Source organism: Streptomyces javensis (genome assembly GCF_039525925.1).
GTDB classification, from domain to species: Bacteria; Actinomycetota; Actinomycetes; order Streptomycetales; family Streptomycetaceae; genus Streptomyces; species Streptomyces asiaticus.
On the sequence record NZ_BAAAIF010000005.1, the window covers coordinates 20,496 to 76,979 of the forward strand.

A 56,484-nucleotide genomic window follows, 5' to 3' on the forward strand; every position below is an offset into this window, starting at 1 on the left:
ATAATGAAAAACAAGCCCCGCCCGGATGCCCGGGCGATCGCGTCGTGGAGGCGCTGGTCGAGGGCGGCGAAGCCGCGGTAGGCCGTGTAGCGCCCGGCGGCCGTCCCCGGGTCGGTGTGCATCTCCTCCGCGATCCGCTCGATGGCGTCGAGCTGGTCCTCACCGGCGTTGACCGCGGCGAGCGCGGCCGCCCTCGGCTCCAGCAGCTGCCGCATCTCGAAGAGCTCCTCGAGCCCCTGCCGGGTCAGCAGCTCGGTGGTGCGGTACCCCGACAGCGGCCGCTTCACCACCAGGCCGTCCGCCTCCAGCCTGGCCAGCGCCTCCCGGACGGGGGTCGGGGAGACGCCGAGGGCGCGGGAGAGGGCCTCGATGCTGACGCGCGCGCCCGGGGTGATCTCATGGTCCATGACCATGGCCTTGATGTTCTCGTAGACGCTGTCCGAGAGCGCCTGACGGGCGGGCGGCACATCCCGTCCCCGCCCTTCCCGCGGTGCCCCGGGCGCGGAGGTGTCCTGCGGTGGCATCCGGCCTCCTGCTGCTGCTCGGGGCGTATCGGGGCAGCAACAGTTTACCCAGGTGAGGGACGCCGTTCAGGGGCGAGCCGCGGTGGCCGGGGCGTTGAGCCGCAGAAGCGATGCCCGGCCGTGCCGCAGGCGCAGTTCGGTCAGGGCGCCGTTCTCCAGCCGGGGGAACACCTGGCGGTAGCGGGCGAGCGGAATGCCGAGCAACTGGCACAGGACGAGACGGACGAGGGTGGAGTGGGCGACGACCAGGACCCGTCCCTCGGGCACCTCCTGGGCGATGTCCGTCAGACAGCCGATCGCGCGGTCGGCGGCCGCCGCCGGGTCCTCACCGCCGGGCAGGTGATGGGCGACCGGATCGGTCAGGAACGCGTCCAGCTCCGCCGGGAACCGCTCCCGCATCTCCGCCCGGGTCAGCCCCTCGCCGCGCCCGAAGTCCACCTCGTACAGCCGCTCGTCGACGCGCGGGGTGAGGCCGAGCGCGGCCGCGGCGGGTTCTGCGGTGAGCCGGGCGCGGGACAGCGGCGAGCTGAGCACCGCGTCCAGCCGCTGCCGCCGTTCAGGGCCGCCGTCCAGCCGCTGCCCCGCGGCCCAGGCGCCGAGCTCGGCGGCCTGCTTCCGCCCTTGTTCGGTCAGTGGCACATCGGTGCGGCCGGCGTAGCGGTTCTCCGCGTGCCACACGGTCTCCCCGTGCCGTACGAGGACGAAGTCGGTCACCGGTCGGCCTTTCTGTGGGCGTGGGCGGCCACCTCCGGCTCCAGCCAGCCCCGGCGGACCAGTTCGTCGACGAAGCCGAGGTATACGGGCAGCAGCCGTGCGGTGCGGGCGGGATCGGGACGCAGCTCGACTCCGTCGCGCACCATGGCGGCGGCGGCCCGCTCCAGCGTGACGCCCGAGGCGGTGGCGGCGAGCACCGCCATGCCGACGGCGCTCTCGGCCTGCTCGGGCAGGGTCACGCCGCGGCCGAGGAGGTCGGCGCGCAGTCGCGACCAGTAGCGGTTGCGTGCGCCGCCGCCGGTCAGGCTCAGCGGGCCGGCCACGGGAGCGCCGATGTGATCCAGGTGGTCGAGGCAGAGCCGCTCCACACAGGCCACGCCGAGCAGACAGGCATGGAACTCCTCGGCCGCGCCGGAGGGTTCGCCCAGGACGAAGGGGTGTGCGTCGGGCGCGCGGAACGGGAAGCGTTCGCCGCGCTCGCCGACGAGCGGGTAGACGACCGCGGTGGAGCCGGTGGTGGCGGCCGCTTCGGTGAGGGCATCGAGGTCGGCGCCGGGGAAGCGGCGGGTCAGCACGCCCGCGCCACTGCTGGAGGCACCGCCGGGCAGCCAGCCGCCGCCGGGCCCGCGGTGGCAGTAGACCACTCCGGCGGGGTCGCGCACCGGACGGGGACTGGCGCCCTTGAGGACCAGGGTGGTGCCCAGCACCGAGTTCCAGGCGCCCGGGCCGAGCGCGCCCGCAGCGATCTGGGCCGCGCAGCCGTCGGTCATCCCCGCGACCATGGGGGTGCCGGCGGGGATCCCGGTGACGGCGGCGGCCCGTGCGCAGACCGTGCCGATCACCGTGCCGGGCCGTACGACCTCCGGGAGCAGGCCATCGGGGACGCCGAGCGCGGCCAGCTCCTCGGCGGGCCAGCGGTCGGCGAGCAGGTCGTAGCCGGTCTTCAGGGCGTGGCTGGCGTCGGCGGGGGTCTGCTGACCGGCCAGCCGCCAGGTGATCAGGTCGGCCTGGTGCAGCAGCCGGGCCCCCGGCGGGACATCGGTGTGCCGGAGCAGCCACAGGAGTTTGGGCAGGGCCCAGGAGGGCTGCATGGTGCGGTAGCCGAGCCTGTCCCAGACCGCCGCGCCGACGGTGTTGACGCGGTCGGCGTGGTCCGCGGCGCGCCCGTCGTCGTACATCAGGGCCGGGGTGAGGGGCGTTCCGGACGGGTCGGCGAGGAGAACGGTCCCGGACGTGGCGTCCACCGCCACCCCTCGCACCCGCCCGCCGTCGATGCCGCTCAGGGCCTCGCGGCAGGCGGCACCAGCGGCGGACCACCACCGCTCGGGGTCCTGTTCGTGCCGTACGCCGGCACGGTGGCCGGTCAGGGGGCGGGAGGCCGCGGCGAGCGGCTTCCCGGTGCCGTCCACGGCGACCGCGCGCACGCTCTGCGTACCGAGGTCCAGGCCGAGATGGACGGCGTCGGGGGAGAGCGCGTCAGACATGCGAGGTTTCCGGACGGGGGTCGTGGGGGTGCTGCGTGGCGGGGGTGTCGGTGGGTGGCCCGCCCGATGCCGGGGTCGGCGACGAGTCCGCCCTCTGGGACGGCGACCAGCCCAGGGACCGGGCCGCGTCCCGCCAGGCGAGGTGTGCCGCGGACAGCTCGTCGTAGAGCGCGGCCCGGCCCGGGTCCGGCGCCCAACTGGCGCCGATATGGACGTACTTGGCGGCGGCCTCCTCCAGGCTCGGCTCGGCGCCGGTGAGCGCCAGACCGGTGAGGAAGGCGCCCTTCGCGCCCAGCTCGGTGTCGGTTCCGCGCGCCGTCGGAACCCCGGTGGCATCGGCGATGAGCTGACACCAGCGGTCGCTGCCCGCGCCCCCGCCGCACAGCCGCAGCTCGCGCACCTCGGTTCCGGAGGCTCGCAGGCAGTCCCGTACGACGAGGGACAGGCCCTCGAAGACCGCACGGGCCAGGTCGGCGCGGGTGTGGTCCAGCGAAAGGCCCCAGAAGGTGCCGCGGGCCCGCCCGTCGAGGAACGGCGCGCGCTCCCCGGCGGGGGAGAGGTAGGGGAGGAAGCCCAGCCCGGCGGCGCCGGGTGCGGACGCGGCGGCGAGGTCACCGAGGGCGGCGGGGCCCTCGACGGCCAGCGTCCGGCACGCCCAGTCCAGCACCTCGGTGCCCGAGAGGGTGGGAAGGGCGCGCAGCAGGCGGTCGTGGCGGCCGAAGGCGATGGTGATGCCGCACGGCTCGCCCGAGGTGTCCACGCTCCGGCGCACCACCTCGGTGCACAGGGTGGTGCCGAGGATGGCGCACGCCTGTCCTGGGTCGACGACCCCGGCGCCACGGGCGGTGGCGGCGATGTCGTAGGGCGCCATCACCACGGGAAGGCCGGTGGGGAGGCCCAGTTCGGCCGCCGCGTGGTGGGTGAGCTCGGCGACGCACTCGTCGGGTCCGAGGACGCGCGGCAGCAGCCGGCGGGCCCACGCCAGGCCGAACAGGTCCACGATCGCGGGGTCGTACGCGCCCGTGGCGTGGTCGAGGAAGGGAGCCGACGCATCGGAGGCGTCGATCGCCGTGACGCCGGTGAGCCTCAGGAACAGCCAGCCCGCCGCGGTCAGCGCGGTGTGCGAGCGCTCCAGGCGCGCCGGGTCGTGCCCGGCGAGCCAGGTGAGCACCGCGTTGGGCATGCCCGCGCAGGTCAGCGAGCCGTTGCGGCGGTACGCTTCCGCCAGGACGCCATCGGCCTGCCAGCGCGCGAGCAGATCACCGGCGCGCCCGTCGGACCACAGGATCGCCGGACCGGTGGGGCGGCCGCCGTCGTCGACCAGCCAGCAGCCGTCCCCCTGGGCCGTGAACGCGATCAGCCGCACCGCGTCATGCCCGGGCCCCAGCTGGGCCAGAGCGCCGCGCACGGTGGTGACGACCCCGCGCCACACCGCGTCCATGTCCTGCTCGGCCCACCCGGGGTGCGGCCGCAGCACCTCCGTACCGACGCGGGAGACCGCCACTTCCCTTCCCTCGGCGTCGAACACGACGGACTTGATGACCGACGTGCCGACGTCGACAGTGAGAACCGTCATGACCGAGATACCTGCCCCTTCGCCATGGCTGGAGCGGCGGCGTACCAGTGAATCGCCACCGCTCCGGGGAACCGACGCCGTCGGCGGGATTCCGCGCCGACGAACCCAGCGAATCGCCGCCGGGAAGCCACGTCAATCGGGGCGCGGGATCCTCCCACGGCCGGTCCACGGCACCGTGCGATGTCCTGGGGCACCGGCCCCGCACACGGGGGAGGCGACGTCCCATCCGCGTGTTACCTTCGCGTGAGTTTCACATGAAGTCGTCTCACGCCGGTCCGCCCGGGTGGTGCGGAAGGGGTAAGGAGCCGCAGGCCATGGCCCGTACGGACGGTCAGGAGGAGCGGCGGCGCCGGCTGCGTGAACTGGTCACGACCAAGGGCTTCGTCCGCACCCCGGACCTGGCGGCCGGGTTCGCCGTCAGTGTGATGACCATCCACCGCGACCTGGACGCCCTCCAGGCGCAGGGCTGGCTGCGCAAGGTGCGCGGCGGCGCGAGCTGTCTGCCGTCCACGCAGTTCCACGGCAGTGTCGGCGAGCGCATGACGACGATGACGCGGACCAAACAGCGGCTGGCGCGGGCGGCCGCCGAGGAGCTGGCTCCCGGCCAGATCGTGGTGATCGACGACTCCACCACCTGTCTGGGCCTGACCCAGCACCTGCCGCACCACACACCGATCACGGTGATCACCAACTCGCTGCCCGCCATCACCGCTCTGGCCAAGGAGCCCGGGGCGGCGCTGGTGGCGCTCGGCGGCACCTACTTCCCGGCGTACGACGCGTTCATGGGACCGCACACCGCGCAGAGCATGTCCGCCTTCCGCGCCGATGTGCTGTTCATGTCCACCACCGCCGTCACAGCGGGCCGCTGCTACCACATGTCACCCGAGACGGTGCTGGTCAAGCAGGCGATGATGGCCGCCGCGGCACGCCGGGTGCTCCTCGTCGACCATACGAAGTTCGTCAACCAGGGCCTGTACGCGCTGGCTCCGCTCACCGACTTCGACCTGGTCGTGGTGGACGACGCGGCACCGGCCGGGGAGGTGCGCGGGCTGCGTGAGCGCGGCGTCGATGTGCGCATCGTTTCCGGTGGGGACTTGCCGGATACGTCCAAGCTCTGACGCCGACGGCGGAAGATTTGGCGGGGAGATCCGGCCTGTTCGACACCTTGACACTCCAATACATCGGATGTTCTGATGCCGATGCGTCCTGGTAAAAAGGGCCGGCCAAAGGAGTCGCCATGGGTCGGATCACGACAGTGACGGTCAGGTACTTCAGTTTCCGCACGCATCGAGCGCACCATGGAGCGGCCGCCGTACACACGGCGCCCGTCTTACTCGGTATCTGACGTTCACCACCTCCGCCTCATCCTCTCGCCCCACCCCACTCGACGTGGTCGGGGCTTTCCCCACAGCAGCCGCAGCGGCATCCGCATGCGTATTCCGCGCCCGCATTCCATGACCGCGTTCGTGCTGCCCGTGTACGGCCATCCGAGCACGCACATGAAGTGGACTCTGCTATGAAAAGACGACTCCTGGTCGGTGTCACCGCGGCGGCTGCCGCCTGGGGATTGCTGGTGGGGTGTTCCTCCAGTTCCAGTACGTCCAACCAGTCGAAGGACAAACTCGTCTGGTCGATGTGGATCGCGGGCTCGTCCGACAAGGCGGCCTGGCAGCAGGTGGCGAATTCGGTGAGCGCCCAGGGCGGCCCGAAGGTCACGATCCAGGGCGCGCCCTTCAACGACTACTTCACCAAGCTCCGCACCCAGCTCAGCACCGGGAGCGCGCCGTGCGTCGTGAGCATCCAGAGTCTTCGCGCGGCGAATTACACCGATGTGCTGCGGCCGATCGACTCCTATGCCAAGAAGGGCGGACTCGATCTTTCCGAGTTCGATACCACCGCCCTGAACGGAATGAAGGTCGACGGAAAGCTGTACGCCCTGCCGTATGACACCGGGCCCATGCTGCTCTTCTACAACAAGGACCTGTTCAAGCAGGTCGGGGCGGAGGAACCGAAGCCCGGCTGGACGCTCGCCGACTTCCGAGCGGCCGCGGCGAAGTTCAAGGCGGCGGGAAAGACGATGTTCGCCTCGAGCGTCGCGGACATGAATCTCGAATCGATGATCCTCGGCTACAACGGCGGCCGGGTCATCAAGGCCGACGGAACACTCGATCCGTCGAACCCCGCATTCGCCAAGGGGCTCGACTGGCTCTCCTCGCTCGTCAAGAACGGCACCGCCACCCAGGCCAGCGCGGACAACGACGCCCCCTCCAACAACTTCGTGTCCAAGAAAGTCGGCATGTATCTCGACGGCCCCTGGTCCCTGCTCAGCCAGAAGGGCAAGGTGAAATTCCCGATCGGGGTCACGACGATACCCACCGGCCACACCTCCGGTCCGTCCACCTTCTCGGCGGGCTCCGGATTCGGCATCTCCAAACAGTGTGGCTACCCCGACCAGGCGTTCAAGGCCATCAAGACGATGACGAGCCAGCAGGTGCTCACCACCCTGGCGCGGCAGGGCCGGGCCTTCCCCGGCCGCACCGCGGCCCAGCAGACGTGGTACGACAACGCGCACATCGACGGCGTCGAAAGCGTCCTCAAGACGGCCCAGAAGGCATCGACACCACTGCCGGGCAACAAGCAGAGCGACCAGCTCCAGCAGCTCTTCTCCCAGTACGGCATCCAAGCCGTCAACGGACAGCAGTCGGGCGCGGAGACGATGAAGTCCATCGCGGGCCAGCTCGGGCAGTGACGGCCGTGACCACGGAGCAGGCCGCCCCGGCCGAGGAGGAGGTGGTGGCGGTGGAGGTGGCCGCCCCGGGCACCGCCATCGCGGTGGACGAGGAGCCCGAGGCGCGGCGCCCGGCCGAGGTCGGGCGCCGCTCATGGTGGGGCGCGGCGTTCGCCGCCCCGCACTCGATCGGGCTGGCGCTCTTCACCGTGGTCCCGATCGTCGCGTCCCTCGTCGTGAGCTTCATGAACTGGCCGATGATCGGCGGCCACACCTGGACCGGGCTGGCGAACTACCGCCGGCTCTTCGATGATCCGATCTTCTGGGTCGTGGTGCGCAACACCGCCGAGTACGTGCTCCTCTACGTACCGCTGAACCTCGTGGTCTCCCTCGGGCTCGCGGCCTGGCTGACACCGAGGATCAGACACCGGCACATCTTCCGGGTGCTGTTCTTCATCCCGACCATCACCCCCCTGGTGGCGAACGTGGTCGTCTGGCGGATGCTGTACCAGCCCGACGGCCTCATCGACGCCACGCTCCAGTCCACCCTCGGCGCGCACGCCCCCAACTTCCTCGCCGATGACACCTGGGCGATGTTCGCGGTCGTGGCGATGAGCGTCTGGGCGGGCTTCGGCTACAACATGCTCATCTTCTCCGCCGCGCTCGACGCGGTGCCGGACAGCCAGATCGAGGCCGCCCAGCTCGACGGCGCGAGCGCGTGGCGGACCTTCTGGCATGTGAAGTTCCCGGCCATCTCGCCGTCGATCTTCTTCGCCACCATGATGACGCTCATCACCTCGTTCCAGGTGTTCACCCAGCCGTTCCTGCTCACCAAGGGTGGCCCGGGGACGGAGACGGAAACCCTCGTCCAGTACATCTACAACACCGGCTTCCAGAACCAGCGGCTCGGGCTCGCCTCGGCGGGCGCCTGGGTGCTGTTCGTGATCATCCTCGGCATCACGGCGGTGCAGTTCCTCGGCCAGAAGCGGTGGGTGCACTATGAGTAGCGGCATGAGCGGCGGCGGTACGCGGACGACGGGTGCGGCACCGCGAGTGCGGCACGCGATCGGCTATCTGATCCTGTGCCTCATCGCCCTGGCCTTCATGGCACCGCTCATCTACATGGTGGCCACGAGCCTCAAGCCCGAGTCGGACACCTTCACCACCCCGCCGACCCTCTGGGGCTCCGCGCTCCGGTGGCAGAACTACACCGACGTCTTCAGCTATCTGCCGTTCGCCCGCTTCATCCTCAACGGTGTCCTCGTCGCCGCCGTCGGCACCGCCATCAACGTGACCGTCGCGGCACTCAGCGGATACGCCTTCTCCCGGCTGCGCTGGCGCGGCCGCAACGTGGTGTTCCTGCTGTTCCTCGCGACCCTGATGATCCCGCAGGACGTCCTCGTCATCCCGATGTACGTGATGATGCAGGACCTCGGATGGGTGGACACCGTCCAGGCGCTCATCATCCCGTGGGCGTTCACCGCGCTCGGCGCGTTCCTGCTGCGCCAGTTCTTCCTGACCGTTCCCCAGGAGCTGGACGACGCGGCCCGGGTCGACGGCGCCGGGACCGTGCGCACCTTCCTCAGCGTGATGGTGCCCCTGGCCCGGCCCACCCTCGCCGTGCTCGCCGTCTTCACCTTCATCAGCTACTGGAACTCCTTCCTGTGGCCCCTCGTGATCGTCAACGATGTCAACGCACGCGCCACCATTCCGCTCGGCCTCCAGGCGTTCTTCGGACAGCAGGGCAATGAGTGGAGCCTCGTCATGGCGGCCTCGGTGATCTCGATGCTGCCGACCGTGATCATCCTCGTCCTCCTCCAGAAGCACCTCGTGCGCGGCATCGTCACCAGCGGCCTGGGCGGCCGCTGACCCCGTGCGCCTCCTCTTCCCCGGGAAAGGAATCCCCCTCCGATGGCCATCCCCGCCTGGTTCACCGAAGACCGCTTCGGCATGTTCATCCACTGGGGCCTGTACGCCCTGCCCGCCCGCCACGAGTGGGTGAAGAACCGCGAACGCATCACGGACGAGGACTACGACCGCTACTTCCGCCACTTCGAACCGGACCTCTTCGACCCCCGCGAGTGGGCGCGGTCCGCCAAGCGCGCCGGAATGAAGTACATGGTGCTCACGACCAAGCACCACGACGGCTTCTGCCTGTGGGACTCCAAGCTCACCGACTACACCTCGATGAACACCCCGATCGGCAAGGACCTCGTCGCCGAGTTCGTCGAGGCCGTGCGCGCCGAGGGGCTGCGCGTGGGCTTCTACCACTCGCTCATCGACTGGCACCACCCGGACTTCGTCATCGACGGCCTCCACCCGCGCCGTGATGACCCGCCGGAGGAGATCGAGCGGCTCAACGAGGGCCGCGACATGGCCCGTTACCGCGCCTATCTGCACGGTCAGGTGGAGGAGCTGCTGACCGGCTACGGCACCATCGACTACCTCTTCTACGACTTCTCGTACAAGGACGACGACCACCACGACGTATGGAACGGCAAGGGCAAGGAGGAGTGGGGCTCGGAGGAACTCCTCGCGCTCACCCGCAGGCTCCAGCCCGAGATCATCGTCAACGACCGGCTCGCCATCCCCGGCGACCTCGTCACACCCGAGCAGTACCAGCCCGACAAGCCCATGGAGGTCGACGGGCGGCCGGTGGTGTGGGAGGCGTGCCAGACCCTCAACGGCAGCTGGGGCTACGACCGCGACAACCTCAATGTGAAACCGGTCGACCTGCTGGTCCGGATGCTCGTCGACGGCGTCTCGAAGAACGGCAACATGCTGCTGAACGTCGGCCCGACCGGACGCGGTGACTTCGACGCCACCGCCCTCGCCACGCTGGAGGGGATCGGCGCGTGGATGTCCCGCCACCAGCGCTCGATCCACGGCGCCGGCCCCTCCCCACACCGCGCCCCGGTCGACACCCGCTACACCCAGCGCGGCAACCGCCTCTATCTGCACCTCTTCACCTGGCCCTTCGGCCATGTCCACCTGCCGGACCTGGCGGGCAAGGTCGAGTACGCACAGTTCCTGCACGACGCGTCCGAGATCAAGTACCGCGAGATCGACCCGTCGATCAAGGCGCAGAACACCGGCCTCGGCGGCCAGCCACCCGGCACCCTGACCCTGACCCTGCCGGTCGTCCGCCCCGATGTGGCGGTGCCGGTCGTGGAACTGTTCCTGCGCCAGGACACCTGACACCTGACCTCTGACCTCTGATCGGCCCGCGCTCCCCGTTACCTCCGGCGTAATCGACGCAGGGGACCTCCCTGGACGAGAGTTGCCGCAACGCAACGACACCTCATCGCCCGGGAAGGGTCCGCCACCATGCCGTACTTCGAGGGTTCCGACGGAACGCGCCTGTTCTACACCGACTGGGGGCAGGGCAAACCGGTGGTGTTCGTCTCCGGCGCCTGGCTCAGCAGCAGTTCATGGGAGTTCCAGATGCTCCCGCTGTCCGAGGCCGGACTGCGCTGCGTCGCCTTCGACAAGCGGGGGCACGGCCGCTCGGACTGGGTCGGCCACGGCTACGACTACGACACCCTCGCCGATGACCTCGCGGCGCTGCTCGACCATCTCGACCTCCGCGAGGTCACCCTGGTGGCCCACTCGATGGGCGGCGGGGAGGTGCTCCGCCATCTGTCCCGCCACGGCCACGACCGGGTGAGCCGGGTGGTGCTGATGGCCGTCACCGCACCCTTGATGGCCTGGGCGCCGGACCACCAGGAGGGGATCCAGCGGCACCTCTTCGACGCCGTCGAGGCGGAGCGGGCCAAGGACCGCCCGAGATGGATGGCGCAGAACGCCCAGGCGTTCTTCGCCACCCATCTGGGCAACAGGATCTCCACCGAGCTCATCGAGTGGACGATGCGACGATGCCTCGACTGCTCGGCCAAGGCGGCCGTCGAGGTGGTGAGAACCGGATTCCACACCGATCTGCGCGCGGAGGCCGCCGCCCTCCCGCTGCCCACCTTGATCATCCACGGCGACGCCGACGCCTCCGCCCCCATCGACCTCTGCGGCCGCCGCTTGGCGAAGCTGGTCCCGGACAACGTCTACAAGGAGTACCCCCGAGCCGGACACGGCCTCTTCATCACCCACGCCGATGACATCAACCGCGACCTGCTCGACTTCATCGGCGCCACGTCACGCTGAGCCCTGCGCCCCTGCGCCCCTGCGCCCCTGCGCCCTTGGGCCCTTGGGCCCTTGGGCCCTTGGGCTCAGAAGCGGCCCGCGCCCCGGTACAGGTCCAGTTCGCCGTCCAGCTCGACGGCGAGGATCGTCGCGTGTTCGTCCAGGTCCTCGGTGGCGGGCGGGTCGATCCACAGCACCCCGGGGACCTCGTGCAGACCGCCGATGACCTGGTGGCCCAGTGCGGTGCCGGTGCCGAGGACGCTGACCCGCCGTACCGGGGTGCGCAGGCCGCGCACGCCGATGGGGCCGCGGGGGATGTCGAACACGGTGAGGTAGAGCGTGCGGCGGTCGGCGGAGAGCGTGCTGGGGCCGTAGTGGTGGCCGGCGGGCAGGCCGCGCGCCGTGCCGTAGACGGCCTCGGCGTGGCGGGCGATCCACGCGCCCATGCCCTCGAGGCGTTCGACCTGCTCGGCCGGGATGGTGCCGTCCTCCTTGGGGCCCACGGACAGCAGCAGGTTGCCGCCGCCGCCGATGGTCTCCGTGAAGTACCGGATGAGCTGGCCGGTCGACTTGTAGTTGTGGTCGTGGTGGCGGTAGCCCCATGAGTCGTTGAAGGTCAGGCACAACTCCCAGGGACCGGCGGGCGGTTCGATGGGCACACCCTGCTCGGGGGTGGCGTAGTCGCCCTCGCTGAGCATGCGCGCGTTGAGCACACACCGGGGCACCTGGGAGCGGATCAGCCGGGCCAGGTCCTTGATCCGCCACTGCTCCTCGGTGCGCTCCCACTCGCCGTCGAACCACAGCAGGTCGGGATGGAACCGGGTGGTCAGCTCCCGCACCTGGCCGTCGCGGTAGGCGAGGTAGCGCGCCCACGCCGCCAGGTCCTCCTCCTCCTTCGGCACCTCGGCGTAGGGGTTGTTCTCCTGCTCGGGCGGACGGCCCTCGTAGCGGGTGGAGGCGTAGTCGGGGTGGTTCCAGTCGTTGTGGGCGTAGTAGAGGCCGACCTTGATGCCGCGTTCCCGCATCGCCGTCGCGTACGGGCCGACCAGATCGCGTCCGGCGGGGGTGTGCCGCACCACGTTGAGGTCGCCCTCCGCGGTGTCCCACAGGGAGACGCCGTCGTGGTGGCGCGAGGTGAGCACGGCGTATCGGGCACCGGCCCGGGCGAACAGGTCCGCCCAGTCCTCCGGGGCGTAGTGACGGGCGGTGAAGCGGTGTCGCTGCGCCATGTACTGGTCGTGGGGGACGTCGCCCTCGAAGAACGACCAGGACTCCTGGACGCCGTCGACGGCGTAGATGCCCCAGTGGATGAAGATGCCGAACTTGGCGTCGGGGAACCAGGGTTGCATGGCCATGGTGGGGTGAACTCCCGTTTTCTGGAGGAGCCTGGTGGGGCTTAGGGGGCGGAGAGCGTCCAGGACCAGCGGTGGGTGCCGGGGCCGACGCGGTAGCGGGCAAGGGTGTCGGGGCCGCACGAGGCGGTGCCGACACCGCGGTGGGCGGCGTCGATGTGCACCACGCAGATCTCGCGCGGGACCAGTTCGTCGTGGTGGGTGGCGGCGGCCAGGTCGGCGGCGCGGTGGCGGGTGACGGAGATCTGGCGCGGCGCGTCGAGGGCGATGTGCCACCGGTCGTCGAGCGTGAAGTGGCGCACCGCGTGCCGCCCGCCGCTCTCCTGCGGGCGCAGGTACGGCGTGAACAGCCCGTCCACGGCGGTCTGGTGGTGGCCGACGGCCCCGCCCGCACATCGGTCGGGGTACGTCTCCCAGGGGCCGGGCCCGTACCAGGCGAGGCGGTCGTGCCGGGCGGCCGTCTCGAAGACCGTGCCCACGCGGGGCACATCGGTCAGTCCGGCGGGCAGCTCGGCCGTCTCCTCCACATGGATCCCGGCATGGATCCCGGCGTGGCTCCCGGCGCGACTCCCGGTGTGGCTCCCGTCCGCCACCCGTCGCAGCACCTGTCGGTGGCGCACCGGACCAGCCGTGGTGTCGTACTCCGCGAGGACGGTGACCGCCCCGGCGGCGTCCCGCTCGACGGACACCAGCCGGCGGCGCGGGGCATCGAGACCCCAGTCCCGCCATCGCTCGCCGAGCCCGCCCAGCTCGTCGTTGTCCGTCGGCGCCCGCCACAGCGACAGCACCGGCGGCGCGGACAGCGCCGGATGTACGAGCAGCCCGTCCTCGTCGACCTCCACCGGCGGCAGGCCGTGGCTGTCGACCGGAGTGGCGGACGCGGGCCGCTCCCGCAGCCGCACGCTCGGTGTGCACACCTCCGTACCGGACGGCGCCCACGCCTCCTCCTCCGCCGTACGGACCCGCAGCGTCAGCCATGCCTCGCCCGGGCCGGACGGCAGCCCGGCGAGCAGGTCCGGCTCCAGCTCGACCGGGGCGCTCGCGCCCGGCGGGAGATGCGGCAGCTCCACCGGGACCGGCGGGTGATCGGTGCCGTTGCCCTCGACGGACAGCACCCACTCGGCCGCCAGCCACGACAGATCGCGGAAGTGCTGGCGATTGTGGACGCGCACCCCCTCCTCGTCGTGGGTCAGCCGCACCGGCGCGGCGATCTCCCGGTGCTCGTACAGGACGGGCTTGGGCGTGCGGTCCGGGAAGACGACGCCGTCGGCGATGAACGCGCCGTCGTTCGGAGTGTCACCGAAGTCGCCGCCGTACGCCCAGCGCATCCCCGGTCCGGCCACCCCGCCGCCGTATCCGCCCGCGCCGGTGAGCCCCGCCGGGCGGCCGTCGGAGAGCCGCTGGAGGATGCCGTGGTCCCAGAACTCCCAGATGAATCCGCCCTGGAGACCGGGCGTGGACTCGATGGCCGTCCAGTAGTCGGCGAGGCTGCCGTTGCTGTTGCCCATGGCGTGCGAGTACTCGCACAGGATGAGCGGCTTGGTCTGCTCGCCGGAGCGCGCGTGCGCGGTGATCTCGTCGATGGAGGCGTACATCGGGCAGATGATGTCGGTGACGGTGTCCGGGCGGGCCCAGCCGCGGTGCAGCGCCCCCTCGTACTGCACCGGACGGCTCGGGTCGTGGTGGCGCACCCACCCGGCCGCGGCGTCGTGGTTGGCGCCGTGGTCGGACTCGTTGCCGAGCGACCACACGATGACCGACGGATGGTTCTTGTCGCGCAGCACCATCCGCGAGACGCGGTCGGTGAAGGCGGCGAGATAGCGCGGGTCGTCGGCGATCTCGTGGGCGTGGTCATGCGCCTCGACGTTCGCCTCGTCGACGACGTAGAGCCCCAGCTCGTCGCAGAGCCCGAGGAAGGCCGGGTCGTTGGGGTAGTGGGAGGTGCGCACGGCGTTGAAGCCGAAGCGCTTCATGGTGACGAGGTCGGCGCGCATGTCGTCGTACGAGACCACGCGGCCGGTCAGCGGGTGGAAGTCATGGCGGTTGACCCCGCGGATGAACACCCGCTCGCCGTTGACCAGCAGATCCCGCCCGCGCACCGCGACATCCCGGAAGCCGACGCGGTGGTACGAGGTGTCCGCGACCGAACCGTCCGCGCGGTGCAGCCGGATCACGCAGTCGTAGAGGTGCGGGGTCTCCGCGGACCAGGTGCGCACCTCCGGCACGGTGATGTGCAGCCGGGCCTCGCCGAGGAAGTCCGACACCCGCTCCTCGGCGGCGCACCACGCGGCGTACTCCGCGTCGAACCGCAGCTCGCCGACGCCCTCCAGCGATCCGGTGACGAACCACCCGGCGGGGAGGGCACCGTGCGCCGAGCGGATCAGCACCTCGGCCCTCAGCCGCCCGTCCGCCGGTGCGGCGATCCGCACATCGGCCAGGTGCAGCGGATCGACGGCGTACAGGTACACGGACCGTGTGATCCCACCGTGCCACCAGTGGTCCTGGTCCTCGATGTGCGAGGCGTCGGACCACTTGACCACCGTGAGCCGTACGGTCGTGCGCTCGCCCGGCCGTACGGCGTCGGTGATGTCGAACTCACTGGCCAGATGGGAGTCCTTGCCCATGCCCACCGGGCGGCCGCCGGCCTCGGCCAGCAGCACGCTCTCGAAGGCCCCGACGTGGAGCACGATCCGCTTGCCCGCCCACTCCGCGGGGATGTCGACCTCGCGCTCGTACACGCCCGTCGGGTTCTTCGCCGGGGAGGCCGGGGGGAACTCCGGCCACGGCATCGTGGAGTTGGTGTAGTGCGGGAGGTCGTCGGTGCCCTGTGTGGTCCAGCAGCCGGGCACCCGGGCGGCTCCCCACCGCTCGGCGAGGGGCTCGTCGGGCGAGGCCAGCAGCTGGAACCGCCAGTCGCCGTCGAGCGCCGTCCGGCCGGTGTCCGTGGCGCCGCGCACCACCGCGTGCAGCGGCAGCCGGCGCCAGGACGTGAGCTCGGGCGTCTCCCAGGGGCGGGCGTACGGGGGCGGGTGGTGCATCAGCGGATGGCTCCCTTGGCCAGGTCGGCGATGAAGTGGCGGGCCGCGAAGATGAACATGATCAGCAGCGGGATCAGGGCCAGCAGGGCACCGGCCATGACCATGCCGTAGTCCGTCATGCTGTGCACGCTGTTGAGCTGGGACAGCGCCACCTGGAGGGTGACATGGTCCGGGTTGGTCAGGGCGATCAGCGGCCAGGCGTAGTCGTTCCACTGGCCCATGAAGGTGAAGATGCCGAGGAAGGCCAGGCCCGGCCGGACCACGGGCAGCGCCACATGCCAGTACTGGCGCAGGAAGCTGCAACCGTCGAGCCGTGAGGCGTCCATCAGCTCGTCGTGGATGGCGCCCGTCATGTACTGGCGCATCCAGAAGATGCCGAACGCGTTGGCCGCCGCCGGGACGATCAGCGCGGTGAGCGAGCCGATCCAGCCCAGCTTCGCCATGATGACGAACTGCGGGATGGCGGAGAGCTGCGCGGGCAGCATGAAGATGCCCATCATCAGCCCGAACAGCAGCTTGCGGCCCGGGAAGTCGAACTTGGCGAAGACGAACGCCGCGAGCGAGTCGAAGAACAGCACCAGCACGGTGACGGTGCCCGCGACGATCAGCGAGTTCAGCATCGACCCGAAGAAGTCGATGTTGTCGAAGAGGTGGCCGACGTTCTCCCGGAAGTGCGAGCCGGGCCAGAGCTTCGGCGGGTACGAGAAGATCTCGCTGGAGGTCCGGGTGGCCATCACGACGGCCAGGTAGAACGGGAAGACGGACAGCAGCACGCCCGCGATCAGCGCGGTGTGCAGCGAGACACCGCGGGCCATGGCCCCTTTGGTCCTGCTCATGACGGCCTCCTAGCCCTTTTCCCGGCGGTTGACCAAGCGCCAGTTGATGAGGGAGAAGACCACCACGATCATGAAGATCGCCCAGGCGATGGCCGCTCCGTAGCCGAAGTCGTTGTTGTCGAAGGTCTGCTGGAAGAAGTAGAGGACCACCGTCTGTCCGGCGTGTTCCGGCCCGCCCGCGAAGGTGGACAGGCCGTCGTTGCGGCCGAGCAGCACCTGGGACTCGGAGAACGACTGCAAGCCGGTGATCGTGGAGACCACCACGGTGAACAGGATGACCGGGCGCATCATCGGCATGGTGACCGAGAAGAAGGTCCGGATCGGCCCGGCCCCGTCGACCCTGGCCGCCTCGTAGAGCTCGGTCGGGATGGTCTGGAGACCGGCGAGGAAGATGATCGCGTTGTACCCGGTCCACTGCCAGGTCATCAGCGCCGCGACGGCGACCTTGATGCCCCAGGGCTCGTTCAGCCAGGCCACCTCGCTGATGCCGACGGTCCTCAGCACGGCGTTCATCAGGCCGAAGCTGGTGGAGAAGATGGATCCGAAGATGACGGCGACGGCGACGACCGAGGTGACGGACGGCACGAAGTAGGCGAAGCGGTACACCCCCTTGAACCGCACCGCGGAGTTCAGCATCACGGCGCTGACCAGGGCGATGAACAGCATGGGCAGCGTGCCCATGGCCCAGATCTCCAGCGTGTTGACCACCGCGTCCCAGAACTGGGTGTCGGCGAGCAGATAGCGGAACTGCGAGAGCCCCGCGTACTCCATGTCGCCCAGGCCGTCCCAGCGCTGGAAGGCGAGGAAGAGGGAGAAGCCGGCCGGGACCAGGCCGAAGCAGAGGAACAGCAGATAGAACGGTGAGATCGCCGCGTACAGCCGCCAGTGGCGGCGGATGCCGCCCTTGTGGCCGGACGGCGCCGCGCCCGCTCTTCCCGCTCTTCCCGCCGTTCCCGCCGGGCTCGGCGCGGTCGCGACCGCCGCGGCCGGTGCGGTCTTCATGTCGGCCATGGCTCAGCTCACCCCCAGGTGGTCCGCGATGCGTCGGCATTTGCTCATGGCGTCCCGCCAGGCTCGTTCGGGGTTCTTGCCGGAGATGTGCACGGAGGTCAGCTCGTCCATGATCGGCTGCTTGAGGGCCACGTCGTACGGGCTGTTGTAGGCGACCTGGATCCGCTGGGCGGCCTTGGCGAAGATGTCGTTGGTGATCTGACCGCCGAAGAAGGGGTCGGGTTCGCGCATCGCGGCCATCTCGTAGGACGCCGGGGTGGAGGGGAAGAGCGACGCCTCCACGAAGCCGCGGGTCTGGTTCTTGGGGCCGAGCAGCCAGGTGATGATCTCGAACGCCACCTCTGGTCTGCGGCAGTACTTGGTGATCCCGAGGAACGAGCCGCCGTCGTTGGCCGGCCGCTCGGGCATCGAGGCCACCCGCCACTTTCCGGCGGACTTCGTCAGCTGTGACGTGAAGTCCCCGGCCGCCCAGGAGGCGCCGAGCTGGCTGGGCAGCCTGCCGTCCTCCAGCGCGGCGGTCTGGTCGACCGTGCCGGACTTGAAGGGGGAGACGAGACCGCGCCTCTTGCACTCCAGTGCCAGATCCCAGGCGCGGACGATGTGCTCCTGGTCGCCGATGAAGTGGCGGTCCTTGTCGACGAAGCGCTTCGCCGACTGGCCGATGCTCATGTTGAGCACCGCCAGCAGGTCGTTGACCAGGTACGCGCCCTTGACCCGCGTCACCAGCCGCTCGCCCGCGGCGAAGTAGTCGTCCCAGGTGCTCATGGCGGCGTACACCTCGGCGGGCTCGGTGGGCAGCCCCGCCTTGCGGAAGACATCGGGGCGGTAGTAGTGCACACACGGCCCGGTGTCGATGGGAAAGCCGATCTGACGGCCGTCGTCGGCGGTGCCCTGGGCCCACTTCCAGTCCAGGTACTGGCTCTTGAGCCGGTCCGCGCCGAGCGTGTTGAGGTCGATGAACTGGTCGGCGTTGGACAGCAGCGAGGCGATGTCCTCGCCCTTCAGACCGGTGATGTCGGGCGCGTAGGCGCGGGCGGTCAGTGTCGTCAGCAGCTTGGAGCGGAAGTATCCGCCGATCTGGGTGGCCTTGAGGTCGACCTGGGTGAAGCGCTTGGCGGCGTCCTCCACCAGCTTGTCGCTCAGTCCACCGCCCCAGTACCAGAGTGTCATGTTCCGGCCGGTCGATCCGGCCGGGACCGCACAGCCCGCGGCCGCGCCGCCCAGCACGGTGGCCGAGGTGGTTGCCAGGCCCGCGCGAAGCAGTCCTCTGCGTGAGGGGTGCACTGCTTCACCGCCTTTCGGTGTCTCGTCGTTGAGGTGTCGGGGTGTTGCCGTGGGGGGTGTCCTTGGGAAGTGGCTTCGGCGAAAACGTGTGGCGCCGCGTCACCACGGCGTGGCCGGTCACAAGGGAGTCGTGGTCACCACGGTGTGCTGGTCACGGCGGTGTGGCGGTCACCGCGGCGTGGCCGGTCACCAAGGTGTGGTGGTCACAACGGCGTAGCCGGTGCTTCCGGTGGCGGCGGGCCGACACCGGCGGGGATCCGGTCGGCGAGGAAGCCGTACGTCCGGCGGAGCTCCTCGGCGCCGGGGTCGGCCACGACCTCGCGCCACCACTCCGCCACACCGCCCCAGCCGGGCGCCGCCAGCGCCCCGCCGTGCCGACGGGTGGAAAGGCCGGAGGCGAGCACCGCGAAGCGCAGCCGTTCGGCGAGCGGCCAGCCGGCCAGGGTGGCGGCGACGAAGCTCGCGCCGAAGACATCGCCGGCGCCGGTCGCGTCCAGGACATCGATGTCGAGCGCGTCGGCCTCGGCGTGCTCCCCGGTCTCCTGGTCCACCGCGATCGCCCCGTCCCGGCCGCGGGTGACCACGGCGACCGGCACCAGGTCGGTGAGCGCGCGCAGGGCCGCCCGCGGGGTGGCGGTGCGGGTGTACGCCATGGCCTCGGTCTCGTTGGGCAGGAAGGCGTGGCACAGGGAGAGCTGGTCGAGCAGATCCGTGGACCACCGCTGGGAGGGATCCCAGCCGACGTCGGCGAATACCCGGGTGCCGGAGGCCGCGGCCTTGGCGATCCAGTCCTGTGGTTCGGGACCGATGTGCACGAGCGCGGAGCGGGCGGCCGGGGGGTCGCCGATCAGCTCGTCCTGGCCGTACGGGGGCTCCGCGCCACCGGTGACCAGCGCCCGGTCCGCGCCCAGCGCCAGTGAGACGGTGACCGGCGTGTGCCAGCTGGCGGGCGCCGTACGGGACGGCGAGAGGTCGACACCCTCCTGCCCGGCGAGCACCTCACGGCAGTAGCGGCCGTAGAGGTCGTCGCCGAACACGGTGGCCAGCGAGGTGCGCAGCCCGAAGCGGGCGGCGGCCACCGCGAGATTCGCGATGCCGCCGGGGCCACTGCCCATGCCCCCGGCCCAGATCTCCTCGCCCGGCACGGGTCCCCGGCCGAGGCCGGTGAAGACCAGGTCGTAGAAGAGCAGTCCGGTGAGCAGGACGTCGGGAGAGGTGTTGCCCGGTGACCCGGCGGGGAGCGGCTCGCTCACGAGCGCGTCCTCTCGTCAAGGGTGTGCAAGTTCTGACGTGGATCGTGAGCTACCCGAGCAAAGTTTTCAAGACCTCATCAAAAACAAGCATAGAGTTGATTGAAATTGCAGGGTAGTGTGCGCCGCATGCTGGCAGAGCGACGACACCAACTCATCCTGCGGGTATTGCGCTCCGGTGGCCCCGCATCCGTGACGGACCTCTCCTCCGAGCTGGGGGTGAGCGCCGCCACGGTGCGCCGCGACCTGATCAGACTGGAGGAGGACGGCCTGCTCACCCGGGTGCACGGGGGCGCGGTGGCGGAGGACGGCGATCAGCCCTTCGCCGAGGTCGCCGAGGTCCGGGTCACCGACAAGGACGCCGTGGCGGAGCGCGCCGCCGCGATGGTCCAGGACGGCCAGACGGTGCTGCTCGACATCGGCACCACCGCCTACCGCCTGGCCCGGCAGTTGCACGGCCGCCGTCTCACCGTGATCACCAGCAATCTGGTGGTGTACGAGGAGCTGGCGGAGGACACCGGGATAGAGCTGGTGCTGCCCGGGGGCGTGGTGCGCCGCGAGTACCGCTCGCTGGTGGGCTTCCTCACCGAGGACAGCCTGCGCCAGTTGCACGCCGACTGGCTGTTCCTGGGCACCAGTGGCATCCGGCCCGGTGGCCATGTGATGGACACGACCGTGGTCGAGGTCCCGGTGAAGCGGGCCATGATGGCCGCCGCCGAGAAGACGGTGCTGCTCGCCGACGCCGGGAAGTTCCCCGGCCGCGGGATGGCCAAGGTGTGCGGTCCGCAGGACATCGACTTCGTGGTGACCAACGCGTCCGCGGATCAGGCCACCTGTGCCGTCCTCGCCGAGGCCGGCGTCGAAGTGATCAAGGTCTGACCGCTCCCGGAGCGGACAGCGAGTCGGGACATCTCGGAGGTTCTTCAGTGAGACTGACCATTCTCGGCGGCGGGGGATTCCGGGTGCCGCTGGTGTACGGGGCGCTGCTCGCCGATCGCGGGGAGGGCCGGGTCACCGGCGTGACCCTGCACGACCTGGACGCCGGTCGGCTCTCCGCCATCGCCCGGGTGCTGGCCGAGCAGGCCGCGGACCATCCGGACGCGCCGACCGTGACCGTCACCACGGACCTGGACGAGGCCCTCGAGGGCGCCGACTTCGTGTTCTCGGCGATCCGCGTCGGCGGTCTGGAGGGGCGGGCGGCCGATGAGCGGGTGGCGCTGGCCGAGGGCGTGCTGGGGCAGGAGACGGTCGGCGCCGGTGGCATCGCGTACGGGCTGCGCACACTGCCGGTGGTGGACCACATCGCCCGGCGGGTGGCCGCGCTGGCCCCGGACGCCTGGTTCATCAACTTCACCAACCCGGCCGGTCTCGTCACCGAGGCCATGTCCCGCCACCTGGGCGACCGGGTGATCGGCATCTGCGACTCGCCGGTCGGCCTGGGCCGCCGGGTGGCCCGCGCGCTCGGTGCCGAGCGCCCGCGGGACGCGTGGATCGACTACGTCGGGCTCAACCATCTGGGCTGGCTGCGCGGGCTGCACTTCGACGGCCGTGACCAGCTGCCGCGGCTGCTCGCCGACCAGGAGCTGCTGGGCTCCTTCGAGGAGGGCAAGCTCTTCGGCCCGGAGTGGATCCAGTCGCTGGGCGCCGTCCCCAACGAGTATCTGCACTACTACTACTTCAACCGCGAGGCGGTGACGGCGTACCGGGAGGCCCGGCAGACCCGCGGCGCCTTCCTGTGCCAACAGCAGGCCGGGTTCTACGACACCCTGCGCGACCCGGCCGCGCCCGCGCTGCGGACGTGGGACAACACCCGGGCCGAGCGCGAGGCCACGTACATGGCGGAGAACCGCGAGGCGGCCGGCGCGGGGGAGCGGGACGAGGAGTCCCTGACCGAGTCCGGCGGCTACGAGAAGGTGGCCCTGGCCCTGATGCGGGCCATCGCCCGCGACGAGCGCACGACGCTGATCCTCAACGTGCGCAACCGCACCACACTGTCCGCCCTGGACGAGGACGCGGTCATCGAGGTCCCCTGCCTGGTCGACGGCAACGGCGCCCACCCCGTGGCCGTGTCCCCGCTCCCCGCGCACGCCACCGGCCTGGTCTGCGCCGTCAAGGCGGTGGAGCGCGAGGTGCTCGAGGCGGCGGCCTCCGGCTCCCGCGCCACGGCCGTCAAGGCGTTCGCCCTGCACCCCCTTGTCGATTCGGTCGAGGTGGCCCGCCGCCTGCTGGACGCCTACCGCCGGGCCCATCCCGGACTCGCGTACCTCACCTAAGGGGTCCGCAGGAAGTGCCCCGACACGCCGTCGATCGTCTGCGACGCCGTCGTGGCTGGTCGCCCACGCGGCGGAGCCGCATATCGACACAGCCGCGGCGGAGCCGCACATCGCCACAGTCCCGCGCCCCTTCGGGGCACATCCGAACCGTGGCCGACTCCCGCCGACCGCTGAGCCCGGCCCCGGCGCACCCCGTAGAGAGCCGTACCCAGCCGATGCCACCGCCCCGGCAACGTGGCCGCGGCCGACCCCACGCCGTCACCCCAACCCCGAAAAGAGTCTTCCGTGCACGACGAACGCCGCCGGATCGAGGAGCGCGTCGCGCGCGTCCACGACCAGCGCATCAAGCCCGCCCTCTACTCCGCCACCACTCCGCTGACCGTCGAGGCCTGGCACGCCCCCGGTGAGCCGGTGCCCTTCGCCGAGGCCGAGCGGGCCCCGTACGAGCCGTTCGCGATGGGCACGCCCTGGGGTCCGCCGTGGGGCACCACCTGGTTCCGCATGCGCGGCCGGGTGCCCGCCGAGTGGGCGGGCAAGCGCGTCGAGACGGTGATCGACCTCGGCTTCGTCGGCGACTGGCCCGGCAACCAGGCCGAGGCCCTGGTCCATCTGCCGGACGGCCGCCCGCTCAAGGCCGTCAACCCGCAGAACCAGTACGTACCCGTGGCCCGTGCGGCCGTCGGTGGCGAGGAGATCCACTACCTGGTGGAGGCGGCCTCCAACCCGGACATCCTGGCCGACGACTTCATCGGCCCCACCCCGCTCGGCGACCGGCTCACCGCGGGCGACCAGCCGCTGTACACATTCAAGCGCGCCGACCTCGCCGTCCTGGACGAGGAGGTCTGGCACCTCTCCCTCGACATACAGGTCCTGCGCGAGCTGATGCTGGAGCTGGACGCCCACGAGCCGCGCCGACACGAGATCATGACCTGTCTGGACCGGGCCCTGGACGCCCTGGACCTGGACGACATCTCCGGCACCGCCGCCGATGCCCGCGCCGTGCTGAGGACGGCGCTGGACCGGCCCGCGCACGCCAGCGCGCACATCATGTCGGCGGTCGGCCACGCGCACATCGACTCGGCGTGGCTGTGGCCGATCCGCGAGACCAAGCGCAAGACGTCCCGCACCTTCTCCAACGTCACCGCGCTCGCGGAGGAGTACGAGGAGTTCGTCTTCGCCTGCTCACAGGCCCAGCAGTACGCGTGGGTGCGGGACAACTACCCGCATGTGTGGGCCCGTATCCAGCAGACCGTCAGGAACGGCCAGTGGGCCCCTGTCGGCGGCATGTGGGTGGAGTCCGACGGCAACCTCCCCGGCGGCGAGGCGATAGCCCGGCAGCTGGTCCACGGCAAGCGCTTCTTCATCGAGCACTTCGGCATCGAGACCAAGGGCGTGTGGCTGCCGGACTCCTTCGGCTACAACGCGGCCTACCCGCAACTGGCGAAGCTCGCCGGGAACGAGTGGTTCCTCACCCAGAAGCTCTCGTGGAACCAAACCAACAAGCTCCCCCACCACTCCTTCTGGTGGGAGGGCATCGACGGCACCCGCATCTTCACCCACTTCCCGCCGGTGGACACCTACAACGCCGAGTTCTCCGGCCAGGAGATGGCGCACGCGGTGCGCAACTACCAGGACAAGGGCGTGGGCACCCGTTCGCTCGCCCCGTTCGGCCACGGCGACGGCGGTGGCGGCCCCACCCGCGAGATGATGGAGCGCGCCCGCCGCCTCGCCGACCTGGAGGGCTCGGCGCGGGTGCGGGTCGAGCACCCGGACACCTTCTTCGCCGAGGCGAGCAAGGAGGTCCCCAAGGACCAGGTGTGGTCCGGGGAGCTGTATCTGGAGCTGCACCGCGCCACGTACACCTCACAGGCCCGCACCAAGCAGGGCAACCGGCGCAGCGAACACCTGCTGCGCGAAGCGGAGTTGTGGGCCACGACGGCCGCGCTGCACGCGCCGGGCTACCGCTATCCGCTGCCGGAGCTGGACCGGCTGTGGAAGACGGTGCTGCTGCACCAGTTCCACGACATCCTGCCCGGCTCGTCGATCGCCTGGGTGCACCGGGAGGCCGAGGCCGAGTACGCGCGGGTGGCGGCCGAGGTGCGGGAGCTCACCGAGCGGGCGCTCGACGCCCTCGCCGCGACCGGTGACGGATCGCCCGCCGTGTTCAACACCAGCCCGCGCGACCGCGCCGAGGTCGTCACGGTGCCCGCGTACGTCGCCGCGAAGGGGCAGGGGCTCACGGACGGGCAGCGGCTCGCGGACGGTTCGGTGGCCGTGTGGGCGAGGGTCCCGGCGAACGGTGGCGCGCCGCTCGGCCCCCAGGGGACGCCCCCGCGTCCGGTCACCCTCGACGGCCGGGTGCTGGACAACGGCCTGGTGCGGGTCGAACTCGCGGAGGACGGCACCATCGCGTCGGTACGCGACCTGGCGGCCGACCGCGAGGTGCTCGCGCCGGACGCGGCGGGCAACCTGCTCCGCCTCCACAGCGACCTGCCCAACTACTGGGACGCCTGGGACATCGACAAGCACTACCGGAACCGCTACACGGACCTCACCGGCGCCGAGTCCATCACGGTGGCCGAGGACGGCCCGCTGCTGGGGGCGCTGCGCGTGGAGCGACACTTCGGCAAGGGCTCGCGGATCGCGCAGACCGTCGTGGTGCGGGCGGGCAGCCGCCGCGTCGACATCGCGACGGAGATCGACTGGCACGAGGCGGAGAAGATCCTCAAGGCCGCCTTCCCGGTCGATGTGCGGGCCGACCACTCCCGCGCCGAGATCCAGTTCGGCCACGTACAGCGCCCCACCCACACCAACACCAGCTGGGAGGCGGCCCGTTTCGAGGTGTACGGCCACCGCTGGGTGCACATCGGCGAGCCGGGCTACGGGGTCGCGGTGCTCAACGACGCCACGTACGGCCACGATGTCTCGCGCACCACACGGGAGTCGGACGGCGGCACGACCACGACGGTCCGCCTCTCCCTGGTGCGCGCGCCGCGCGTGCCCGACCCGGAGGCCGACCAGGGCAAGCACCGCTTCACCTACGCGCTGCTGCCGGGCGCGACGGTCGAGGACGCCATCGCGGAGGGGTACGCGCTGAACCTGCCGCTGCGCGTCGGCTCCGCGGCCCCGGCGGCCCCCGTGATCACCAGCGACCATCCGGCGGTGACGGTCGAGGCGGTCAAGCTGGCCGACGACGGCTCGGGCGATGTGGTGGTGCGGCTCTACGAGTCGCTGGGCGGCCGGGCGCGGGCGGTGCTGCGCACGGGGTTCCCGCTCGGCGGGGTCCAGGTCACGGACCTGCTGGAGCGCCCGCTGGCCGAGCGGCCCGCGGAGGTGTCGGCGGTCGGCGAGGACCGGCTGACCGTGGCGCTACGGCCGTTCCAGATCCTCACCGTGCGGCTGACCCCGGGGCCGCGTGTGTCATGACGTGGTGCCCGGGTCACCGGCCGGGGCGGCCGGGAACGGGAGCGCCTCGGCCGCCGTCACCTCGTCCCCGGCCCGTACCCCGTGCAGGACGTGGGCCAGCACCTCGGCTCCGCGCACCACGCGCGGGCCGGGACGGTTGAAGTAGGCCGGGCCGTCCAGCACCCAGACCCTCCCGGCCCGTACGGCGGGCAGGTCCGTCCAGCCCGGCAGCCGGGTGAGCAGGTCCGTCTCCCGCAGGGTGCGCTCGGGCGGGAAGCCGCACGGCAGGACCAGCACCACCTCCGGCCGGGCGGCGCGCACCGCCGCCCAGGTCATCGGGCTGGTGTGCGCCCCCGGCGCGGCGAGCAGCGGTTCGCCTCCGGCGGTGGCGATCTGGTCGGGGACCCAGTGTCCGGCGGGCCACAGCGGGTCGAGCCATTCGATCGCCACGACCCGGGGCCGGGCCCGGCCCGCCACCGCCCGGCGGACGCCCTCGAGGCGGTGGCGCAGGTCGGCCCGGCGCCGCTCGGCGCGCTCGCGCACGCCGAGCAGCTCACCCACCGTCACCAGGGAGTCCAGTACGTCGTCGAGCGTGTGTGGCTCCAGGCTGAGGACGCGGGTGTCGGCGTCCAGCAGCCGGACGGCCCGGCTCACCTTCCGGTACGACACGGCACACACCTCGCACAGGTCCTGGGTGAGCACCACATCGGGGCGCAGGGCCGCCAGCGCCTCGGTGTCGAGGGTGTAGAGCGACGACCCGGAGTGTGTCGCGCCACCGACCGCGTCGGAGATCTCCCGGCTGGTGAGGGCGTCCTGGTCGAGGCCGGTGGCGGTCACCACGGGGATGTCCGCCACCGCTTCCGGCGGCCAGTCGCATTCGTGGGTGCGACCGGCCAGCCGCTCGGCCAGCCCGAGTTCGGCGACGATGTCGGTCGCGGCGGGCAGCAGGGAGACGATGCGCATACCGCGACTGTAGGCGGGTCGTCCGGGGCATTGGTGGCAGGCGACGCGCGGGTCGGCGGCGTGCCGGTGGTGCGGCGCGCTCAGACGGCCGCGGCGCGTCGCGGGTCGGTGCGGTGCTGGCCGTGGTCGACGCCCTGGCCCTGGCCGTGGCCTCCCAGCTGGGCGAGCGCGCGCTGGAGACCTCCGAACTGCTGACCCGCCTGCGCGGTCACTTCCTGCCGCCCAACAGCCCCCATGACGGCCGCGACGAGTGAGGTCGGGCGCGTCCCGCCGGCGTCTCACCAGGTGGCCGGTCTTGGCCGGGGATCCCATACGCGGTACCTTCGGTGAGTTATCGACGATGGTCTGACGGAAGCCGGTGGGAATCCGGCACGGTCGCGCCACTGTGAACGAGACGTCCCCGTTCGGGGGCGTCGCGTGAGTCAGACCCGCGGCCATCGTCCTGTGCACCACCGAGATGGGACGCGAACTCCCTTTAGGAGGCCACTGTCATGGCGCAGCATGTCGCGCAGCCGACAGCCACCACTCCCGCCCTGCCCGCCACGCTGCCGCTGAAGGCGATAGCTCCCTGGGCCGTCTTCTTCGGCATCCTGATGCTGGTCCTGCTGTACTTCGTCGGCGCCGAGCAGGGCGCCACCGCGGTCGTCTCCGGCTCGGGCGTCCACGAGTGGGTGCATGACGCCCGCCATCTGCTCGGCTTCCCCTGCCACTGACGCGAGGGACGCCGTACCTTCCATGAACTCCGCAACAGTGAGAAACCTGTTGGCGCGGGGCATGCTCGCCGGTCTTGGTGCCGGTGTGCTCGCCCTGATCGCCGCCTATTTCCTCGGTGAGCCGAACGTCGACCGGGCGATCGGCTTCGAGGAGTCCCACGCCCCCGCGCACGAGCACGAGGTCGAGATCGTCTCCCGCGGTCTCCAGTCCACCGCGGGCCTGGCCACCGGTGTGCTGATCTACGGGATCGCGTTCGGCGGTATCGCCGCCCTCGCCTACTGCGTCGCGCTCGGCCGGGTCGGCCGCTTCGGCCCGCGGGCGACCGCGCTGCTGCTGTCCGGCTGTGCGCTGCTGGCGGTCTATGTCGTGCCGTTCCTGAAGTACCCGGCCAACCCGCCCGCCGTCGGCAACGGCGACACCATCGGCAAGCGGACGACGCTGTACTTGTTGATGATGGTGCTGAGCGTGCTCCTGGCGATCGCGGCCACCATCCTGGGCAAGCGGCTCGCCCCGAGGCTGGGCACCTGGTACGCCACCGTCGTCGCGGTGGCCGCCTTCGCTGTCGTCATCGGGCTGGCGTTCGCCTTCCTGCCCGTCATCAACGAGGTGCCGGCGGACTTCCCGGCCACCGTGCTGTGGCGGTTCCGGCTGTCCGCCCTGGCCATGCAGGTGATCCTGTGGGGCGGTTTCGGCCTTCTCTTCGGCGAGCTCGCCGAGCGGCTGCTCAACCCCAAGCCCGCGAAGGCCGAGGACGGCCGGGCGATGGCGGCCGCCCCGAACTGACCACACCGAGACGCACGAGGGCCCGCGGAATCATGTCCGGGGCCCTCTCGCGTTGGGCGGGCGCATCCCGGCACCTGGCGGCCCGAGGGCCTGACGACGCGGGGGCGTCCGTGTGGGGCGTCCGTGCGGGGCGCCTCGCGTCACTTCCGCGGGGGCAGGTGCCGCAGTCCGTTCTCCAGCAGCGCGAACGCGTGCTCCGCGTCGGCCACCGCACCCGCGTAGCGGTCGTCGGCCGGTTCCCCGTAGGTCACGCGCCGGGTGTTGTCCTGTGCCAGTGACCACTGGACCGCGACGATCTGGACGGCGGCCAGCCGCGCGGTGAGCTCCGGGGTGTCCGCCGTCTCCCGCAACGCCTGCGCGAGCTCGTGTTCGGCACCGGCCTTGAACCGCTCCATCCGGGCCACCAGCGAGGGTGTGTCGAGGATCATCCGGGTGAGCTTGAGGATGTGGGGATGGTCGTTGAGCCCGGTGATCGGGTCCCGTTCGCGCAGGCCCTTGAGGAAGTGCTCGCGCAGTGCGGTCAGCGGGGTGGTGCGGGGCGGGCGGGCCCGTACGACGCGGGCGCTTTCGGCCTCGTGGTCGGCGAGGCGGTGCACCACGAGGTCCTCCTTCGCCGGGAAGTAGGCGAAGAGCGTGCGCTTGGACACCTCGGCCGCCTCGGCCACCTGGGCCACCGAGACCTGGTTGAAGCCGTGTTCGAGGAAGAGCGTGATCGCCGCCTCGGAGATCGCCGCATGGGTCCGCTGCTTCTTCCGCTCCCGTAGCCCTGGCTTGCCGTCCACGGCGACCACCGTAGCAGAGCAGTTGCCCCCGGGAGATTTCTGCACCTGGTATACATATAACCCGAGGCGAGAAATCGAGGAGGAGTGGCCGTGTCCACTGAGAAGGCTGAGAAGGCTGAGAAGACGGAGAGCGCGACCGACGTCGTCATCGCGGGCGCCGGCCCGACCGGGCTGATGCTGGCGTACGAGCTGGCGCTGGCCGGGGTCGAGACCCTGGTGCTGGAGAAGCTGGACCGGCGCATCGAGCAGGTAAAGGGTGGCGCGATCCAGCCCCGTACGGCCGAACTGCTCGACCTGCGCGGGCTGTTGGAGCCGATGCTGCGGCGTGCCACCCCGCGTGATCCGGTGGGCGGGCACTTCGCGATGCTGCCCGTGCCCTTGGACTGCACCTCGTGGGAGACCAGGCACAACGGTCCGATCGGCATCCCGCAGTGGAAGATCGAGGAGGTGCTCGAGGAGCGGGCGACCGCCGCGGGAGCGCGAGTTCTGCGGGGCACCGCCGTCTCGAGGGTCGAGTCGGGCGAGGACGGCGTGGCCGTGACGGCGGACGGTCTGGAGGTGCGGGCGCGCTATCTGGTGGCGTGCGACGGCGGCCACAGCACGGTGCGGAAACTGCTGGAGCTGCCGTTTCCCGGGCGGGCCGGGACCCATCAGGCGGTGCTGACCGACATCCGGCTGACCGCGGTGTCCTCGCTGGTGCCCAAGCGGATGGGGCACATCAGCACCATGACCCGTCGCGTGGGCGGCTACTGGGCCATGCTGGTCCCGGTCGGCGGTGACCTCTACCGCTTCACCTTCGGGCACGAGGGCCAGGCGGACACCGCTCGCGACGTCCCCGTCACCCATGAGGAGATCGCCACCGCGCTGCGGGAGGTGTACGGCGAGGAGACCACCCTGGGGGCCGTGGAAAACTCCTCCCGCTTCGGCGATGCCACGCGGCAACTGGAGCAGTACCGCGTGGGCCGCGTGCTGTTCGCGGGCGACGCCGCCCATATCCATTCGCCGATGGGCGGCCAGGGGCTCAACCTGGGTATGCAGGACGCGTTCAACCTCGGCTGGAAACTGGCCGCCGTCATCCAGGACCGGGCGCCGAGCGGACTCCTGGACAGCTACCACGCCGAACGGCACCCGGCCGCGGCCCGGGTCCTGCATCACACTTCGGCCCAGCGCGTCCTGGCGGACACCAACCCGAGCGAGGACGTGGCCGCCCTGCGTGACATCTTCATCGATCTGCTGCGACTGCCCGATGCCAACCGCCACCTCGCGGGACTGATGTCCGGTCTCTCACTGCGCTACGAGCTTCCCGGCGAACATCCCCTCACCGGGCGGCGCGTGCCGGACGCCGACCTGGTCACCGAGGACGGTGCCACCCGGCTGTCGGCGCTGTTCGGCTCGGGCCACGCCGTGCTGCTCGATCTGGCCGGAGCCGTCCCGGACGGCCTCCCGCTCCCACCCCGCGTCGACCTCGTCCGGGCCACCTGCGCGGACGACCTGGGCGCCGCCGCCCTGCTCATCCGCCCCGACGGCTATGTGTGCTGGGCGGCGGACACCCCGGCCGACTGCGACGGGACCCTGCTCGCCACGATCGACGGCGGGCTGACGAAGGTGCGCTGAGCCCGGGCGCGTCAGGCCCGGGGGCGGTGTCCGGTGGCCAGTGCGACGAGTGCCGCCAGGGTGAGCAGAGGGGTGAGTCGCGGGCCGAGCGAGGAGTAGAAACCGCCCAGGGCCCAGACGCTGTTGGCCGACGCGGCCCGCGCCGCGTGACGCGGGTCCTCGCCGCCCAAGTGGTCCGAGAGCGTTCCGGCGACCGGGAGCGCCATCAGCAGCGCGAGGGCGCAGGCGCTCAGTCGTCCAGGGGGAGCAGGATGCGGAAGGTGGCGCCCTCGGCCGGGGCCGTACGCACCTCCACCCGGCCGTGGTGCGCCGTCACCAGGGAGCGGACGATCGCGAGGCCGAGTCCCGCGCCTCCGCTGTCGGTGCGGCCACGGGCGTCATCCGCGCGGTAGAAGCGGTCGAAGGCGCGGGCGGCCTGCTCCTCGGTCATCCCCGGGCCCTCGTCGTGCAGCTCCAGCACCGCCAGACCGTCCCGCGTGCCGACGCCGATCCGGACCGGAGTGCCGGGCGGGGTGTGCGCCACCGCGTTGCCGACGAGGTTGGAGGTCACCTGGCGCAGTCTCGCCTCGTCGCCGAGCACCGGTGCGCCACCCGGCGGTCCGCCGCCGGGGCCGGTGAGGGTGACCGGGCGCCGTGGATCGAGCGCGCGCAGGTCGTGCAGGGCGTCGGCGGCCAGGGTGCGCAGATCCATCGGGGTGGGGTGGAGCGGGAGGTCCGCGGTGGCGGCGTACTCGTCGAGGCGGGCGAGCAGCAGCAGGTCCTCGACCAGCCGGACCAGCCGCGCCGCCTCCCGTTCGATTCGGCCCATCGCGGCGTCGACATCGGCGGGCTCGGGCATGCCGCCCATCCGGTACAGCTCGGTGAAACCCTTGATGCCGAAGAGCGGGGTGCGCAGCTCGTGGCCGGCGTCGGCGACGAAGCGGCGCATCCGCTCGGCGGCGGCCGCCCGCGCGGCGTCGCTCTCCTCGACCCGGTCCAGCATGCCGTTGAGCGCCCTGGCCAGACGGCCGAGTTCGGTGCGGGAGGCGGCCAGCTCCGGGACGCGGCTGGACAGGTCGCCGTCCGCGATGGCCGCCGCGGTGGTCTCGATCCGGCGCAGCGGACGCAGCCCGCCGCGTACGGCGAACCACCCGGCCCCGCCGAGCAGCGCCAGCACCAGGGAGTCGATGAGCAGCATCCGGGTGCCGAGCTGTCTGATCGTCGCGTCGACCTGGGCGAGGGAGGCCGCGACGACGACGCTGTGGGCGTCCTCGGCCCGCTCCCGCTGTTCCCTTGGCGCGTTGAGCGGTACGGCGATCGCCCGCCATGTCCCGCCGCCGTCGGCGGCCGGGGCCTCGAAGGGCCGACGGCCGCGCTCGCCGACCGCCGCCGCGTCGAGCGGGGGCAGGGTGGGAGCGCTGTGCGTCGCGGGCCGGATGACCTGCCGGACGCGGCCGCTCGGGCCGAGGGAGGCCAGATAGACATCGCCGGTGAGCCGCTGCTCCACGGTGTCGCGCATCCGCGATGTCCGATCGCCCGCCATGCCGGACGGGTCGGTGAGGCGCGCGGTGGCCGTGGCGGCGGTGCGGAGCCGGTTGTCCAGCTGACGCACCAGGTCGCGCTGGAGCAGGACGACGGCCAGGGCGTTGCTGCCGAGCAGGGCGGCCACGAGCAGCATCAGGGCGATGGCCAGCAGCCGGCCGCGCAGCGAGAGCCGACCGCGCAGTGAGAGCCGGCCGCGCAGTGAGAGCCGGCCGGGCAGCGAGAGCCGGCCGCGCAGCCCGCGCATCGGACCGGTGCTCACCGCGGCGGCCTCCGCAGCACATACCCGGTGCCGCGCACCGTATGGATCAGCTTCGGTTCGCCCAGGTCCACCTTGCGCCGCAGATAGCTGACGTAGGAGGCGACGATGCTGTCGTCGCCTCCGAAGTCGTACTGCCAGACCAACTCCAGGAGTTGGGACTTCGACAGCACCTGCCCGGCGTTCTCCATCAACACGCGCAGCAGGCTGAACTCGGTCGGGGACAGCCGCACGGGCTGCCCGCCCCGGGTCACCTGATGGCTGTCGGGGTCCAGCTCCAGATCGCCGACGACCAGCCGGCCGTCGGATTGCCGACCGCTGACCCGGCGCAGAATGGCCCGGATGCGCAGGACCAGCTCCTCCAGGTTGAACGGCTTGGTGACGTAGTCGTCACCGCCCGCCCTGAGCCCGCTGATCCGGTCCTCGGGCGCATCGCGGGCGGTGAGGAACAGCACCGGGGGATGGCCCGCCGCGGTGAGCGGATGCTGCCCGCGCAGCCGGTGGACGACCTCGAAGCCATCGATGTCGGGCAGCATCACATCCAGCACGATCAGGTCGGGACGCCGCTCCCGCACCGCGGCCAGCGCCTGTTCACCGGTCGCGACCGCGACCACGGCGAAGCCCGCCAGCCGCAGACTCGCGGAGAGCAACTCGCGCAGCGTCGGCTCGTCCTCCACCACCAGCAGCCGTTCCGATGCCGTCATCCGTCCCGTCCCCACATCCCCACGTCCCCACGTCCCCACCCGATCGTCCGCCCTTCGGCTTGCCGGCCCGTTACGCGTCGCGCCGGCGGAAGACAATGAACGCCGCGGTCAGCAGGGCCGCGACACACCCTGCCATGACGGCCGGCCCGGACCAGGGGGCCAGTAGCGCCGGATCGCGGTAGCCGGTGATGATCCGCCCGCCCGCGACGGCGGCCAGTACTTCGCCACCCGGCCGCCGAACGCCCCGGGCAACGCGGGTGCGAACGCCTGCACGATCAGCATCGCGCCGAACAGGGTCGTCACCGTCGCCGTCGTGCTGCGGATCACCGTGCCGATCGCAAGAAAGCCGCTGAGGGACACCAGCAGCCCGACCGGCAGCGCCACCGCGAAGCGGCGAACGACAGGTCGTCGACGGCGACCACCCTGCCGTAGCGCTTGGTCAGTCCGCGTACTTCGATCATCACGCCTCCAGAGCCGAGATGCGCGCGCGGCGCCGCGTGCGCAGGAGGATGACAACCACCGCGGCGGCGGCGAGGAACGCGATGGTGGCCATGGCGATGTAACTGTGCACGCCCAGCGCCGAGTTCAGCGTCTCTCCGTCCACGACCGTGTTGGTGGACGTGAGTACGGCCGAACCCACGAACTTCAGGATCACCGCCCCGGTCGCCACCATCACCATGACCATGCTGGACACCACGCCCTGCCGTTCCGGGGGCGCGAGCGTCGCCGCCATGTTGAACCCGGCGGTCACGAGCGTTCCCGCGGTGAGACTCAGCAGGAAGGAGCAGACGACCGCGAGCGGGAGCACGGAGTCCCCGAGGAACATCCCGACGGTTCCCACCGTTCCGATCGCCACTCCGCCCGCGAGTGCCACGGCCGGTCCGACCCGCGTGCTGAGCACGCCCGCCAGGGTGCCGCCGAGCACGATGCCGATCGCCGGTATGCCGTACAGCAGGCCCAGCGCTCCCGGGGCGGCGAGTCCGTATCCGAGGCCCTGGTCCGCCGAGACCTTGGCGATCAGGCCGAAGAGCGTGAGCATGCTCTGGTACGCGCCGGTTCCGAAGACGACCACGAGCAGTGTGAGCACCAGTGGCCTGCCGAGGTTCCTGATGTCGATCACGGGCTCGGGAATCCGGCTCGCCACCAGGAACCACCGGGCCAGTGCCGCGGCGCCACCGATGAGGAGGGCGAGCGGTCCCGCGGTGAACCAGCCGAACTCCGACCCGAGGCTCACATAGCTGAGCACCGCAGCCAGCCCGCCACCGAGGAGAACGGCTCCGGCGATGTCGACCTTGCCCGGCGTCCTGACCGCGGACCGGGGAACGAGGCGGTGCACCAGGAACGCCGCGAGGGCCGCGAAGATCGCCGATGCCACGAACACGCTCCGCCAGCCGAACTCCGCGGCCGTCAACGCGAAGAGGGCGGGCATGACGACGCTGAGGAGCGCGGAGCCGGAGGTCACGATGCCCGTGACGACCATCGCCATGTCCGGTGCGCACATGTCACGGATGAGGGCGACCGTGAGGAACACGGCTCCCACGGCCGCTCCCTGGAGCAGGCGGCCGAGGATGAACACCCAGAGATCGGGGGCGACGAGACACACCAGGGCGCCCGCCAGGGCGGTGACCAACGTCGCCACCAGCACTCTGCGCTTGCCGTGGATATCGGCGCTCTTCCCGAGCAGTGGCGCCCACATCGCTCCCGCCAGCAGCGAGCTGGCGTCGATCCACGCCGACTGATCGGTGCCGAAGTGGTCGAGCATCTCGGGAAGGACGAGGAGCGGTGCGGTGACGACGGTGTCCACCATGGTGTTCACCAGAATCAGGATGGCCACCTGGCCGATGAGGCGTCTGTTCCACCTCGTGTGCTGTTCGCTGCCGAGCGGTCCGGTGCCGACGCTCGTGTCGGTGTTGGTGTCGGCGCTCGTGCTGGCGCTGCCAATGCTGCCGTTGGGCATGAAGCGCTCTTCCTTCTGTCCCCGTGGACCTGGTCGCGGTCGCCCGACGTCGTCGTGGCGCGTGGCATCACAGTGATCCGCCGTTCTGGGACAGCTCTGCACGAGTCCGGGTGCCGCATGAGAACTGCCCGTCGGGTACGGGGGAAACCGGCAGGTCGCGGCAGCCGACCGGCCGGTGATTCACAGAAACTCACAGAAACTGGGCGACGGTCTCTCCGGGGGCCAGCCGGCCCGCGGTCCTGAGCTCGACGAGGGCGGCGGTACCGTACTGGAGGGCGCGGTCCAGGGCGGGGGCGAACTCCTCGGTGGTGGTGACGGTTTCGCCGTGGGCGCCGAAGGCGCGCGCGTAGGCGGCGAAGTCGGGGTTGACCAGGCCGGTGCCGCTGACCCGGCCGGGGTAGTGGCGCTCCTGGTGCTGCCGGATGGTGCCGTAGGTGCCGTTGGCGATGACGAGCAGCAGCGGCGTGGCGCCCTCGGCCACGGCGGTGGCGAGCTCCTGGCCGTTCATCAGGAAGCAGCCGTCACCGGCGACGGAGACCACCTGACGGCCGGGGTGGGCGATGGCCGCGGCCACCGCGGCGGGGATGCCGTATCCCATGGAGCCGTTGCGCGGGGCGAGCTGGCGGGCGCCGTCCCGATAGGTGAGGAAGCGCTGAGCCCACAGGGCGTGGTTTCCGGCGCCGAAGGTGACGATGGCGTCCGGCGGCAGCCGGGAGTCCAGTTCGGCGAAGACGGCGCCGAGGTCCAGCCGGTCGTCGTCGTGGACGGGTGCTCGGTATGCGAGGTGGGCGGCGCGGTCCTCCTTGGTCCGTGCGGCCCATGGCACGGGTCCGGCGGGGGCCAGGTCCCGTACGGCCCGGCCGAACGCGGCCGGAGTGGCGAGCAGGGTGAGGTCGGGGGAGCGGAGCAGCCCGGGAGCCCCTGGTTCGGGCAGGGCCAGCACGATGCGCGGGCCCTGCCCGTCGGCGGGCAGCAGGGTGAAGCCGTCCGTGGTCACGTCACCGGGTGCGGCGCCCACGCAGATCAGCCGATCGGCCTCGCGCAGCCGGGCGGCGAGCGCGTCGGACCGGCCGTAGCCGAGGGCCCCGGCGTAGACCTCGCTGTCGTTGTCGAAGAGGTCCTGGCAGCGGAAGTCGACCGCGACCGGCAGTGACCACGCCTCGGCCCAGGCCCGGACGTCCGCCCGGGCCCCGGGGGTCCAGCGGCTGCCGCCGAGCAGCGCGAGGGGGCGTTCGGCGTCCGCCAACAGGGCGGTGAGCGCGTCGAGTTGAGCCGGGGACACGGCGCCTTCGGGCGCCGGTGCCGGGACCGCGTCGGCCACCCGTACCGTATCGGTCAGCATGTCCTCGGGCAGTCCGAGGACGACCGGGCCGGGGCGGCCACCGGTGGCGGTGGCGAAGGCGCGGGCGAAGTACTCGGGGATCCGGGCGGCGTCGTCGATGGTCCCGACGAGCTTGGCGGAGGCGCCGAAGGTGGCACGCAGATCGAGCTCTTGGAAGGAGCGGCGGTCGGTGTGGCCGCGTGGCACCAGCCCGATGAAGAGCACCAGCGGAGTGGCGTCCTGGTCGGCGGTGTGCAGGGCGACCAGGGCGTTGGTGGCGCCGGGACCGCGGGTGGTGAAGCACACGCCGGGGCGGCCGGTGAGCTTCCCGTACGCCTCGACCATATAGCCCGCGCCGCCCTCGTGGCGGCACACGACCATCCGCACCGGGGCGTCGTGGAGGGCGTCGAGCGCGGCGAGATAGCTCTCCCCGGGGACGCCGTACACGGTGTCCACACCGTGCCGGACGAGCTGGTCGATCAGGACCTGCCCACCGGTGCGGGCGGGGTACTGCGGTGTCATGCGGTGGCCTTCGCGGTCGCGGGGTGTTCACGGTGTTCGGGGTGGTCCGGGCCGAGTCGGCGGCGCAGTGGCGGTCCCGCGAGATAGGAGCCGGTCGCCGTGCAGGCCGCGATGAGGATCAGGAGCAGCGCCACACCCCAGGAGGCGCCGTCGGCGAGGCCCGTCAGCCAGGCGGCGACCAGGGGCACCAGACCGCCGAGCACCCCGGCGAGGTTGTAGGCCATGGCCACCGCGCTGTAGCGCACGGTCTCGGGGAACATCCCGGTGACCACGGCGCCGATCGCCGCGTACGGGATCGAGATGACGGCGACGCCCAGGGAGACACCGAGCATCACCAGCCCGGTGTGCCGGGTGTCGATGAGCCAGAACGCCGGGAACGCCACCAGCACGGAGGCGACACCGCCGATGGCGCACACCTTCCAGGCGCCCATCCGGTCGGCGAGCCGCCCGGCGACCACGATGACGGCGATCTCGGCGACGGCCGCCAGCAGCGTGGCATCGATCATCACGGACTTGCCGATGTCGAGCCGCTCGGTGCCGTAGGAGATCACATACGTGGTCAGCAGGAAGAAGCCGCCGATGCCGAGGAAGGCCGCGGCCACTCCGATGAGCATCCGGCCCCAGGTCCTGCGGAACGCCTCGATCAGCGGGGCGGACGTGGGCCCTTCGCGCTCGGCGTCGGCCCGCATGGCGCGGAAGACCGGCGACTCCTCGATGCGCAGCCGCAGATAGAGGGCGAAGGCGAGCAGCGCGAAGGCGGCGAGGAAGGGGATCCGCCACCCCCAGGCGTAGAAGGCGTCATCGGGCAACGTCCCCACCAGGGCGAAGGCGCCGCTGGAGAGCAACGTCCCGACGGGGGAACCGAGTTGGGGGATGGAGGAGTAGCTGCCGTGTTTCTCCTCCGGGGTGTGCTCCAGGGTGAGCAGCATGGCGCCGCTCCACTCGCCACCGACCGAGATGCCCTGCGAAAAGCGGAGGGCGGCCAGCAGGGCCGGGGCCCAGACGCCGATCGTGCGGTAGTCCGGGAGCAGCCCGATGCAGCCGGTGGAGGCGCCCATCAGTACGACGGTGATGATGAGCGCCGCCTTGCGCCCGTAGCGGTCGCCGATGTGCCCGAAGACGGCGGCGCCGATGGGCCGGGCCACGAAGCCCACGGCGAAGGTGACGAAGGAGGCGATCGTCGCGGTGGCCGGGTCGAGGGAGGGGAAGAACAGCTTGTTGAACACGAGCGCGGCGGCGGTGCCGTAGAGGAAGTAGTCGTACCACTCGAGGGCGGTGCCGATGAACGCGGCGGCCAGCAGCCGCCTGATGTCTCCTGGGCTGGGGCGCGGTGGCGCGGTGGTGGTGCTCACGGACTCTCCAGGGGTGTGCGTGGCCTCGGGTCAGGCCAGGTGGTGGAGCTGGGCGAGCGGCAGGGCGGTGGCGGGTTCGGTGGTGGTCGGCAGACCGTCCACGAGAACGGGAGCGGGTTCGCGTGGCACCTCGACCCGCGGAGTGGCGGTGTTGTGGAGCATGTCGGCACGGGTGAGCCCGCGGGCGCCGCGCACCGCCGCGTAGCGAAGCCCGCCGGGCAGGGCGGCGCGGGCCCGGGTGTCGTCCAGCGCGGCCTGGGCCACGAAGATCCGCGACAGCCGGGACGGCGCGTCGCCGAGGCCGCCGAAGTAAGGCCCGTAGGTACGGGGCTGGGTGAGCCGGGTGGAACCGGAGCCCGAGCCGCTGTTGCCCCAGGCCACGAAGCCGCCCTTGAGGACGAGTTCGGGCTTGGTGCCGAACCACGCCGGATGCCACAGCACCAGATCGGCCAGGCGTCCGGGTCGCAGGGTGCCCACCTCGTGGGCGAGGCCGTGGGCGATCGCCGGATTGAGGGTGATCTTGGCGAGATAGCGCAGCACCCGCTCGTTCGCAGGTACCTCCACTCCGCCCTCGCCCGCGCGCAGCGCCTGGACATGGGCGAGTTGCCAGGTGCGCCGTACGGTTTCGGCGATCCGGCCCATGCCCATCGAGTCGGAGTTGACGATGCTGATGGCGCCGAGGTCGTGCAGCGCGTTCTCGGCGGCGATGGCATGGCCGCGGATGCGGCCCCGGGAGATCTCGACATCGCTGTGCACATGGTGGTTCTGCCGGTGCACGGTCATCGTCATCGGGAACAGCTCGCCGACCGTGTTCGCCGTGTACGGGATGGTGGGGGTGGTCGAGGACGGCAGGATGTGCGGCTCGGAGAGGATCTCCAGCAGATCGGGGTGTCCGCCGCCGCCCTCCACGTGGTACGCGTGCACGGTGCGGCCGCGGGTGGCGCCGATGGTGTCGCGCAGATAGCCCGATTCGTTCATCGAGTCGGTGTGCAGCGCCACGGGCAGATCGGCGTGTTCCGCCGTGGCCAGACAGGTGTCGATGATGCGGGGAGTGGCCCCGAAGTCCTCATGGATCTTGAAGCCACCGGCCCCGGCGAGCACCGACTCGTCCAGCAGCGCCCGGGAGCTGGAGGAACCACGGCCGAGGAAGGCCACATTGAGCGGGGTGCCGCGCCACGCGCTCATCAGGGTGTGCAGATTGTGGGCGGGGTTGCAGCCGATGTCCCACACCCCGCCGAGCCCCATGCCCACGACCGTGGTGACCCCGGAGGCGAGCGCGGCGGGGGCCACCTGGGGCGAGGACAGATGCACATGGCTGTCGACGATGCCCGGAGTGGCGATCAGCCCCTCGCCCGTGACCACCGCGGTGTGCGAGTCGATGGCGAAGTCCACCGGCCTCAGATCCGGGTTCCCCACTCCGCCGACCGCCACGATCCGGCCGTCCTTGACGCCGATGTCGGTCTTGCGGATGCCCAGCACGGGGTCCAGCAGCAGCACGCTGGAGACCACCAGGTCCAGGGCCGAGGCCCGGTCTGAGCGGGGGGAGGCGAGTAGTCCGTCGCGGACGGTCTTGCCGCAGCCGCCGAGCAGCTCATCGCCGGGGGTGCCGTCGTCGGTCTCCACCTCGATCCACAGACAGGTGTCGCCGAGGCGGACGCGGTCACCGGTGGTGGGGCCGTAGAGGGTGTTGTACGTACGGCGGTCGATCCGCGTCATGCCGTCTCCTCCCGTTCGTCTCCGTCGTGGCGGGCGACCACCACGGCGACCTCGCGTGCCGTACCGGGCTCGAAGGCGAGCGCGGTCCCCGCGGCGATGTCCAGCCGCATCCCGGCGGCGGCCGCGCGATCCAGCTCCAGCGCGGGGTTGGCCTCGCTCAGCGGATAGTGCGAGGAGAGGAAGACGGTCCGGTCGCCGGTGTTGCGGATCGTGAGCCGGGCCCGGCGCCGTCCGGCGTTGATGGCCACCGGCTCATCGGCCGGGCGTGTCGCGCCGGGGGCCGGTTCATCCGTCGGGCGTGTCGCGCCGGGGGCCGGTGCGTCGTCCCCACCGCCGATCGGGTTCTCGATCGCCACCAGCGATGTCCCGCTCGGGAACAGCGCCTCCACCTGGACCGTGCCGACCAGCGCCGGAACCCCGTCCGCCACCTCGTCCACGGTCAGCACCGAGCGGCCGGCCGCGATCGCCTCGTCCAGCGTGGCACCGTCCCAGGCCGCCTCCAGCACCTCGTCGCAGATGAGCGCGATGGCCTCGGGGGCGTTGAGCCGCCGCCCGCGCGCACGGCGGCGGCGGGCCAGTTCGGCCACCGTGAAGAGCTGTACTCGCTCCAGCTCGCGAGGGGTCAGATGCACTGCCACGACCTCCTGGACCGGGGGTCTCGGCCCAGGTTCCGGCCGAGGTCACACCAGAATCACGGGGTGCGGAGATCCAGCCAAGGTTGAAGTGCATCCGATGCGCCGCCCATGATTGTGCACATGCACAGCTCCTCCATCGCCTTCCCGCCCCCCGACCCGCGCATCGCCGAGCTGGCCCGGGAGTGCCTGGACGACCTGGAACGGCTGATCGACGTGTGGATCGACGTGGTGAGCCCCGTGCGCATCGCCTATGCCGACCGGGTGCCGGACGCGGACTTCCGGGACTCGGCGCGGGACGCCCTGGAGATGCTGGTGCGCACCGTGGCCCAACTGCCGGTACCGGCCGATGTCGCCGAGGTGTCCGAGCGGGTGGGGACCCGGAGGGCCCGGCAGGGCGTACCGCTGGACGCCCTGCTGGCCGCGGCCCGGCTGGACTTCCGGGTGGTGTGGACGGCGCTGGTCCACCGCGCCGAGGAGCGGAACATGACGCATCTGGTGGCGTCCGCGTACTACGTGTGGGAGGCCGTCGAGCGCCATGTCACCGGCATCATGACCGCCTATCAGCGCACCGTGCTGGAGATGGGGCGGCGCGCGGAGGACGAGCGCCAGATGTGGTTCGCCCGGCTGATGGACTGCGGCGGCCGCAATCCCACGGTGGTGTCCGACGCCGCGCTCGCGCTCGGCTTCCAGGTCGCCGGGGAGTACGTGTGCGTGGCGGCGTCCGCGCAACACGCGGCGGCACCGCGCCGGGCCGCCGCGGAGCTGCGCGCGGCCGGGATCCTGGTCCAGCAGCAGGCCCTCGACTCACACGCGGTGCTCACCGCGCGGCTCGGACCCCGGGCGACGGCCGAGACGGTGCTCGGATGTCTGGGGGACACACCGTGCGGGGTGTCGCCGATCGTCGGCCGGCTCGCCGATGTGCCGCGGGCCGTACGGCTGGCGATCACCACGGCCCGTACCCTCCCGGCAGGCGCCCGTGGGCCGCGGTGGCTCCAGGACAGCTGGCTGGACGTGCTGGTGCACCGGGCGGAGGAGCTGGCCCACGACCTCGCCGACGATGTGCTCGGCGGGCTGGACCGGCCGGAGGTCGGCGACGCCGAACGGGACCGGCTGCTGCACACCCTACGCGTCCATCTCGCCGGGAACGGCGCGATAGCGGACACGGCCGCCGCCGTCTATTGCCACCGGAACACCGTGCAACACCGCTTCAACCGCTTCCACGAGCTCACCGGCCAGGACGTGCGCCACCCCGAGGCAGCCGCCCTCATCGCCCTGGCCCTGCGCGCCCGCGACCGGCGGTCCACGGCGCGGGACCCGGGCTGACGAGGCGGAGGCGGCGCGAACGGTCTCCGACCCGCGCCCGGTCACGGCCTCCCCGACACACGCCCGGTCGGTCCTCACATGATTACGCTGCACCCATGAGTGAGCTGATCAGGATCCCCGCCCCGGACGGGGTCGCGCCCGCCGCCCAGTACTCCCATGTCGTCCGGGGCACCGGGCACTTCGTGGCCGTCTCCGGCCAGATCGCCCTGGACGAGGCGGGCGACATCGTCGGCGAGGGCGACCCGGCGGCCCAGGCCCACCAGGTCTTCGAGAACCTGCGGCGCTGCCTCGCCGCCGCCGGTGCCACCTTCGACGATGTGATCAAGATGACGTACTTCGTCACGGACATGGCCCATATGCCGGCCATCCGCGAGGCCCGCGCCGCCCGCATACCCGACGACCGGCTGCCCGCCGCCTCGGCGGTGCAGGTCGTCTCGCTGGTGCGGCCGGAGTTCCTGATGGAGATCGAGGCATTGGCGGTGGTGGCCGGGTAACCACCGGGGACGATACGCGGATCGCCTACGGGACGTCGTCGGCGATCCGGTGCCGCAGATGGCCGTAGGCCCAGGCGGCGAGGGTGGTCGGAGTGGTGGTCCGGAGGGTGCGGGGCTGTTCGGGCACGAAGTCTTCGCGCAGTCCGGTCGACATGCCGAGCACGGCCTCGACCAGGCTCTCGACCATCCCCACCCGGCGGAGTCGCGCGCGCATGGCGTCGTCGGTGATGCGCTCGACGGCGATCGGCCGACCGATGGCGGCGGTGAGGATGTCGCCGACCTGTCGCCAGGTGAGGTCGGCGGGCCCGTGAACGGCCTGTACGCACCGGCCGGACCAGTCGGGGGACAGCAGACGGGTGGCGGCGACCTCGGCGATGTCGCGCGGCGCCACCCACGCCATGGGCTGGTCGAGCGGCAGGATCACCTGGAGGGTGCCGGTGCGCAGGGCCTCGAGCTCGAATTCGAGGTTGCTGAAGAAGTAGCCGCAGCGCAGGTGGGTGACATCGACGCCGGTGCCGTCCAGAGCGATCTCGGTCTGTGCCAGGCCGTCGATCTCACCGGCGCCATGACGCTTCTCGGCGCCGACGCTGCTCTGGAACACCACGCGGCCGATCCGGTTCTCGGTGACGGCGCGGGCCACGCCGCTGGTGGCGCGGGCGTATTCGGCGAGGGGATCCCCGTGGCCGCTGGTCGGGTTCACCCAGAACAGCGCGTCCACATCGCGGGTGGCGGCCACCACCGCGTCGGCGTCGTACTGGTCGACCCGCACCGCGTCCACCTCGTCGCGGACCTCGGGCGCCAGCCGCCCGGGGTCGCGCAGCAGGACACGTGGCCGGACCCCGGCGCGGACCAGTGTGGCGACGACGTGGCGGCCGACGTTTCCGGTCGGGGTGGTGACGGCGATGCGCATGGTGATTCCTCTCATCGATGGCTCGACCGCACCCTAGGGACCAAGGCGGCCTGAAACCGTCCTCCTCTCCTGGGAGGCTGGCGGAATGGAGCTCGATCCGACGATCAGGACCTTGACCATGCTGACGCTGCTCCAGTCAGGGGGCGAATGGACGGCCGCCGAGCTGGCCGAACGGCTCGGCGCGAGCGTCCGCACCGTGCGCCGCGACGCCCAGCGGCTGCGCCGTCTCGGATACACCGTCGAGGCCCGCCCGGGACCGGGCAGCGCCTATCGGCTGAGCCCCGGGACCAGGATTCCGCCGCTGCTGTTCACCGCCGACGAGATCACCGCGCTGGTGGCCGGGCTGCATCTGATCCGCGCCTTCCTCCCCGAGGCGGCGGTCGCGTCGAGCGCGCTGCTCAAGCTGGACCAAGTGCTGCCCCGCCCGCTGCGACGCCGCGCGGCCGCCACCGACCTGGCCACCGAGGTGCTCCAGCAGCCCGGCGCCGTGGTCTCGGCGGCGACCGTCGGTGTGATCGCCGACGCGGTGGCCGAGGACGGCAGGGTCCGCTTCCACTACACCGACCAGCACCGCCGCGCCTCCACCCGCCTGGTCGAGCCGTACCGCCACTTCCTGCGCGCCGGACACTGGTACCTCGTGGCATTCGATGTCGACCGGGACGACTGGCGCACCTTCCGCCTGGACCGGATCACCGACATCTCACGGGTGGCGGGCACCTACCGGCCGCACCCATTCCCCGATGAGTCCATCGAGCACTGGCTGACCACCGACTTCGGCCGCGCCCCTCACGGCGTGCCGTGACGTTCCGGGGCATCCGAGCCCCGCTGGAAGGCCCGCCGGTAGGCGGAGGGCGTGGTGCCGACGGCGTCGCGGAACCGGGCACGGAGGTTGGTGCCGGTGCCGAGGCCGCTCTGGGCGGCGATCCGCTCGATGCCGAGGTCGGTGACTTCGAGGAGTTCGCGGACGTGGTTGACACGGGCGGTGAGCAGCCACTGGTGCGGGGTGATGCCGGTCTCCTGGCGCCACATGCGGACCAGGGTGCGGGTGGAGACGCGGGCGTGCCGGGCGAGGACCTCCAGCGTGAGGGGTTCGTCGAGGTGGCTCAGGGCCCAGTCGCGGGTGTCGGCGAGGGTGCGCGCGGTGGGCTCGGGCAGCGACTGGGCGATGTACTGCGCCTGGCCGCCGTCGCGGTGCGGCGCGGCCACCAGTTCCCGGGCGATGTCGTTGGCGACGGCGGCACCGAGGTCCTTGCGGACGATGTGGAGACACAGATCGATGCCCGCGGTCACACCGGCGGAGGTCAGCAGCGGACCGTCGTCGATGTAGAGGACACCGCGGTCCACCCGGACCCGGGGGTAGAGCTCTTCGAGCTCGTCGGCGCCGGCCCAGTGCGTGGTCACCGTACGGCCGTCGAGCAGCCCGGCCGCGGCCAGTGCGAAGGCGCCGGTGCAGATGGAGACGATGCGGGCGCCCCGGCTGAAGGCGAGCTTCAGGGCCGCCGCCACCTCGGGCGCCGGTGGCCGCCGATACTCCCAGTAGCCGGGCACGATGATCGTGTCCGCTTGGGCCAGGGCCGGCAGCCCGGCGGTGTCCCCGACCGTGAACCCGGTGCTGGTCATGACGCTGCCACGGGCTCCGCCGCACACCGTGAGCTCGTACGGCGTGTTGGACCGTGCGTTGAAGATCTGCGTCGGGATGCCGAGGTCGATGGGGAGGACCCGGGGCAGCGCCAGGACCGCGACACGATGAGGGGCCATGGCCCCAATGTTACGGCCGCAACTTTCCCGCCAGGCCGGGCGGCCGGACAGTGGGGCGGCCGGGCGGCCGGACGGCCGGACGGCCTGGCGGAGCCCCGCGGGCCGCCACCGGTGACGTGTCCCGAAAGTTGCGAAGGGTGGCATACGAGCGTGTGGTTGATCGGGAAGCGCTGGCCGACGATCGAGCCATGAACAGCGTGACCACCACCAAAACCCCCATCGGCCGGTACTTCGACGTGACGGGCGGCCGGGTCTACGGCCACGTCCGCGAGGGTGACGGGCCGGCCCTGGTCTTCCTCCACTACTGGGGCGGCTCCCACCGCACCTGGCGGCCGGTCATCGAGCGCCTCGGCCCCACCCAGGCGTTCGTCTCGTACGACCACCGCGGCTGGGGCGAGTCCACCGGGGTACCCGGCCCCTACGGCATTGAGCAGCTCGCCGACGACACCGAGCGCGTCATCGAGGAACTGGGCTACGACGCATACGTCGTGGTGGGTCACTCGATGGGCGGCAAGGTGGCCCAGGTGCTGGCCTCCCGCCGCCCTGCCGGACTGAAGGGCGTGGTGCTCGTCGCACCTGCCCCACCGGCCCCGGTCGGTGTGACGCGGGAGTTCCAGGAGGCGCTGGCGCACGCCTACGACAGCGACGAGGCCATCGACCGCAGCATCGATCTCGTCCTGACCAGCGGCGAGCTGTCGGCCGAGACGCGCCGCCAGGTGCGCGAGGACAGCTCCCGGGCGGGCGAGGCGGCCCGTATGGCGTGGCCGCGCGAGGCGCTGGTCGAGGACTTCGCGGACCGGGTCGGCGCGATCGACGTTCCGGTACTGGTGCTGGCCGGGAGCGAGGACAAGGTGGACCCGCCGCATGTCCTGCGCGACCACCTGCTTCCGCTGATCCCCACGGCCACCCTCACCGAACTCGAGGGCACCGGCCACCTGTCGCCCCTGGAGGTGCCCGACCGGATCGCCTCCCACATCGGCGCGTTCGCCGCCCGGCTCCAGGACGTCGTGGCGGGGCGGTAACCGGCCGGGGACGGGGATCCGCCCATGGGCTACATTCGCGACTGTGCCCGCATCACATGACCACGCAGCCGCCGACGGCACCGTCCCCGGCTTCGGCATCGACGCCATCCGCGAGGCCGCACGGCGCCTGACCGGCCATGTGGTCCGGACGCCGCTGCTCAACTCCCCGATGCTGGACGACCTCGTGGGCGCCCGCGTCCTGGTCAAGGCCGAATGTCTCCAGCTGACCGGCTCGTTCAAGGTGCGCGGCGCGCTCAACGCGCTGCTCACCCTGGACGAGGACGCCCGCCGCGCCGGGATCGTGGCCTACTCCGCGGGCAACCACGGGCAGGGCGTGGCCGCCGCGGCGCGGCTCGCCGGGTGCCCCGCGGTCATCGTCATGCCGAACACCGCCCCCCGTATCAAGGTCGACAACTGCCGCTGGTGGGGCGCCGAGACGGTCCTGTACGACCCGCGGACCGAGGACCGGGAAGAGGTCGCCCGGAAGATCATCGAGGAGCGCGGGATGACGCTGATCCCGCCCTTCGACGACCCCCGCGTCATGGCCGGGCAGGGCACCGTCGGCCTGGAGATCGCCGAGCAGTCGCGCGAGCTGGGCCTGACCCCGGACACGGTCCTGGTGAACTGTAGTGGCGGCGGGCTGGCCGCCGGTGTGATCACCGCGCTCGACGACGCGCTCCCCGGCCTCGCGCACCACATCGTCGAACCCGCGGGCTTCGACAAGATGGCCCGGTCCCTCGCCACCGGCCGCGTATGCGCCAACCCCCACCCGCCGGACGGCCTCATGGACGCCATCTCCGGCCCGGTGGCCGGTGCCCGCCCCCTGGCCGTCCTGCGCCACCACGACGTCACCGGCCTGACCGCCACCGACGAGGAGGCCCTGGCCGCCATGGGCACGGCCCACCGCCTCCTCAAGATCGTGATCGAGCCGGGCGCCGCCGCGTCCCTGGCGGCCCTGCTGTCCGGGAAGGTGGACGTCCGGGGCAAGGTCGTGGCGCTCGTCGCGTCGGGTGGCAACGTCGATCCGGCGGTCTACCGCAAGGCCCTGGCGGACTGAAACCGCCGAACCGAGGGGCACTCCGCGACATGGCCCCGGCCGCGAAGACCGGTGGGCGATGTGACGCCCAGGGGCGTTCCGCTTCCAGCTGCGCCGCCACGCACACCAGCAGGTCCTCCCGTCCGTATGCCGCGGCCAGTTGGACACCTATGGGTGTGCCGGACTCGGTCAGCGCCGCCGGCACCGCGATCGCGGGCCGGCCCGTGGTGTTGAACGGCGCGGTGAAGGCGAGCACGTCCACCGACCTCCGGATGCCGTCGGGCTCCCGCCACGGCCACCCCACCGGCTTGGGCGGTGTGGCGACCACCGGGCTCAGCAACAGGTCGAACTCCTGCCCCACCAACGGGCCATGACGGCCCGGAGCCCGCCCTGCCAGACGAGCGCGTCGGCGAGCTCCAGCCCCGTGATCTGGCCACCCACGCACAGCCGAAGTCGGCCGGGCCGTTCGGATGGCCGCAGTCCGCGGTCTACTTCGCGTCCGTACCGGCCCAGCACCTGGAGGAGACGAGCCGGGTGCTGTCCGGCTTCCGCGAGGTCCGCGCGTGCGCGATCACGGCGGGCCCGCGCCATCTGGTGGTCGACGTCTGGCTGCGGGGCCTGGGCGATGTGCACGCCTTCGAGGCGCATCTCTCGCGGCGGCTGCCCCGCCCGATCATCGACGACCGTTCGCTGGTCCTGCGCACGGTGAAACACATGAGCCGGCTGCTGGACGAGGACGGCCGCTCCGTGGGTGTCGTCCCGCTGCCGCACCCGCACGGCCCGCGCCCGTCCGCGGGTCCCGAACCGGGCGTCTAGGCCATGGACGGCCGATGGGCGTGGAGCGGGCCCCGGACACCGATGGCCGTCGGTGTCCGGGGTACGCGGGGGTGTCCCGGCTCAGGCGCTGGGGACCAGGGAGTCGTCCTCGGGGTGGGCGCCGGGGAGCTGGTGGCGGGCGGCGATCAGGGCGGCGTCGATGTCCCGGGTGCCGGTGACGACGCACAGCGTGTACGAGACGTCGGCGAGCCGCTGCCGGGCCTCGGGGCTGCCGTTCTCGGCGTGCAGCGTGTGGAGGGTCTCGTACTGCTGGATGAGGTCGGTCAGCACGGCGGGGTGGGCCATGAGCATGGCAGGCTCCTTCTTTTGCGGGACGGGGGCGGGGCGGGGCGGCTGTTATGCGTGGACCGGGATCCGGTCGGGCCGGGGCTCGGTCTCGACCTGGTTGCGGATCCGGGCGCAGCTGCGGGAGATGAGGCGGGAGACGTGCATCTGGGAGATGCCGAGCTCCTCGGCGATGCCGGCCTGGGTCATATCGCGGAAGAACCGCAGATACAGGATGTGCTGTTCCCGCTCGGGGAGTTGGTTCAGGCACGGCTTGACCGATTCCCGGGCGATGACGGTGTCGTAGCGGGTCTCGGGGCGGCCGAGGGTGTCGGCCAGGGAGTAGCCGTCGTCCGCGCCGGCGAGTTCGGCGTCCAGGGACAGGGACCGGAAGCTGTCGATGGCCTCCATCCCGGTGAGGACGTCCTCTTCGCTCATATCGGCGGCCTCGGCCACCTGGGCCACCGTGGGGGAGCCGCCGGTGCCTTCGGCCGCGGCGAGGTCCTGGATGGTGGCGCGGACCTTGTTGCGCAGCTCCTGCACCCGCCGGGGGACGTGGAGGTCCCAGGCGCAGTCGCGGAAGTACCGCTTGAGTTCCCCGACGATCGTGGGGATGGCGTAGGGCTGGAAGGCGCCTCCGCGTTCGGGGTCGTAGCGGTCGACGGCCTTGACCAGGCCGAGGGCGGCGACCTGTTCCAGGTCCTCCAGATTCTCCCCGCGGTTGCGGTAGCGGCGGGCGAGGCGGCGGGCCATCGGCAGCCATGCCTCGACCAGCTTCTCGGCCAGGGCCTCGCGCTCGGGGCCCTTGGGCATCGCGGCCAGCCGCTCGAAGTCGGCCGCGGTGTCAGGAGTGTCATCGTGGTGGCGGGGGGCGCCCGCACCCATGGCGCTCATCAAGGTCCTCTTCTCTCCCTGCTCAGTTCGCTGTCCAGCAGAGCGGGAGGCCGACATGGCACATCTGGGGCCCAGAGCACGCGGTGCGCGCCTCCCGCCAGGTGTGCCTGCCTTCCGAAGCACCTTGGTCACTGACTCTTCTAGCCAGGGTCACGAACCCCAAACCAATTAATTCACGAATTCTGATTCGTGTTCGGCTCTTCCGGATCGACGCTGGTCACGGCGTCCGGGCGTGGGGTGACATCGGTCACGCCGGGCTTGCGGTCGCGTCAGCCGCTCATGACGCGACGCCAGATGGCGACGGTGGTCGCGGTCGCGGCGGGGTAGTCCTTCCCGGGGGAGCAGGCGGCGCGGTAGAAGGTCCGTTCCGTCAGCCAGCACAGCGCGTTGGCCAGCGCGGCGGCTCCCTCGGGGCCGCCCTCGTCGGGGATGCCCGCCCGCGTCAGCACCTGGGTCATGGTGCGGGCGAAGGCTTCGACCGTGTCGTTCCAGGCGGTGCCGATCACCGGGTGCAGCGCGGAGTAGTCCACGGCCGCCCGCATGACGGTGCCGTGCTCGCGCCAGACCCGCTCCACGCCCTTGACGGCCCGTTCCATCACTTCGGCGGGTGGGGACGTCGCGTCGCGCGCCGTGCTGTCGGCCTCGCCGCGGATGGTGCGCAGGGTGCGCTCGACGAGGGCGGCGAGGACCTCGTGCTTGTTGCCGAAGTAGAAGTAGAGGGAGCCGCGTGAGATCCCGGCGCCCTTCGCGATCGCCTCGACCGTGAGCTCCTCGAGGCCGGTGTGCTCGAGCAGCGCCTCGGCGGCGTCCAGGAGGGCCTGCTCGCGCAGGTCTCCCTTTCTCGGGGCGGCACTGCGCCTTCCCACGGTGATCTCCCCTGATCGGCTCCTGCGAGCACTGTACTTCCGCCGGCGCGGCGTTCACGCGTCTCCTCGAAGATCCCCTCCAGGCCGTACCCGGCATTGGCGATGGCCACGTCCAGCGGACCGACGGTCGCCTCGGCCTCGTCGACCACGGCCCGCACCGCCACGTCGTCGGTGACATCCAGCCGCCGGGCGGGGGCCCGTCCCGGCGCCAGGGCCTCGAACGGCTCCCGGTCGGCGCCGCGCATGGGTTCGGCCTCTTCACTCAAAAATCTGCACCACGTCGATTTTTTTCGTCGTGACGTAGCCTGGGGTTGGCAGCCCCCTGGCTACGGCTGTCCGAGGTGCGAAGACTGAAGGCCGGAGAGGGCCTGCCCGGCCCTCATCGCTTCCTTTCGGACCCTCTCCCCAGGAGACAGCCATGCGCGTCATCACTCAGCACACCGTCGGCGACCCGTCCGTCCTCGATCTCGTCGAGGCCGACTGCCCGGAGCCGGGCTATGGGCAGGTGCTGATCAGGACCGGCGCGATCGGTGTGAACCCCGTCGACTGGCAGGTGAGTTCGGGGGAGTTGGCGATGCTCGGTGAGCCGCCGTTCACCGTCGGCTGGGACATCGCCGGGACCGTCGAGGCCGCCGGGCCCGGCGTGTCCGCCTTCGCCCCCGGCGACGGGGTGATGGGCATGCTCGCCCTTCCCGGGGCGGGCAACACCTACGCCGAGTACGTCCTCGCCTCGGTCAACGAGATCGTCCACAAGCCCGCCGGACTCACCATGGAGCAGGCGGCCGGTCTGCCGATGGCCGGACTCACCGCCTGGCAGAGCCTGGTCGGCCTGGCCCGGACCCAGCCGGGGCAGCGGGTGCTGGTGCACCGGGCCGCGGGCGGGGTGGGCCACCTGGCCGTGCAGATCGCCAAGGCCCGCGGCGCCCATGTGATCGGTACGGCGAGCGCGGCCAAGCACGATCTGCTGCGCGGCCTGGGCGTGGACGAGCCGATCGACTACCGCACCCGGGACTTCGCCGAGGCCCGCCGGGTGGATGTGGCGTTCGACCTGCTCGGCGGCGAGTACGGCGAACGCTCCGCCCGCCTCGTCACCCCCGGGGGAGTGCTGGTGAGCGCGTGTCCCCAGGACACCGGCGTCACCCCGGAGCTGATCGCCCGGCTCGGCATCCGGCACGCCCTCACCATCGTCAGCCCCTCCGCGCCCGACCTGGCCCAGCTGTCGGCCCTCGTGGCGACCGGATGGCTCAGCGTCCATGTCGACCAGGTGCTGCCGTTGGCCGAGGCCGCCAAGGCACACGAGATCGTCGCCAGGGGCGCGGTCACCGGCAAGCTCGTCCTGGTGCCCTGACCCGAGCGGTCGCGCGGAGGTGGTCCCGAGGTCTGGCGTGGTCCCGAGGTCTGACCCCCGCCCGCGCGCATGCGCCCCGAGGCGGACGACGTCGGGTGCCCCGGGCGGATGTGGCCGGGTGGGTGTGGGTGACAACCTCCGGGTGTCGGAGCAGACCCGCGTACAGGAGCCGCCCCATGTCCACCAGCGCAGCGCCACTCGCCCCCGCCCCCCTCGCGACCGCCACTTCCGTCTCACCCTGGGCGAGACGCGCGGCGGCCGCGGCCTTATGGGCGTCCGCGCCGTCCGCGCTCTGGCGGTTCGCCGTGGTGCTCGGCGTTCCGCTGGGGCTCGCCGAGTCCGAGTACGACGCGATGCTCATCCCCGGCTGGGGGTATCTGGTCGTGCCGTCGCTGTCCGCGGTGCAGGAGGCCCTGGCCTTTCTGACGCTGGGGCTGGTGCGGCCGTGGGGCGAGGTGTGGCCGCGCTGGATCCCGGTCCTGCGGGGCCGCCGCGTTCCCGTACCCGCCGCGGTCGTACCGGCCGCGCTGGGCGTGCTCGGCTGCACGGTCTACGGTGTGCTCTTCACCTGGACGACGCTGCACTCCGACATGGAGGTCACGCGGTGGGGGGAGTGGCTGATGAACGCCTGCTATGTGCCGCTGGTGGCATGGGGGCCGCTGCTGGCCGCCGTCACCGTGCACTACTACCGGCGCCGCACACACCGCTGATCCGCGGCCGGACAGTCACTCCTCGGCGACATCAACCAAGAGTGCTTGATCGTACGCGCCGCGCTCCCGGCGCCTCAGGCCGCGACCGTGTCCCGGTAGCTGCCGAGCCTGCCCTTGTGGAAGACCAGGGGCTCGCCGGGGCCGGTGGACATGCGCAGTACGCGGGCGATGACGATGAGGTGGTCGCCGCCGTCGAGCTCCTGCTCCGGTTCGCAGTCGATCCAGGCGACGGCGCCGTTGACGCGCGGGGCGCCGTCGGGGGAGGGGTGCCAGGGGACATCGGCGAACTTGTCGCCGCTCTTGCGGGACAGCGACCGGCACACCGTGTCCTGTCCCTCGGCGAGGACGCTGGCGCTGAACCGGCCGCCACGGCGGACCTTGGGCCAGCTGCTGGAGGTGCGGGCGATGCTGAAGGCCACCAGCGGAGGTTCGAGGGAGAGCGATGCGAAGGAGCCGACGATCAGGCCCACGGGCTGCGCCGAGGTGGGTTCCACGCCGGTCACCGCCACCACACCGGTGGGCAGGTGGGACATGACGTGCCGGAAGTCCAGCTGGTCGATCCGGAGACCGGAGGTGGCGGGCGTAGCGGTGGTCATGGTGATGCTCCCTTCTCTGTGCTGGAACGGATGAGAACGGCTGCCGTGCGCCGAGGGGTCGGGCCAACGCGTTGACGGGTCAGGCAAGTGCGCCCACGGCGCCCGGCAGTCGGGTGCCCTCGCGCCGCGCGGCGCGGAACCCGGAGGCCGGGTGGTCCGGCAGGGTGCGGCGCCGGCCCGCGCCGTAGAAGCTCTCGCGGAGGGTGGTGGCCCGCTCGTCGTAGGCGTCGCGGGCCAGGCCCTGCCGCCGCAGTTCCGGGAGCGCCAGCTCGATGAAGTCCTCCCAGCCGCCGGGCTTGGTCGCGTAGCTGAGGTTGAATCCGTCGAGGTCCGCCTCGTCCCGCCAGGTGCGCAGTTCGGCGGCGACCGTCCGCGGGGAGCCGACGATGACCGCGCCGGTGCCGCCGATGCCGATGAACTCGGCGATCTGCCGGGAGGTCCAGGTCCGGGTGGGGTCCGCCCTGGAGAACATCTCCACGATGGAGCGCGAGCCGTCCACGTCCGCGTACTGGAGCGGCATGTCCGGGTCGAGCGTGCTCAGGTCGATCCCGGTCCAGCCCGCGTACCGGGCCAGCGCGCCCTCGTAGCTCACGTTCGCGAGGTGCCGCTCGTACTTCTCCCGCGCCTGTGCGTCGGTGGGCGCGACGATCACGGTGATCAGCGCGAGGACCTTCACGCTCCTGGGGTCACGGCCCGCCTGCGCGACCGCGGCCCGGATCCGGTCGACGCCGTGCCGGGTGAGTCCGGGCGTCATCGTGTTCACGAAGACCGCCTCGGCGTTCCGCGCCGCGAAGAGCAGGCCGCGCGAGGAGGCACCGGCCTGGAAGAGCATGGGCGTCCGCTGCGGCGACGGCTGGCACAGATGGACGCCGGGGACCTCGAAGTAGGTGCCCTTGTGGCCGATGGGGTGGATGCGCCGCGGATCGAGATAGGCGCCGGCCTCCGCGTCCCGGATGACCGCGTCGTCCTGCCAGGAGCTCTCCCACAGCTTGTAGCAGACCTCCAGGTACTCGTCCGCCATGTCATAGCGCTTGTCGTGCGGGATCTGCGTACCGAGCCCGAGGTTGCGCGCGGCCGATTCGCTGTAGGAGGTGACGATGTTCCAGCCGACCCGGCCGGCCGTCAGGTGGTCCAGCGTGCTGAACTTGCGGGCCAGCGCGTACGGCTGCTCGTACGTCAGGGACGCGGTGACGCCGAAGCCCAGGTGGCGGGTGACCGAAGCCATCGCCGGGACGATCAGGGCCGGGTCGTTGATCGGGAACTGGGCGGCGTCGCGCATCGCGGCGTCGGGGGACCCGCCGTGGACATCGTGATATCCGACGGTGTCGGCGAAGAAGACGCCGTCGAAGCAGGCGTCCTCCAGCATCCGAGCCGTATCGGTCCAGTAGTCCACGTCGGTGTAGCGCCGGCCCTCGTCCTCCGGGTCACGCCAGGAACCCGCGGTCAGATGGGCGGGAGCGGCGACGTCGAAGGCGAAGAACTTCAGCGGCTGATTGCTCATGCTGCGCTCCAGGGCGAGAGGCGGGGCCTTCCTGCGGTGAGAGGTTCCGCAGAGCACCTGAGATGAGGAGAGTGGAACGATCGACGTTCAGTATCTGAACGCGACGTCCACATTGAGCATGCTGAAGTCTCGCGAGGGCCGGTGTCAACAGGCGGGCCTGGCGCGGTATGTGCCCACGGCGGGGCGGAGTCGATAAATCGCCTACGGGGTCTACGGGGTCCACGGGAGTTCTCGGGAGCCCACAGGGGCCCAGGAGGGTATGCCGGGTGGAACCTAGGAGGACGGCGAGTCCTGCCAGAACGCCTCGGTCAGGCGGTCCACGATGGACCGCATCTCCTGGAGGGCCTCGGGGATCCGGTCCCGGCCGAACCGGTACCGGGGCCCGTCGAGGGCCAGGATCGCCACCAGGGTCCCGGACGAGTCGCGGATCGGGCGCGCCAGGGACAGCAGCTCTTCCTCGAGTTCGTTGTCGATGACGCCGTAGCCCTGCTCGCGGACCTGCTCCAGATCCTTGAGCAGGGTCGCGCGATCGGTGATGGTACGCGAGGCGTAGGGCTCCAGCCGCTCCGGCAGCAGCGCGAGCACCTGCTCCACGGGCATGTCCGCGAGCAGCACCTTGCCGGTGGAGCTGGCGTGCAGGGGGTAGTGCTCGCCGACCATGTTCCGCGGCACGATGCTGACCACGTGGGAGCCCGCGGCCTCGGCGATCAGCTCGACCCCGCCCCTGAGGTCCGGCACCGACAGGGTCACCGACTCGTTGAACCGGTCCGCCAGCTCCTGCAACAGGGGCTGGGCGCGGGCGGCGAGGCCCGCGTGGGGGTCCGCGTAGCGGCCGAGCCGGGCCAGCTCCCAGCCCAGGATGTAGTTGTTGTCGACGCGGTCGACGAGCCCGCTCTGCTCGAGGCTGTACAGCAGGCGGAAGGCGGTGGGGCGGGAGATCCCCGCCGCCTTGGCGAGGGTGGTGACGGTGGCTCCGGACCGGGGCTGGGCCGCCAACTCGCGGAGCAGCCGGACGCCTTTGGTCAGGGACTTGTTGGTCATGTCCGCCGGTCCGGACGCGTCGCTCATGGGGCCCTTTCGTCGTGCCGATCGCCGTGCGGAGTCGCTCCGCGCGCGACCTTTCCCTCCACCGTACCGTCGGCCTGTTCAGGGAGTGAACGCCGTCACCGCGAGCAGCCGGGAGCCGCGGCCGAGCGAGGTCTTGACAGCGGGGCGGCGGATGCGGCCCACTGTCCGTACGCGCCGATATGAACGTCACGTTCACTCTGTGGACGTTCCTCGGAGTCGGGGCTCTACGAAGGAGGACTCACTTGCCCGGGCAGGCAGACGTCGTCGTCATCGGAGCCGGAGCCGCCGGCCTGACCACCGCTCGCGAACTCGGCCGGAAGGGAGCGAAGGTCGTCGTCCTCGAGGCACGCGACCGGATCGGCGGCCGGACCTGGACCGATCACCGGCTGGGGCGGGACCTGGAGATGGGCGGCACCTGGGTGCACTGGGTCCAGCCGCACGTCTGGGCGGAGATCACCCGCTACGGCCTGGAGATCACCCGCGGCCCCCGCTCGGAGGAGACCTACTGGCTCGCCGGTGACCAGGTGCGCCGCGGAACCCTGGACGACTTCATGCGCCTCATCGACCCGGGGATGACCCGGCTGCTGGAAGACACCATGAAGTGGATCCCCCGCCCGAACGCGCCGCTGACCGTTCCGCGGCTGGCCGACGTCGACCAGTTCAACCTCCAGGAGATGCTCGACGACCTCGAGCTGTCCATCGAGGAGCGGAACGCCAACGAGGCCGCATGGGTCGGGCACTTCAACGCCCCGCTCGACCAGTGCGCCTACACCAGCGCCCTGCGCTGGACCGCCGCCACCGCCGGGTCCTGGCACCTGATGCACGAGGCATCAGCGATCTTCCGGCTCACCGGCGGCACCCGGAGCCTGATGGAGGCCATCGCCGCCGACGCGGAAGCCGACATCCGCCTGTCCGCACCGGTCCGTTCACTCACCCACGACGCCGGCGGCGCCGAGATCACCTACGGCGACGGACACACCGTCGCCGCCCGGCGTGTGGTGATCACCGTGCCGCAGAACGTCCTGCACCAGCTCGACATCACCCCCGCGCTGCCGGACGGCAAGCTACGCCCCAGCCTGGAGAAGACCGCCTCCCGTGGCGCCAAGGCATGGATCCGGGTCCGCGGCCCCATCAAGCCCTTCTTCGCCTACTCCTCCCAAGCCCACCCCCTCGCCGTCGTACGCACCGAGTTCATCGGGGAGGACGACGCCGTGCTGGTCGCCTTCGGCCCGGACTCGACCCGGATCGACGTCAACGACCCGCGGGCCATCGACGCGGCGCTGAAGGTCTGGCGCGACGATCTCGAGGTGCTCGAGGTCGGCGGCCACGACTGGATGGCGGACCCCTACTCCCAGGAGACCTGGCTGATCCAGCAGCCCCACCAACTCACCCGCTACCACCGCGC

51 protein-coding genes and 2 pseudogenes (1 of these 53 cut by a window edge) are annotated in these 56,484 nt (G+C 71.5%); 22 read left to right on the top strand and 31 right to left on the bottom strand.

Annotated elements, in window-relative coordinates; all coding sequences use genetic code 11:
- The 4 genes from ABD329_RS06830 to ABD329_RS06845 form a co-directional block, all read right to left on the bottom strand.
- Window positions 1-524, bottom strand: a 524-nt coding sequence (locus tag ABD329_RS06830) for a GntR family transcriptional regulator (protein ID WP_344316105.1), incomplete at its 3' end; no start/stop codon positions are given.
- 66 nt (window positions 525-590) lie between these two features.
- A complete protein-coding gene (locus ABD329_RS06835) occupies window positions 591-1,238 on the bottom strand; it encodes a histidine phosphatase family protein (RefSeq protein WP_198277947.1) in 648 nt (215 codons plus the stop codon).
- Window positions 1,235-2,722 carry an FGGY-family carbohydrate kinase gene (locus tag ABD329_RS06840; RefSeq protein WP_198277948.1) on the bottom strand — a complete coding sequence of 496 codons (1,488 nt, stop codon included), beginning with the start codon at window positions 2,720-2,722 and terminating at the stop codon, window positions 1,235-1,237. The genes ABD329_RS06835 and ABD329_RS06840 overlap by 4 nt, the downstream gene beginning before the upstream one ends.
- A complete protein-coding gene (locus tag ABD329_RS06845) occupies window positions 2,715-4,298 on the bottom strand; it encodes an FGGY family carbohydrate kinase (RefSeq protein ID WP_344316106.1) in 1,584 nt (527 codons plus the stop codon). Before ABD329_RS06845 ends, ABD329_RS06840 begins: the two co-directional genes overlap by 8 nt.
- A gap of 314 nt (window positions 4,299-4,612) precedes the next feature.
- Between ABD329_RS06845 and ABD329_RS06850 the strand changes: the two genes are divergently transcribed.
- From ABD329_RS06850 to ABD329_RS06875, 6 genes are all read left to right on the top strand, one after another.
- Window positions 4,613-5,416, top strand: a complete 804-nt coding sequence (locus tag ABD329_RS06850; protein WP_198275893.1) for a DeoR/GlpR family DNA-binding transcription regulator — start codon at window positions 4,613-4,615, stop codon at window positions 5,414-5,416.
- A 398-nt stretch (window positions 5,417-5,814) separates the two neighbouring features.
- On the top strand, window positions 5,815-7,047 hold the full coding sequence (locus ABD329_RS06855) for an ABC transporter substrate-binding protein (RefSeq protein ID WP_198275892.1): 1,233 nt from the start codon (window positions 5,815-5,817) through the stop codon (window positions 7,045-7,047).
- A gap of 5 nt (window positions 7,048-7,052) precedes the next feature.
- Window positions 7,053-8,033, top strand: coding sequence for a carbohydrate ABC transporter permease (locus ABD329_RS06860; RefSeq protein ID WP_309142649.1), 981 nt, complete (start codon window positions 7,053-7,055; stop codon window positions 8,031-8,033).
- A gap of 4 nt (window positions 8,034-8,037) precedes the next feature.
- Entirely contained in the window at window positions 8,038-8,895 is an 858-nt protein-coding gene (locus ABD329_RS06865) for a carbohydrate ABC transporter permease (protein WP_198275891.1), read from the top strand.
- 42 nt (window positions 8,896-8,937) lie between these two features.
- Window positions 8,938-10,224, top strand: a complete 1,287-nt coding sequence (locus ABD329_RS06870; protein WP_198275890.1) for an alpha-L-fucosidase — start codon at window positions 8,938-8,940, stop codon at window positions 10,222-10,224.
- Window positions 10,225-10,353: 129 nt separating this feature from the next.
- A complete protein-coding gene (locus ABD329_RS06875; protein WP_198275889.1) occupies window positions 10,354-11,181 on the top strand; it encodes an alpha/beta fold hydrolase in 828 nt (275 codons plus the stop codon).
- A 65-nt stretch (window positions 11,182-11,246) separates the two neighbouring features.
- On the opposite strand, the gene ABD329_RS06880 is transcribed toward ABD329_RS06875, so the two are convergent.
- The 6 genes from ABD329_RS06880 to ABD329_RS06905 form a co-directional block, all read right to left on the bottom strand.
- Window positions 11,247-12,515: an alpha-L-fucosidase gene (locus ABD329_RS06880; RefSeq protein WP_198275888.1), complete on the bottom strand. Its 1,269-nt coding sequence runs from the start codon at window positions 12,513-12,515 to the stop codon at window positions 11,247-11,249.
- A gap of 41 nt (window positions 12,516-12,556) precedes the next feature.
- Window positions 12,557-15,550 (bottom strand): glycoside hydrolase family 2 TIM barrel-domain containing protein, encoded by a 2,994-nt coding sequence (locus tag ABD329_RS06885; RefSeq protein WP_198275887.1) that lies wholly within the window; start codon window positions 15,548-15,550, stop codon window positions 12,557-12,559.
- Window positions 15,550-16,386: a carbohydrate ABC transporter permease gene (locus tag ABD329_RS06890; protein WP_198275886.1), complete on the bottom strand. Its 837-nt coding sequence runs from the start codon at window positions 16,384-16,386 to the stop codon at window positions 15,550-15,552. Before ABD329_RS06890 ends, ABD329_RS06885 begins: the two co-directional genes overlap by 1 nt.
- A 9-nt stretch (window positions 16,387-16,395) precedes the next feature.
- On the bottom strand, window positions 16,396-17,397 hold the full coding sequence (locus tag ABD329_RS06895; RefSeq protein ID WP_246618276.1) for a carbohydrate ABC transporter permease: 1,002 nt from the start codon (window positions 17,395-17,397) through the stop codon (window positions 16,396-16,398).
- 3 nt (window positions 17,398-17,400) lie between these two features.
- Complete coding sequence (locus ABD329_RS06900) at window positions 17,401-18,681, bottom strand: ABC transporter substrate-binding protein (RefSeq protein WP_198275885.1); 1,281 nt, start codon at window positions 18,679-18,681, stop codon at window positions 17,401-17,403.
- A 203-nt stretch (window positions 18,682-18,884) separates the two neighbouring features.
- Window positions 18,885-19,934 carry a PfkB family carbohydrate kinase gene (locus tag ABD329_RS06905; RefSeq protein WP_198275884.1) on the bottom strand — a complete coding sequence of 350 codons (1,050 nt, stop codon included), beginning with the start codon at window positions 19,932-19,934 and terminating at the stop codon, window positions 18,885-18,887.
- A gap of 126 nt (window positions 19,935-20,060) precedes the next feature.
- On the opposite strand from ABD329_RS06905, the gene ABD329_RS06910 reads away from it, so the two are divergent.
- The 3 genes from ABD329_RS06910 (at window position 20,061) to ABD329_RS06920 (ending at window position 25,630) form a co-directional block, all read left to right on the top strand.
- Window positions 20,061-20,810: a DeoR/GlpR family DNA-binding transcription regulator gene (locus tag ABD329_RS06910; RefSeq protein ID WP_198275883.1), complete on the top strand. Its 750-nt coding sequence runs from the start codon at window positions 20,061-20,063 to the stop codon at window positions 20,808-20,810.
- A gap of 47 nt (window positions 20,811-20,857) precedes the next feature.
- Window positions 20,858-22,204 carry a 6-phospho-beta-glucosidase gene (locus ABD329_RS06915; protein WP_198275882.1) on the top strand — a complete coding sequence of 449 codons (1,347 nt, stop codon included), beginning with the start codon at window positions 20,858-20,860 and terminating at the stop codon, window positions 22,202-22,204.
- A gap of 285 nt (window positions 22,205-22,489) precedes the next feature.
- Window positions 22,490-25,630 carry a glycoside hydrolase family 38 N-terminal domain-containing protein gene (locus ABD329_RS06920; protein WP_198275881.1) on the top strand — a complete coding sequence of 1,047 codons (3,141 nt, stop codon included), beginning with the start codon at window positions 22,490-22,492 and terminating at the stop codon, window positions 25,628-25,630.
- Here ABD329_RS06920 and ABD329_RS06925 read toward each other — a convergent pair.
- The gene (locus tag ABD329_RS06925; protein ID WP_198275880.1) at window positions 25,625-26,572 is read right to left on the bottom strand and encodes a cobalamin-binding protein; all 948 of its coding nucleotides are present in this window, start codon (window positions 26,570-26,572) and stop codon (window positions 25,625-25,627) included. The genes ABD329_RS06920 and ABD329_RS06925 overlap by 6 nt on opposite strands.
- Window positions 26,573-26,694: 122 nt before the next feature.
- Here ABD329_RS06925 and ABD329_RS06930 point away from each other — a divergent pair, with 122 nt between their 5' ends.
- The 3 genes from ABD329_RS06930 (at window position 26,695) to ABD329_RS06940 (ending at window position 28,069) form a co-directional block, all read left to right on the top strand.
- On the top strand, window positions 26,695-26,826 hold the full coding sequence (locus tag ABD329_RS06930) for a hypothetical protein (protein ID WP_281404615.1): 132 nt from the start codon (window positions 26,695-26,697) through the stop codon (window positions 26,824-26,826).
- Window positions 26,827-27,063: 237 nt separating this feature from the next.
- Entirely contained in the window at window positions 27,064-27,285 is a 222-nt protein-coding gene (locus tag ABD329_RS06935; protein WP_020873239.1) for a CbtB domain-containing protein, read from the top strand.
- Window positions 27,286-27,307: 22 nt separating this feature from the next.
- Complete coding sequence (locus ABD329_RS06940) at window positions 27,308-28,069, top strand: CbtA family protein (protein ID WP_198275879.1); 762 nt, start codon at window positions 27,308-27,310, stop codon at window positions 28,067-28,069.
- Window positions 28,070-28,209: 140 nt separating this feature from the next.
- Here the strand turns inward: ABD329_RS06940 and ABD329_RS06945 are convergent, their stop codons facing one another.
- Window positions 28,210-28,860 (bottom strand): TetR/AcrR family transcriptional regulator, encoded by a 651-nt coding sequence (locus ABD329_RS06945; RefSeq protein ID WP_425574296.1) that lies wholly within the window; start codon window positions 28,858-28,860, stop codon window positions 28,210-28,212.
- 81 nt (window positions 28,861-28,941) lie between these two features.
- Here ABD329_RS06945 and ABD329_RS06950 point away from each other — a divergent pair, with 81 nt between their 5' ends.
- Window positions 28,942-30,465: an FAD-dependent monooxygenase gene (locus ABD329_RS06950; protein ID WP_309142648.1), complete on the top strand. Its 1,524-nt coding sequence runs from the start codon at window positions 28,942-28,944 to the stop codon at window positions 30,463-30,465.
- An 11-nt stretch (window positions 30,466-30,476) separates the two neighbouring features.
- On the opposite strand, the gene ABD329_RS06955 is transcribed toward ABD329_RS06950, so the two are convergent.
- The 9 genes from ABD329_RS06955 to ureA all read right to left on the bottom strand — a co-directional run bounded on the left by ABD329_RS06955 (window position 30,477) and on the right by ureA (window position 40,455).
- Entirely contained in the window at window positions 30,477-30,671 is a 195-nt protein-coding gene (locus ABD329_RS06955; protein WP_198275877.1) for a hypothetical protein, read from the bottom strand.
- Between the two features lie 23 nt (window positions 30,672-30,694).
- Window positions 30,695-32,122, bottom strand: coding sequence for a sensor histidine kinase (locus tag ABD329_RS06960; protein ID WP_246618277.1), 1,428 nt, complete (start codon window positions 32,120-32,122; stop codon window positions 30,695-30,697).
- 122 nt (window positions 32,123-32,244) lie between these two features.
- Window positions 32,245-32,949, bottom strand: a complete 705-nt coding sequence (locus ABD329_RS06965; protein WP_198275876.1) for a response regulator transcription factor — start codon at window positions 32,947-32,949, stop codon at window positions 32,245-32,247.
- A gap of 108 nt (window positions 32,950-33,057) precedes the next feature.
- On the bottom strand, window positions 33,058-33,333 hold the full coding sequence (locus ABD329_RS06970) for a hypothetical protein (protein ID WP_246618597.1): 276 nt from the start codon (window positions 33,331-33,333) through the stop codon (window positions 33,058-33,060).
- 76 nt (window positions 33,334-33,409) lie between these two features.
- Window positions 33,410-34,906 (bottom strand): MFS transporter, encoded by a 1,497-nt coding sequence (locus tag ABD329_RS06975; RefSeq protein ID WP_246618596.1) that lies wholly within the window; start codon window positions 34,904-34,906, stop codon window positions 33,410-33,412.
- Between the two features lie 190 nt (window positions 34,907-35,096).
- The gene (locus ABD329_RS06980; RefSeq protein WP_198278241.1) at window positions 35,097-36,749 is read right to left on the bottom strand and encodes a thiamine pyrophosphate-dependent enzyme; all 1,653 of its coding nucleotides are present in this window, start codon (window positions 36,747-36,749) and stop codon (window positions 35,097-35,099) included.
- Window positions 36,746-38,101, bottom strand: coding sequence for an MFS transporter (locus tag ABD329_RS06985; RefSeq protein ID WP_198278240.1), 1,356 nt, complete (start codon window positions 38,099-38,101; stop codon window positions 36,746-36,748). Before ABD329_RS06985 ends, ABD329_RS06980 begins: the two co-directional genes overlap by 4 nt.
- Before the next feature lie 30 nt (window positions 38,102-38,131).
- On the bottom strand, window positions 38,132-39,817 hold the full coding sequence (locus ABD329_RS06990) for an urease subunit alpha (RefSeq protein WP_198278239.1): 1,686 nt from the start codon (window positions 39,815-39,817) through the stop codon (window positions 38,132-38,134).
- A complete protein-coding gene (gene ureA, locus ABD329_RS06995) occupies window positions 39,814-40,455 on the bottom strand; it encodes an urease subunit gamma (protein WP_309142775.1) in 642 nt (213 codons plus the stop codon). The genes ABD329_RS06990 and ureA overlap by 4 nt, the downstream gene beginning before the upstream one ends.
- 117 nt (window positions 40,456-40,572) lie before the next feature.
- Between ureA and ABD329_RS07000 the strand changes: the two genes are divergently transcribed.
- Together ABD329_RS07000 and ABD329_RS07005 are read left to right on the top strand one after the other, a co-directional pair.
- The gene (locus ABD329_RS07000) at window positions 40,573-41,775 is read left to right on the top strand and encodes an RsbRD N-terminal domain-containing protein (RefSeq protein WP_198278238.1); all 1,203 of its coding nucleotides are present in this window, start codon (window positions 40,573-40,575) and stop codon (window positions 41,773-41,775) included.
- A gap of 95 nt (window positions 41,776-41,870) precedes the next feature.
- The gene (locus tag ABD329_RS07005; RefSeq protein WP_198278237.1) at window positions 41,871-42,269 is read left to right on the top strand and encodes a RidA family protein; all 399 of its coding nucleotides are present in this window, start codon (window positions 41,871-41,873) and stop codon (window positions 42,267-42,269) included.
- 25 nt (window positions 42,270-42,294) lie between these two features.
- Here the strand turns inward: ABD329_RS07005 and ABD329_RS07010 are convergent, their stop codons facing one another.
- Window positions 42,295-43,179 carry an NAD(P)H-binding protein gene (locus ABD329_RS07010; RefSeq protein ID WP_198278236.1) on the bottom strand — a complete coding sequence of 295 codons (885 nt, stop codon included), beginning with the start codon at window positions 43,177-43,179 and terminating at the stop codon, window positions 42,295-42,297.
- Window positions 43,180-43,297: 118 nt separating this feature from the next.
- On the opposite strand from ABD329_RS07010, the gene ABD329_RS07015 reads away from it, so the two are divergent.
- A complete protein-coding gene (locus tag ABD329_RS07015) occupies window positions 43,298-43,981 on the top strand; it encodes a helix-turn-helix transcriptional regulator (RefSeq protein WP_246618599.1) in 684 nt (227 codons plus the stop codon).
- Here ABD329_RS07015 and ABD329_RS07020 read toward each other — a convergent pair.
- Window positions 43,966-44,937, bottom strand: a complete 972-nt coding sequence (locus tag ABD329_RS07020) for a GlxA family transcriptional regulator (protein ID WP_198278234.1) — start codon at window positions 44,935-44,937, stop codon at window positions 43,966-43,968. The genes ABD329_RS07015 and ABD329_RS07020 overlap by 16 nt on opposite strands.
- A 188-nt stretch (window positions 44,938-45,125) precedes the next feature.
- Here ABD329_RS07020 and ABD329_RS07025 point away from each other — a divergent pair, with 188 nt between their 5' ends.
- Both ABD329_RS07025 and ABD329_RS07030 read left to right on the top strand, forming a co-directional pair.
- Entirely contained in the window at window positions 45,126-45,959 is an 834-nt protein-coding gene (locus ABD329_RS07025) for an alpha/beta fold hydrolase (protein WP_198278233.1), read from the top strand.
- Window positions 45,960-46,002: 43 nt separating this feature from the next.
- Entirely contained in the window at window positions 46,003-47,016 is a 1,014-nt protein-coding gene (locus ABD329_RS07030; protein ID WP_309142774.1) for a threonine ammonia-lyase, read from the top strand.
- 166 nt (window positions 47,017-47,182) lie between these two features.
- Here the strand turns inward: ABD329_RS07030 and ABD329_RS07035 are convergent.
- A pseudogene (locus tag ABD329_RS07035) lies at window positions 47,183-47,356 on the bottom strand (amidase family protein); the annotation flags it as partial.
- Between ABD329_RS07035 and ABD329_RS07040 the strand changes: the two are divergent.
- Window positions 47,311-47,811 carry a hypothetical protein gene (locus ABD329_RS07040; protein ID WP_246618602.1) on the top strand — a complete coding sequence of 167 codons (501 nt, stop codon included), beginning with the start codon at window positions 47,311-47,313 and terminating at the stop codon, window positions 47,809-47,811. The pseudogene ABD329_RS07035 and the gene ABD329_RS07040 overlap by 46 nt on opposite strands.
- 81 nt (window positions 47,812-47,892) lie before the next feature.
- On the opposite strand, the gene ABD329_RS07045 is transcribed toward ABD329_RS07040, so the two are convergent.
- The 4 genes and pseudogenes from ABD329_RS07045 to ABD329_RS07060 all read right to left on the bottom strand — a co-directional run.
- Window positions 47,893-48,123, bottom strand: coding sequence for a DUF5133 domain-containing protein (locus tag ABD329_RS07045; RefSeq protein WP_344316109.1), 231 nt, complete (start codon window positions 48,121-48,123; stop codon window positions 47,893-47,895).
- 45 nt (window positions 48,124-48,168) lie between these two features.
- Window positions 48,169-48,990 carry a SigB/SigF/SigG family RNA polymerase sigma factor gene (locus tag ABD329_RS07050; protein ID WP_198276582.1) on the bottom strand — a complete coding sequence of 274 codons (822 nt, stop codon included), beginning with the start codon at window positions 48,988-48,990 and terminating at the stop codon, window positions 48,169-48,171.
- 269 nt (window positions 48,991-49,259) lie between these two features.
- Complete coding sequence (locus ABD329_RS07055) at window positions 49,260-49,856, bottom strand: TetR/AcrR family transcriptional regulator (protein ID WP_198276583.1); 597 nt, start codon at window positions 49,854-49,856, stop codon at window positions 49,260-49,262.
- Between the two features lie 59 nt (window positions 49,857-49,915).
- Window positions 49,916-50,089, bottom strand: a pseudogene (locus ABD329_RS07060) (SDR family oxidoreductase); the annotation flags it as partial.
- 185 nt (window positions 50,090-50,274) lie between these two features.
- Between ABD329_RS07060 and ABD329_RS07065 the strand changes: the two are divergent.
- Together ABD329_RS07065 and ABD329_RS07070 are read left to right on the top strand one after the other, a co-directional pair.
- The gene (locus ABD329_RS07065; protein WP_198276584.1) at window positions 50,275-51,204 is read left to right on the top strand and encodes an NADP-dependent oxidoreductase; all 930 of its coding nucleotides are present in this window, start codon (window positions 50,275-50,277) and stop codon (window positions 51,202-51,204) included.
- 176 nt (window positions 51,205-51,380) lie between these two features.
- On the top strand, window positions 51,381-51,914 hold the full coding sequence (locus ABD329_RS07070) for a hypothetical protein (RefSeq protein WP_198276585.1): 534 nt from the start codon (window positions 51,381-51,383) through the stop codon (window positions 51,912-51,914).
- A gap of 74 nt (window positions 51,915-51,988) precedes the next feature.
- Here ABD329_RS07070 and ABD329_RS07075 read toward each other — a convergent pair whose 3' ends face one another.
- The 3 genes from ABD329_RS07075 to ABD329_RS07085 form a co-directional block, all read right to left on the bottom strand.
- A complete protein-coding gene (locus tag ABD329_RS07075) occupies window positions 51,989-52,510 on the bottom strand; it encodes a flavin reductase family protein (protein ID WP_198276586.1) in 522 nt (173 codons plus the stop codon).
- 79 nt (window positions 52,511-52,589) lie between these two features.
- Window positions 52,590-54,011, bottom strand: a complete 1,422-nt coding sequence (locus tag ABD329_RS07080; RefSeq protein ID WP_198276587.1) for an LLM class flavin-dependent oxidoreductase — start codon at window positions 54,009-54,011, stop codon at window positions 52,590-52,592.
- Between the two features lie 273 nt (window positions 54,012-54,284).
- Window positions 54,285-55,079 (bottom strand): IclR family transcriptional regulator, encoded by a 795-nt coding sequence (locus ABD329_RS07085; RefSeq protein ID WP_198276588.1) that lies wholly within the window; start codon window positions 55,077-55,079, stop codon window positions 54,285-54,287.
- Between the two features lie 242 nt (window positions 55,080-55,321).
- On the opposite strand from ABD329_RS07085, the gene ABD329_RS07090 reads away from it, so the two are divergent.
- Window positions 55,322-56,484, top strand: partial view of a flavin monoamine oxidase family protein gene (locus ABD329_RS07090; protein WP_281404630.1) — the 5' portion only. It continues 157 nt past the right edge of the window; the window shows 1,163 of its 1,320 coding nt (coding positions 1-1,163); it begins with the start codon at window positions 55,322-55,324; the stop codon falls past the right edge of the window.

Excerpts from the sequence above, each read along its gene's own strand:
- ABD329_RS06840 (WP_198277948.1), bottom strand. The coding sequence starts at position 2,722 with ATGTCTGACGCGCTCTCCCCCGACGCCGTCCATCTCGGCCTGGACCTC.
- ABD329_RS06845 (WP_344316106.1), bottom strand. The coding sequence starts at position 4,298 with ATGACGGTTCTCACTGTCGACGTCGGCACGTCGGTCATCAAGTCCGTC.
- ABD329_RS06850 (WP_198275893.1), top strand. The coding sequence starts at position 4,613 with ATGGCCCGTACGGACGGTCAGGAGGAGCGGCGGCGCCGGCTGCGTGAA.
- ABD329_RS06855 (WP_198275892.1), top strand. The coding sequence starts at position 5,815 with ATGAAAAGACGACTCCTGGTCGGTGTCACCGCGGCGGCTGCCGCCTGG.
- ABD329_RS06865 (WP_198275891.1), top strand. The coding sequence starts at position 8,038 with ATGAGCGGCGGCGGTACGCGGACGACGGGTGCGGCACCGCGAGTGCGG.
- ABD329_RS06870 (WP_198275890.1), top strand. The coding sequence starts at position 8,938 with ATGGCCATCCCCGCCTGGTTCACCGAAGACCGCTTCGGCATGTTCATC.
- ABD329_RS06875 (WP_198275889.1), top strand. The coding sequence starts at position 10,354 with ATGCCGTACTTCGAGGGTTCCGACGGAACGCGCCTGTTCTACACCGAC.
- ABD329_RS06880 (WP_198275888.1), bottom strand. The coding sequence starts at position 12,515 with ATGGCCATGCAACCCTGGTTCCCCGACGCCAAGTTCGGCATCTTCATC.
- ABD329_RS06885 (WP_198275887.1), bottom strand. The coding sequence starts at position 15,550 with ATGCACCACCCGCCCCCGTACGCCCGCCCCTGGGAGACGCCCGAGCTC.
- ABD329_RS06890 (WP_198275886.1), bottom strand. The coding sequence starts at position 16,386 with ATGAGCAGGACCAAAGGGGCCATGGCCCGCGGTGTCTCGCTGCACACC.
- ABD329_RS06895 (WP_246618276.1), bottom strand. The coding sequence starts at position 17,397 with ATGGCCGACATGAAGACCGCACCGGCCGCGGCGGTCGCGACCGCGCCG.
- ABD329_RS06910 (WP_198275883.1), top strand. The coding sequence starts at position 20,061 with ATGCTGGCAGAGCGACGACACCAACTCATCCTGCGGGTATTGCGCTCC.
- ABD329_RS06925 (WP_198275880.1), bottom strand. The coding sequence starts at position 26,572 with ATGCGCATCGTCTCCCTGCTGCCCGCCGCGACCGACATCGTCGCCGAA.
- ABD329_RS06935 (WP_020873239.1), top strand. The coding sequence starts at position 27,064 with ATGGCGCAGCATGTCGCGCAGCCGACAGCCACCACTCCCGCCCTGCCC.
- ABD329_RS06940 (WP_198275879.1), top strand. The coding sequence starts at position 27,308 with ATGAACTCCGCAACAGTGAGAAACCTGTTGGCGCGGGGCATGCTCGCC.
- ABD329_RS06955 (WP_198275877.1), bottom strand. The coding sequence starts at position 30,671 with ATGGCGCTCCCGGTCGCCGGAACGCTCTCGGACCACTTGGGCGGCGAG.
- ABD329_RS06960 (WP_246618277.1), bottom strand. The coding sequence starts at position 32,122 with ATGCTGCTCGTGGCCGCCCTGCTCGGCAGCAACGCCCTGGCCGTCGTC.
- ABD329_RS06965 (WP_198275876.1), bottom strand. The coding sequence starts at position 32,949 with ATGACGGCATCGGAACGGCTGCTGGTGGTGGAGGACGAGCCGACGCTG.
- ABD329_RS06975 (WP_246618596.1), bottom strand. The coding sequence starts at position 34,906 with ATGCCCAACGGCAGCATTGGCAGCGCCAGCACGAGCGCCGACACCAAC.
- ABD329_RS06980 (WP_198278241.1), bottom strand. The coding sequence starts at position 36,749 with ATGACACCGCAGTACCCCGCCCGCACCGGTGGGCAGGTCCTGATCGAC.
- ABD329_RS06990 (WP_198278239.1), bottom strand. The coding sequence starts at position 39,817 with ATGACGCGGATCGACCGCCGTACGTACAACACCCTCTACGGCCCCACC.
- ABD329_RS07000 (WP_198278238.1), top strand. The coding sequence starts at position 40,573 with ATGCACAGCTCCTCCATCGCCTTCCCGCCCCCCGACCCGCGCATCGCC.
- ABD329_RS07005 (WP_198278237.1), top strand. The coding sequence starts at position 41,871 with ATGAGTGAGCTGATCAGGATCCCCGCCCCGGACGGGGTCGCGCCCGCC.
- ABD329_RS07010 (WP_198278236.1), bottom strand. The coding sequence starts at position 43,179 with ATGCGCATCGCCGTCACCACCCCGACCGGAAACGTCGGCCGCCACGTC.
- ABD329_RS07015 (WP_246618599.1), top strand. The coding sequence starts at position 43,298 with ATGCTGACGCTGCTCCAGTCAGGGGGCGAATGGACGGCCGCCGAGCTG.
- ABD329_RS07020 (WP_198278234.1), bottom strand. The coding sequence starts at position 44,937 with ATGGCCCCTCATCGTGTCGCGGTCCTGGCGCTGCCCCGGGTCCTCCCC.
- ABD329_RS07025 (WP_198278233.1), top strand. The coding sequence starts at position 45,126 with ATGAACAGCGTGACCACCACCAAAACCCCCATCGGCCGGTACTTCGAC.
- ABD329_RS07045 (WP_344316109.1), bottom strand. The coding sequence starts at position 48,123 with ATGCTCATGGCCCACCCCGCCGTGCTGACCGACCTCATCCAGCAGTAC.
- ABD329_RS07050 (WP_198276582.1), bottom strand. The coding sequence starts at position 48,990 with ATGAGCGCCATGGGTGCGGGCGCCCCCCGCCACCACGATGACACTCCT.
- ABD329_RS07065 (WP_198276584.1), top strand. The coding sequence starts at position 50,275 with ATGCGCGTCATCACTCAGCACACCGTCGGCGACCCGTCCGTCCTCGAT.
- ABD329_RS07070 (WP_198276585.1), top strand. The coding sequence starts at position 51,381 with ATGTCCACCAGCGCAGCGCCACTCGCCCCCGCCCCCCTCGCGACCGCC.
- ABD329_RS07075 (WP_198276586.1), bottom strand. The coding sequence starts at position 52,510 with ATGACCACCGCTACGCCCGCCACCTCCGGTCTCCGGATCGACCAGCTG.
- ABD329_RS07080 (WP_198276587.1), bottom strand. The coding sequence starts at position 54,011 with ATGAGCAATCAGCCGCTGAAGTTCTTCGCCTTCGACGTCGCCGCTCCC.
- ABD329_RS07085 (WP_198276588.1), bottom strand. The coding sequence starts at position 55,079 with ATGAGCGACGCGTCCGGACCGGCGGACATGACCAACAAGTCCCTGACC.